This window comes from Bacillus sp. D7-8, from assembly GCF_052055895.1.
Classification (GTDB): Bacteria; Bacillota; Bacilli; order Bacillales; family Bacillaceae; genus Bacillus; species Bacillus velezensis.
Genome location: NZ_CP179922.1, coordinates 2,192,509 through 2,248,917, shown reverse-complemented (window position 1 = coordinate 2,248,917; position 56,409 = coordinate 2,192,509). Strand labels below are relative to the sequence as shown.

Below are 56,409 nucleotides of genomic sequence, written 5' to 3'. Positions count from 1 at the left end.
CATATTGAAACACAAAAAACAGAGCGGACGCTTCCGAAAGTATTGGCGCTTCACGAAGTTGAGCGGTTATTGGACACGCCTAAGCTTGACAGCCCGTTCGGCCTCAGGGATAAAGCCATGCTTGAACTGCTGTACGCGACCGGCATCAGGGTCAGCGAGATGATCGAGCTGAAATTATCCGACGTCCATTTGACGATGGGATTTGTCCGCTGCTTCGGAAAAGGGCGGAAAGAGCGGATTGTGCCGATTGGTGAAGCCGCTTCTCATGCGATAGAAGCATACATTGAAAAAGCCAGAGGGAAATTATTAAAGAAAAACGTAACCGAAGCGCTTTTTCTGAATCATCACGGCAGGCAGATCAGCCGTCAGGGATTCTGGAAAAACCTAAAAAAAATCGCACTTGAAGCGGGGATTAAAAAAGAGCTGACACCGCACACGCTCCGGCACTCCTTTGCAACGCACCTGCTCGAAAACGGGGCGGATCTGCGCGCCGTGCAGGAGATGCTCGGACATGCCGATATTTCCACCACGCAAATTTATACGCATGTGACGAAAACAAGGCTGAAGGACGTGTACAAACAGTATCATCCGCGCGCTTAGGAGCCGCTGCCAGAGGGGCCGCGGCTTTTTTGCCGGATTGGCGGAATACAGAGAAGGTTCTAATTATTTGAATCGGCATTGTCAACAAGAATGTAAACGGTTTATACTTGAGTTGTCTGACCTCTGTAAGCTACAATGGACAGATGGAAGAAAAGGAGGCTTTTATGATGTCTGAATACAAATATAACCGGGTATTTTTGATCGTAATGGATTCTGTCGGAATCGGTGAAGCGCCGGACGCCGCCGATTTTAATGATATAGGCGCAAATACGCTCGGACACATCGCAGAGCACATGAACGGCTTACATATGCCCCATTTGGCGCAGCTCGGTCTCGGACTGATCGGAGACATTAAGGGCGTGGAAAAAACGGAGCACCCTCTTGCGTACTACGGAAAAATGCAGGAGGCGTCAAACGGGAAAGATACGATGACGGGGCACTGGGAGATTATGGGCCTCTACATTGAAAAACCGTTTAAAGTGTTCCCGGAAGGATTTCCGGATGAACTTCTTCAGGAACTTGAGCGGCGTTCAGGACGGAAAATCATCGGAAATAAGCCGGCTTCAGGCACGGCGATTCTGGACGAGCTCGGAAAAGAACATATGGAAACGGGTGCGCTGATCGTTTATACATCAGCAGATTCCGTGCTGCAGATTGCGGCTCACGAAGATGTCGTTCCGCTTGACGAACTGTACAGCATCTGTGAAACGGCCAGAGAACTGACGCTTGATCCGAAATACATGGTCGGCCGGATTATCGCAAGACCGTTCGTCGGAGAACCGGGCAGCTTCAAACGCACGCCGAACCGTCATGATTATGCGCTCAAACCGTTCGGCCGCACGGTAATGAACGGAATGAAAGACAGCGGATTAGACGTCATTTCTATCGGCAAAATTTCTGATATTTATGACGGAGAAGGCATTACATCTTCCCGCCGCACGGTATCTAATATGGACGGCATGGACAAAGTGATTGAAACGCTCGGTGAAGAGTTTACGGGCCTGAGCTTTGCCAATCTCGTTGATTTTGACGCGCTGTACGGACACCGCCGCGATCCGGAAGGGTACGGAAAAGCGCTCGAGGAATTCGACGCGAGGCTTCCGGAAGTGTTTGAGAAAATGAAAGAAGACGATCTGCTTATCATCACTGCGGATCACGGCAATGATCCTGTCCATCACGGCACGGATCACACGAGGGAGTATGTGCCGCTTCTTGTGTACAGCAAAAAGCACAAACACACTGAACAGCTGCCGCTTGCGGATACATTTGCCGATATCGGCGCAACCATTGCGGATAATTTCAAAACGGAAAAGCCGAAATACGGAAAAAGCTTTTTATCAAGATTACAGTAGGGGGACTTTTTTTGAAACAAAAGATCGAACGTGCTGCTGCATTTATTAAAGAACACGTGAAAGAAACACCAAAGATCGGTCTGATTTTAGGGTCAGGGCTCGGCGTATTGGCCGATGAAATTGAAGGAGCTGTCAAGCTTACATATGAAACGATCCCTGATTTTCCGGTCTCAACGGTAGAAGGCCATGCCGGCCAGCTTGTGATGGGAACGCTTGAAGGTGTGCAGGTCATCGCGATGCAGGGCCGCTTTCATTACTATGAAGGCTACTCAATGGATCAGGTCACATTTCCCGTCCGCGTGATGAAGGCGCTCGGCGTTGAATCTCTCGTCGTGACGAATGCAGCCGGCGGTATCAACACTGAATTCCGGGCCGGCGATCTGATGATTATTACAGACCACATCAACTTTACGGGCACCAACCCGTTAATCGGGCCGAACGAAGCTGAATTCGGACCGAGATTCCCGGACATGTCAGAAGCCTATGACAAAGAGCTGTCAGGCTTGGCTGAAAAAACGGCCGATGAGCTGGGCATTCCTGTTCAAAAAGGGGTGTATACAGCTGTTACGGGGCCGTCTTACGAAACGCCTGCTGAGGTTCGGTTTTTAAGAACGATGGGTTCTGACGCTGTCGGCATGTCGACCGTGCCGGAAGTCATCGTCGCCAACCACGCGGGGATGCGCGTGCTCGGCATCTCATGCATTTCCAACGCGGCGGCAGGTATTCTTGACCAGCCGTTATCCCATGAAGAAGTAATGGAAATGACGGAAAAAGTAAAAGGCGGCTTTTTGAAGCTTGTAAAAGCCGTAGTCGCACGATCTCAAAAATAAGTCAGCATAAGTCAGCTGTTTCTTCGGAAGCAGCTGTTTTTTTGTGCCCTCAACACGAAACATTTTCCAGATGAGGCGTATAAAACCACCGGATTTGGAAAAAATAAAAAGGATTATGAAATGGAGGGCTTTGGAGATGAAACGTCTTATATCCACTTTGTTGATTGGCATTTTATTAACGGCATCAGCACCGTCCGCTTTTGCAAAGCCGGACGGAAAACATACATCGGAGCTCGCTCATGAAGCCAAAAGCGCCGTGCTGATTGAACGCGATACGGGAAGCATTCTTTATAACAAGAACAGCCGGGAGCGTCTGGCGCCGGCAAGCATGACAAAAATCATGACCATGCTTTTAATCATGGAAGCGCTTGACAAAGGGAAAATAAAGATGAGCGATAAAGTCAGGACGAGTGAACATGCCGCGTCCATGGGCGGATCACAGATTTTCCTTGAACCCGGAGAAGAAATGACGGTAAAAGAAATGCTCAAAGGAATTGCGATAGCTTCCGGAAATGACGCATCTGTCGCAATGGCGGAGTATATCGCCGGTTCAGAAGAGGATTTCGTCAGCCGGATGAACAAAAAAGCAAAAGAATTGGGATTGAAAGATACCTCCTTCAAAAACCCGACGGGACTGCCTGAAAAAGACCATTACAGCTCTGCTTATGACATGGCGAAAATGGCGAAGGAATTATTAAAGTATGATAAAATCACTCAATTTACGGGAACGTATGAGGATTATTTAAGAGAAAATACAGACAAAAAGTTCTGGCTCGTCAATACAAACCGGCTGATCAAATTTTATCCGGGTGTAGACGGCGTGAAGACGGGCTTTACAGGCGAAGCGAAGTATTGTTTAACCGCCACCGCTAAAAAAGGAAATATGAGGGTCATTGCTGTTGTTTTCGGAGCCAGCACCCCAAAAGAAAGAAATGCCCAAGTGACCAAAATGCTTGATTACGCCTTCAGCCAGTTCAAAACACACCCGCTGTACAAACGGGATCAAATCGTCGGAACGGTAAAAGTAAAAAAAGGAAAACAGAAACTGATCAAGCTGACCACATCTGAGCCGATTTCTCTTCTGGCCAAAAAGGGAGAGAACATGGACAAAGTAAAAAAAGAAGTGAAAATCAACGGCAATGTAACGGCTCCGGTTAAAAAAGGAGAAGTGCTCGGCAGCCTCGTTCTGAAAAAAGACGGAAAGGTGCTCGTTGAAAGCCCAGTCACGGCAAAAGACGACATGGAAAAAGCGGGTTTTCTCACTTTTCTGAAGCGGACGATGGGAGATTGGACTAAATTTAAATAATCGTGGCGAACGGGCACTAGTTTTGTCATAGTGAAGGAATTGCTTTCCCGAAAATCGAAACACTCATTATCCGATCATATCAAGGAGGAATGAGCATGAGCCTTGGAATTGACTTTCATGTCAAAGAATCCGTGCTTTGTATTCGATTAACAGGTGAACTCGACCATCATACGGCAGAATCATTAAAACAAAAGGTTACTGAATCGCTGGAGGCTGACGGCATCCGTCACATCGTGCTGAACCTTGAAGATCTTACCTTCATGGACAGCTCCGGCCTCGGCGTGATTTTAGGGCGTTATAAACAAATTAAACAGCTCGGCGGAGAAATGGTCGTGTGCGCGATTTCACCCGCGGTGAGACGTCTGTTTGACATGTCCGGCCTGTTTAAAATCATCAGGTTCGAACAATCAGAACAAAAAGCGCTTTTAACGTTGGGGGTGGCATCATGAAAAACGAGATGCATCTTGAATTTTCAGCCCTCAGTCAGAACGAATCGTTTGCGCGCGTAACAGTTGCTTCTTTTATCGCACAGCTCGACCCGACGATGGATGAGCTGACGGAAATCAAGACCGTCGTATCAGAAGCGGTAACAAACGCGATCATCCACGGCTATGAAGAAAACTGCGACGGAAAGGTGTACATCTCCGTTACGCTGGAGGATCATGTCGTCTATCTGACCATACGTGATGAAGGCATCGGGATCACGGATCTTGAGGAAGCGCGCCAGCCGCTCTTTACGACAAAACCCGAGCTTGAACGCTCCGGAATGGGCTTTACCATTATGGAAAACTTCATGGATGATGTCACGATTGATTCCTCGCCGGAGATGGGAACGACGATACGCTTAACAAAACACCTATCAAAAAGCAAAGCGCTTTGTAATTAAGGAGATTTGTTATGGATGTGGAGGTTAAGAAAAACAGCAAAAACGCGCAGCTCAAGGACCATGAAGTCAAAGAATTAATCAAAAAGAGCCAAGAGGGCGACCAGCAGGCAAGAGACCTCCTCATAGAAAAAAACATGCGTCTTGTGTGGTCCGTCGTTCAAAGGTTCTTAAACAGAGGCTATGAGCCGGATGATCTGTTTCAGATCGGCTGTATCGGATTGTTAAAATCCGTTGATAAATTCGATTTGTCCTATGATGTCCGTTTTTCAACTTATGCCGTGCCGATGATTATCGGAGAAATCCAGCGCTTCATCCGCGATGACGGAACCGTCAAAGTTTCAAGATCTTTAAAAGAGCTCGGCAATAAAATACGCCGGGCGAAAGATGAACTGTCAAAAACATACGGAAGAGTGCCGACCGTCCAGGAAATCGCGGACCATTTAGAAATTGATGCGGAGGATGTGGTGCTTGCGCAGGAAGCGGTGCGGGCGCCTTCATCCATTCATGAGACCGTGTATGAAAATGACGGAGACCCGATCACCCTGCTTGATCAGATCGCCGATCATTCAGAAGAGAAGTGGTTTGACAAAATCGCCCTCAAGGAGGCGATCAGTGATTTGGAAGAACGGGAAAAACTCATTGTCTATCTGAGATATTATAAAGATCAGACACAGTCGGAAGTAGCCGAACGGCTCGGGATTTCCCAAGTCCAGGTATCGAGGCTGGAGAAAAAAATATTAAAGCAGATTAAAGTGCAGATGGATCATACGGAAAGCTGACCTTTTACGGGCCGGCTTTTTTTATTTGTGCATCGGTGGTAATTTATGGTCTTTTGCCGCTGATGAATGAGAACAAAAGTGAACCGCATACTACATATATAACCACCCGAAAGATGGTGATGCAAGATGGAAAGACGAATATTTCTCAGACTTCGCCACCGCGTGAAGGCTCATACCGGAGATATCATCACAATCGGCGACGCCGCGCAGATTGCGGGACAGCAAAAGCTGAAAAAAAAACTGTCGGCACTGCCGCTGTATAAGGTCACGAAAAAAGACAAAAATATCGTCGTGCTGGACATTATAAAAGTGCTGAAAACCATTCATACCGCTTTTCCCGCGCTTGATGTACAGACCGTCGGCGGCGCTGAAACGATAGTGGAAATCCATTACCAGAAAAAGCAGCTGTCAGCCGTTTTATTCGTCGGTGTCTGGCTCCTGCTTTTTATCGGTTCATGTCTTGCCATTATGAATTTTCATGAAGATGTCAGTATGAGAGAAGTTCATATCGCCTTATATGAAATCATAACGGGCGAACGGAATGAATACCCGTATCTGCTTCAGATTCCGTACAGCATCGGCCTCGGTCTCGGTATGATCGTCTTTTTTAATCACATCTTCAAAAAACGCCTGAATGAAGAGCCAAGCCCGCTGGAAGTCGAGATGTTTAATTATCAGCTTGATCTCGATCATTATGTCGCAATGCACGAAAATGAAGAGACGATGAAAGATCTGCATGATCGTTAGCATTCTTTTCGTTATGTTTGTCGGGCTTGGCGGAGGGCTGACCGTGGGAGCGGGCTTTGTGGCTTTTTTAACCGTTATGGGAATCATCCCCCGCCTTATGCAGCTGACAAAAACAATGCGCTTTGTACAGGCCTACGAAGGAGCTGTTATTTCAGGAGCTGTGTTCGGCGGCTGGGAAACCTTAAATATGAATCATTTTTTTTTATCTGAATGGCTGGCCGTTCCGGTCGGACTTTTGGCCGGCATGTTTGTCGGCATGCTGGCCGCCGCGCTTACAGAAGTGCTGAATGTGCTTCCCATTCTTGCCAAACGGATCGGCTTCGGCAGCAAAATCATCATATTGCTGATGGCCATTGTGTTCGGCAAGATAGCCGGCTCTTTATTTCATTGGCTGTATTTTATCCATCATTCATAAGGAGGAACCGACATGACAAACTTAAAAGAAAATTACAAAACAAAAGTGAAAGACTATCAGCCGAAACCGCCATATGTTTGGAATTGCGTCAAAGCCTTTCTGATCGGCGGTTTGATCTGTCTGATCGGGCAGGCTCTTCAAGACTTTTACATCCACTTTTTTAATTTTAATGAAAAAACAGCGGGCAACCCGACGGCCGCCACTCTTATTTTAATTTCGGCCCTTTTGACCGGATTCGGCATTTATGACAGACTCGGGCAGTTTGCCGGAGCGGGTTCAGCCGTGCCGGTGACGGGTTTTGCAAACAGTATGACAAGCGCCGCTCTCGAACACAGAAGTGAAGGACTCGTGCTCGGGGTAGCGACAAACATGTTTAAATTGGCAGGAAACGTCATTGTATTCGGCGTCGTGGCAGCCTATATTGTAGGCCTGATACGGTTTGCTTGTGAAAAACTGTTTTCGTAGGAGGAGAAAAAATGAAATTGACCGGAAAGCAAACCTGGGTGTTTGAAAACCCGTTATTTGTAAATGCGGCGGGGACGGCAGCCGGACCGAAAGAAAAAGACGGCCCGATCGGTTCGCTGTTTGATAAGACATACGATGAAATGCATTGCAATCAGAAAAACTGGGAAATGGCGGAACGTCAGTTAATGGAAGATGCCATCAACTCCGCTTTGCAAAAACAGAACTTGAAAAAGAGCGATATTGATTTGTTACTCGCGGGGGATCTTTTAAATCAAAATGTGACCGCCAACTACGTCGCCAGACATCTGAAAATTCCGTTCCTCTGTCTGTTCGGCGCCTGTTCGACATCAATGGAAACGATTGCTGTCGCATCTGCGCTCATTGACGGCGGTTTTGCGAACCGGGCGATCGCAGCCACGAGCAGCCATAACGCGACGGCAGAACGGCAATTCCGCAATCCGACGGAGTATGGCGGGCAAAAACCGGATACCGCCACTTCAACGGTCACGGGGGGCGGGGCGGTCATCATCAGCCAAAACCCTTCTGATATCAAGATTACAAGCGCAACAGTAGGAAAAGTAAGCGACCTCGGAATAACAGATCCGTTCGATATGGGATCCGCCATGGCGCCCGCTGCCGCCGACACAATCAAACAGCACCTGCAGGACTTGAACCGCACGGCGGATGATTATGATCTGATTTTAACGGGAGACCTTTCAGGCGTCGGCTCGCCGATCGTGAAAGATTTGCTCAAAGAAGAAGGCTATCCCGTGGGAACGAAACACGATGACTGCGGTCTTCTCATCTATACGCCGGACCAGCAGGTGTTTGCGGGCGGAAGCGGCTGCGCCTGCTCTGCGCTTGTTACGTACACACATATTTTTAATCAATTAAAAGCGGGGACTCTAAACAGGGTACTCGTTGTCGCGACAGGGGCGCTTTTAAGTCCGACAATGATCCAGCAGAAGGAAACCATTCCGACCATCGCGCACGGTGTGGTATTTGAGCGGGCGGGAGGTGCATCATAAATGGAATATCTGTTGGCTTTTGTTTGCGGGGGAATCATATGCATTATCGGTCAGCTGCTGCTTGACATTTTTAAACTGACACCCGCCCATGTGATGACAACTTTTGTCGTCATCGGCGCCTTGTTAGATGGGTTCGGAATTTATGACAAATTTATCGAATTCGCGGGCGCGGGCGCGACGGTTCCCATCGTCAGCTTCGGTCACAGCTTATTGCACGGCGCCATGCATCAAGCTCACGAGCATGGATTTATCGGGATCGCCATGGGGATTTTTGAACTTACTTCCGCCGGTATATCTTCAGCGATTTTATTCGCATTTCTTGTAGCCGTTATTTTTAAACCGAAAGGATAATGCCTGATGACGAAACGGAAGGTCATTCTTGTGACAGACGGGGACGTATACGCCGCCAAAACAATTGAATATGCCGCGGAAAAAGCAGGCGGACGGTGTATTTCCCAATCAAAAGGCAATCCGTCAACGAGAAGCGGCCCCGAACTTGTTCAGCTGATTAAAGCCGCGCCGAATGACCCGGTGTTTGTCATGTTTGACGATTCAGGCCTGCAAGGGGAAGGGCCGGGCGAAACGGCGCTGAAATATGTCGCCTCACATCAGGACATTGAAGTGCTGGGGGTGATTGCGGTCGCTTCTAAGACCCATCAGGCTGAATGGACGAAAGTCGATGTCTCCATTGACCGTGATGGAGAAGTGACGGAGTTTGGCGTCGATAAAACCGGAATGAGAGAAATGGACGAGCACAGAATGAATGGAGATACGGTGTATTGTCTGGATAAATTGGACGTTCCCCTCATTGTGGGCATCGGCGACATAGGTAAGATGGGAAGAAAAGATGACATATCCAAAGGCTCGCCGATCACGATGAAGGCGGTCGAATTCATTTTAGAAAGGAGCGAAAGCCATGCCGGAAAAACCGGAAAACATGATCAAGGTGTACCGGGATCCTAGAAAAAATGAACAATTTTTTAAAGACCGCGTCGGTATGGGAACGAGCTATGATGTCGGCGTCCGCAAAGTTCGAGTATTAGACCGGGAAGTCCAGATTTACTTTGTCAACGGATTAACCGATACTTTGTTTATCATTCATTTAATGGAACAGCTCGTCGACGTCAATAATTATGACGAGAATGCGGATGAAGCGATTGACGTTGTTGAAAACAGGCTTGTCAATCAGCAGGTTCAAAAAGTCAAAACGCTCGACGAAGCAACGGATCAAGTGCTTTCCGGACTTGTGGCGGTTATCGTTGAAGACGCGGGCTTCGCCTTTATCGTTGACGTCAGAAGTTATCCCGGACGCACACCTGAAGAACCGGATACGGAAAAGGTCGTCCGCGGGGCAAGAGACGGTTTTATTGAAAATATCGTCATTAATACAGCATTGATCAGAAGACGAATCAGGGACGAAAGGCTCCGCGTCAAAATTACGAAAGTCGGCGAGCGCTCTAAGACCGATCTTGCGATTGTGTATATAGAAGACATCGCGGACCCGGACCTTGTCAGCATCGTCGAAAACGAAGTGAATGCGATTGACATTGACGGATTGACGATGGCTGATAAAACGGTGGAAGAATTCATCGTCAAACAGGGTTACAATCCGTTTCCGATGGTCAGATACACAGAGCGGCCGGATGTAGCAGCCAATCACATTTTAGAAGGGCACGTCATCATCGTCGTCGATACGTCACCGAGCGTGATCATAACGCCGACAACGATATTTCACCATGTTCAGCATGCGGAAGAATACAGGCAGGCGCCTTCAGTGGGCACATTTTTAAGATGGATCAGGTTTTTCGGTATTATTGCTTCAACCGTTCTGCTTCCGATTTGGTTCCTCTTTGTTCTCGAACCGTCTCTTCTGCCTGAAAGATTGGATTTTATCGGTTTAAATAAAAATACGCACATCCCGATCATTCTGCAAATCTTTTTGGCCGATTTGGGGATTGAGTTTCTCAGGATGGCCGCGATCCATACGCCGACCGCTTTATCCACCGCCATGGGTCTGATTGCGGCGGTGCTGATCGGTCAAATCGCCATAGCGGTGGGGCTGTTTTCAGCAGAAGTGATTCTGTACGTATCGATCGCCGCCATCGGATCATTTACCACGCCGAGCTATGAGCTCAGCCTCGCCAATAAAATGATACGCCTCATCTTAATGGTGCTCGTGGCCATTTTCCAAGTGAAAGGCTTTGTGATAGGTTTTACATTGCTGCTGATCATAATGGCGAATATCCGCTCGTTTCACACGCCGTATTTATGGCCGTTTTTACCGTTTAACGGCAAGGCGCTGTGGCAGGTGCTCGTCCGGACGACAGTGCCGGGAGCCAAAGTCAGACCGAGCATTGTTCACCCGAAAGACCGTCAAAGACAGCCAAGCGGTTCATAATCGCATTGAAACCGACAGAAGATTATGATATTGTATGTCTTAACTTATACGGGACTTGTATAAGGACAGCTCAAAAGAAGCTGTCCTTTTCACCCATATGCGGATCAGAAAGAGGGAATGAGCATTGTTCTTACATGGCACAAGCAGACAAAACAAACTAGGTCATTTGGAAATCGGAGGTGTGGACGCGCTGTATTTAGCGGAGCATTACGGCACGCCTCTTTATGTTTACGATGTGGCTTTAATACGTGAGCGCGCTAAAAGCTTTAAACAGGCATTCATTGACGCGGATTTAAAGGCGCAGGTCGCGTACGCGAGCAAGGCGTTTTCTTCCGTTGCGATGATACAGCTCGCTGAGCAGGAGGGGCTCTCATTGGACGTTGTATCCGGCGGAGAGCTGTTTACGGCGGTTGCGGCCGGTTTTCCGGCTGACAGGATTCACTTTCACGGCAATAACAAAAGCGAAGAAGAGTTGAAAATGGCGCTCGATCATCAAATCGGCTGCATTGTCGTTGATAATTTTTATGAAATATCCTTACTCGCGGAACTGTGCCGCAAATCAGGGCGCACAATGGATGTGCTTCTGCGGATCACTCCAGGGGTAGAGGCGCATACGCATGATTATATTACAACGGGACAGGAAGATTCCAAATTCGGTTTTGATCTGCATAACGGGCAAATAGAAAAGGCGATTGAACAAGTATTACAGTCAGACCATATCCGCCTTCTCGGCGTTCACTGCCACATCGGATCGCAAATTTTTGATACGGCGGGCTTTGTGCTGGCCGCAGAAAAAATCTTCGCAAAACTGAATGAATGGAGAGAATCATTCGGCTTTGTCTCTGAAGTGCTGAATTTAGGGGGCGGCTTTGGCATCCGCTACACGGAGGAGGATGAACCCCTTCATCCCGCCGTTTATGTGGAAAAAATTATCGAAGCGGTAAAAGAAAACGCAGCGCTGCACGCTTTTGACATTCCGGAGATCTGGATTGAACCGGGACGCTCGCTCGTCGGAGACGCCGGAACGACGCTTTATACCATCGGTTCGCAAAAAGAAGTGCCCGGCACCCGTAAATATGCAGCGGTTGACGGGGGCATGAGCGATAATATCCGTCCTGCGCTGTATCAGGCGAAATATGAAGCCGTATCGGCAAACAGAATCGGAGAACACCACGATAAAACGGTATCCATCGCGGGTAAGTGCTGTGAAAGCGGTGATATGCTCATTTGGGATATAGACCTTCCGGAAGTGAAAGAAGGCGATCTTCTCGCCGTTTTCTGCACGGGAGCATACGGATACAGCATGGCTAACAACTACAACCGCATTCCGCGTCCCGCCGTCGTTTTTGTGGAAGACGGCGAAGCGCATCTTGTCATTAGAAGGGAAACTTATGAAGACATTGTAAAACTGGATCTGCCGTTTAAGACGGGGGTCAAACAATAAATAAAAAAGAGACCGGAACAATGGCGTCCGGTCTCTTTTTGCATTCAGCTGTTGTTAGAACTTGATCCGCTGTCTCCTGTAAATACAGACACGATCGCATTCCAAATCGAAGCGAAGAAGTCAATGACTTTTTGAACAAAGCTTTTGCCTTCATCGGATTGAATGAACTTCGTGATTTTGTCTTTTGCCTTGTCAAGCTGGCTGCCGACTTGGCCCCAATCAATCTTGGCATTTTTCATTTTATTAAACAATGAAACGAGCTGGTCTTTTTGAGCGTCAGTCAGTGTAATGTTAAGGTTTGAAGCCGCATCATCGACCTTTTTCCCGATTCCTTCTTTTGTATCGGGCACACCGTTTTTCGCGAAATCATCTTTAATGTTTGCGATGAGCGCGGAGGCGTTTTTATCCCCGATTTTATCCCCGAGATTTGAAGTGGTGACAAGCTCTTGGTTGGCGACCTGTTTTACATCTTCTGAAATCGCTTTGTCTGATGAGACTTCATATGCCTTGATGATTCCCGTTAATGCTGCGGTGCCTGATACCTCAAACGGCGCCGTCACGTATACTTTCGCATCTTTCACTCCTGCTGTCATCAGGGCGTTTAAGTACATTTCATCCGTGATGGAATTGATATTATGGGTCTTAACGTCAAGCCCGGATCCTTTCTTTGCCACCGTGATGGATGATGAAGAGATGGCTCTTGTGCCGATTTGGGCATTCGATATATATTTTCCCAGATATTCATGTTCTTCTTTATTCGTGACCGTCACTTTTATCGCGTTATCAGGGACATTTAATTCGTCAAGCACTTTCTGACGGTTTTCGTTTGACAGATCCGCCCCCAGTGTGACGATGACATCTCCGACTGCGGCATCGGCCAGGCTGATTTTCGGTATTGTACACAATACAACGGCCGCCGCCAGCAATCCAATCCACATTTTTTTCAAAGCGGTTAACCTCCTTCTTTTCACAAATGCCGTTTTGAAGCGGTTTGTGAGGGCCTGCGTGAAGCAGTTCCGATACATAGACGGCTGTGAAGCTGTTCTGGTTTCATTTTCTTTCTGCGGAAGCGGGGAGATTCGTTTTCCGGCTGAAGGTGTGGTATAATAGCCGCGAAAAGAAGAGCAGAGGCCTCTTCCTTCAAAAGAATATCAAAAAGAAAGCCGGCTTACAATTGAAATTCATATTGAAGAAGGCTTTGACAAAAAACAATATGGAAGTAGGAATGAGAATGAAAACTGGTTACATCGAAATGGAAAACGGCAGCAGAATTGAATTTGAACTTTATCCGAATGAAGCGCCTAATACAGTCGCTAACTTTGAAAACCTGGCGAATACGGGCTTTTATGACGGCGTTATTTTCCACCGCGTGATTCCGGGCTTTGTCAGCCAAGGCGGAGATCCGACTGGGACAGGCATGGGCGGAAGCGGAAAAACGATCAAATGTGAAACAGAAGGCAATCCGCATAAGCACGAAGCCGGTTCTTTATCAATGGCGCATGCCGGTAAAGACACGGGTTCAAGCCAATTCTTCATCGTACATGAGCCGCAGCCGCATTTAAACGGCGTTCATACTGTATTCGGAAAAGTGACAAGCGGTTTAGAGCATGCGAAAAACATGTCTAACGGAGACAAAATGAAAGAAATCCGTGTAGAAGGATAATGACGGAAAACCCGCCTTTTTCAGGCGGGTTTTTTTATGTATATGAAAATTCTCATGTGTAAATCATGAAAAAATACATATATGAACGATAGCGGTTCCTCTGGTATAGTGAAAAAGACCGATTACAACAATGAAAAGAGGTAGAAACGTTGGTTCAATTGGCAACCGTTTTATTTGTCATTATCATTCTCGCACTTATAATTTGGTTCAGGGTGAAAAAGGGGAACAGGCCGATTAAAGGCGGCGGCTTCGGCATCATTCTCCCGCTTTTGATTATCGCCGTCATTTTTACATTCAGCATCAGCCAGCTCATGAATATCCCGGGAAAGCCGTTTCATTTTCCCGCTCTTTGGGAGCTCGCCATCGCCGGACTGTTAGGCGCGGTATTCGGCGTCATCATGCTGTCGCAAACCGCCTATGAAATCCGGGAAGACGGCTTTGTCTACTCCAAGCGGAATAAAAACTTTAAATATGTCATTATCGCGATTATTGCGATCCGTATCGCGCTCAGCCAATATTTCAAAAACATTGACGCGGCGGAATTCGCCGTTTTAACGATGGAACTTGCTTTTGTGTATTTGTGCATTTGGCGGATCGGAAGCTTCGTGAAATACCGTAAAATCAGCAGATCCGGCTTATAAAATGAAAAAAATGGATGAGGTGCGGGGCTTATTTGCCCTCTGTGCAGGGATTCATGGTAAAATAAAAACGACCATGGCTAATGGGAGGAAATCACTTGAAATCAGAAAAAGAAAAAACTTCTAAAAAAAGCGCCGTACTTGATTGGGCGAAAGCCATTATCATCGCTGTCGTTCTGGCACTGCTCATCCGAAACTTTTTATTTGCCCCTTATCTCGTTGATGGAAGATCAATGGATCCGACGCTGCATGACCGCGAGAGAATCTTTGTCAATATGACGGTCAAATACATAAGCGACTTCAAACGCGGCCAGATCGTCGTTCTGAACGGAGAAAACGAGCACTATGTCAAGCGGATTATCGGACTTCCCGGCGACACGGTACAAATGAAAAACGACCAGCTGTACATCAACGGCAAAAAAGTGTCCGAACCGTATTTAGCGGCAAATAAGCACAAGGCGAAGCAAGACGGCTATGACCGGCTGACAGAAGACTTCGGCCCGGTGAAGGTGCCGGACGACAAATATTTCGTCATGGGTGATAACCGCAGAGAATCTATGGACAGCCGCAACGGCCTCGGTCTTTTTACGAAAAAACAAATAGCGGGCACATCAAAATTCGTCTTCTTCCCGTTTAATGAAATTCGCAAGACGAAATAAACCGTACAGGCAGTTTTCTTCATGAGGAAAACTGCTTTTTTATATAAATTTATCTTTCCACCCTCAAAAACAGAACATAAATTCGTATATCTATTTAATAGATAGAAAGTTTTACAGATACATGAAACATCTTCCCTTTATGAAACGTTATATGAATAACTCACGCAGGGAAGAACGGTTTTCTATTCATGAAAAAAAGGAATATGACATAGTAATGAATAGATTGATACGGGCTGGAGGTAGAAAAATGGGAAGAATTAAAACAAAAGCAGCCATTTTACTTGTACTACTGCTGTTATTAGCGGGCGGTTATATGGTCATAAACGATATTGAACTGAAAGACGTGCCGACTGCAATCGGACAAACCCTGTCCCAGGAAAAAGAAGAATATACAGTCAAAACATATAAAATTACGAAAATCGAAGGAACTGAGTACCACGGTACGGCAGAAAACGGCACAAAAATTATTTTTAACGGCGACAAGCTGAAGCAGGATCTCTCCGATGTGAAAAAGGGAGATAAGATTAAAGCGTATTTCAGCAAATCAAACCGGATTGACGGCTTATTGAAGGTCGTCAAAGTGAACGAATAAATAAAGGCGCCTTTTATGGGAAAAGGGCGCTTTTTATTTTTCTGAATAATTAGGTGCAAATTCATTGCGCCTGCCGCAAAGGATGTTATAATAGCGGATAAGGACAAAAAAATATTGATTGTATCCTTCGGGGCTGGGTGAAAATCCCGACCGGCGGTAATAAGGCGTTTTGCGCTTTACAGCCCGTGACCCGTATGCATCTGTATACGGTGGATTCAGTGAAAAGCTGAAGCCGACAGTGAAAGTCTGGATGGGAGAAGGATGAGAGAAGCTATGCAAAAAATAAACTTACTGTATAGTCTTATTTCCTATGGATTAAAACTGGCAAAGCCCCGAACTGTGTAAACATTCGGGGCTTTTTTGACGCCAAATTGCGTGGAAGAAGGGAGGGATAACGATGGAAGAATATTATATGAATACGGCAATAGAACTTGCCAGACGCGGTGAAGGACAGACACAGTCCAATCCTCTTGTCGGCGCTGTCGTCGTCAAAAACGGACAGATCGTCGGAATGGGCGCCCATTTGCAATACGGAGAAGCGCATGCCGAGGTTCACGCGATTCATATGGCCGGCAGACACGCAAAAGGCGCCGATTTGTATGTGACGCTGGAGCCTTGCAGCCATTACGGAAAAACACCGCCATGCGCCGAACTGATAATAAAGTCGGGGATAAAAAGGGTGTTTATCGCTGTGAAAGATCCGAATCCGCTTGTAGCCGGAAAAGGCATCGGAATGCTGGAAGCAGCGGGCATCGAAGTGAAAACCGGACTTCTCAGGCAGCAGGCAGAAGAGCTGAATAAAATGTTTCTTCACTTCATGCGGACCGGACTTCCGTATGTCACCTTGAAAGCGGCCGCGAGCCTTGACGGGAAAACAGCGACTGAAACCGGTGACAGCAAATGGATTACATCAGAGGCAGCAAGGCTTGATGCCCAGCAATACAGGAAATCGCATCAAAGCATTCTTGTCGGAGCAGGCACAGTCAAAGCCGATAATCCGAGCCTGACCTGCAGGCTTCCTGATGCGGTGAAGCAGCCGGTCAGAGTGATTCTCGATACAAAGCTGACCATTCCTGAAACGGCAAATGTGCTCACTGACGGCGCTGCGCCGACATGGATATTTACGGCCAAAGGTGCAGACGTGCAAAAGAAAGACCGGCTGACCGCACTCGGAATAAAAGTTATTCCGCTGGAAACAGACCGCATTCACGTCCCTGAGGTGCTCAGTATTCTCGCTGAAAACGGCATAATGTCCGTTTATGTGGAAGGAGGAGCATCCGTACACGGAAGTTTTGTCAAGGAAGACTGTTTCCAAGAGCTTCATTTCTATTTCGCCCCTAAATTAATCGGAGGAACGCTTGCTCCCAGCTTGATCTCCGGTGAAGGTTTTCAATCAATGAAAGATGTCCCCCATTTACAATTCACACAAATCACCCAAATCGGGCCGGATATAAAACTGACGGCCATACCTAAAGATGGAAAGGATGGTGACGATGTTTACAGGAATCGTTGAAGAAACAGGCACGATCCAAGCAATCAAAAAGACAGGCCTTTCCATGGCATTAACCATCGCCGCTTCAAAAGTGATAAGTGATGTGAAACTTGGCGACAGCATTGCGGTAAACGGCATCTGCCTGACCGTAACCGGATTTTCTGACAATCAATTTACGGTTGATGTCATGCCGGAAACAGTGAAAGCCACTTCGCTGAACGGCTTGTCAAAAGGCAGTAAAGTAAACCTGGAAAGAGCGATGTCCGCCAACGGACGGTTCGGCGGCCACTTTGTATCAGGGCATGTGGACGGAACGGCGGAAATTACGCGGATCGAGAAAAAAAGCAACGCGGTCTATTACGACTTAAAACTTTCGCCGGAATTGACAAAAACGCTCGTATTGAAAGGTTCAATTACGGTAGACGGCGTGAGCCTGACGATTTTCGGTTTATCAGACGAAAGCGTAACGGTATCCATCATTCCGCATACCATCTCAGAAACGATTTTTCAGACGAAAACAGTCGGATCGACCGTAAATATTGAGTGTGACATGATCGGGAAATACTTATACCGCTTTTTGCACAAAACAGAACAAACGAAAAGCAATCAAACTATCACGGAAGCCTTTTTAAGCGAGAACGGCTTTTAGAAAGGAAGATCGATATGTTTCATCCGATAGAAGAGGCGTTAGAGGCGCTGAAAAAAGGTGAAGTCATCATTGTTGTCGATGATGAAGACAGAGAAAACGAAGGAGATTTCGTAGCGTTGGCTGAGCATGCCACGCCGGAAGTGGTGAATTTTATGGCGACCCATGGTAGAGGCCTGATCTGCACGCCGCTGTCTGAAGACATCGCCGGCCGGCTGGATCTTCACCCGATGGTCGATCATAATACGGACTCACATGAGACCGCGTTTACGGTCAGTATTGACCACAGGCTGACAAAAACGGGCATCAGCGCGCAGGAACGATCCTTTACCATTCAGGCGCTGTTGAACGAAGAATCTGTGTCTGACGATTTTCAGCGTCCGGGCCACATTTTCCCCTTAATCGCAAAAAAAGGAGGAGTCCTGAAGCGGGCCGGCCATACGGAAGCAGCCGTTGACCTTGCAAAAGCCTGCGGATCTCAGGGAGCGGGCGTCATTTGTGAAATTATGAATGAAGACGGCACAATGGCCAGAGTGCCGGAGTTAGCCGAAATCGCCGAACGCCACCAGCTGAAAATGATTACGATAAAAGACTTAATAGAGTACCGTTACAACATTACGACACTTGTGAACAGAGAAGTTGATATTACGCTGCCGACTGACTTCGGCACGTTTAGAGTTTACGGATATACAAACGAGGTTGACGGAAAAGAACATCTCGCCTTTGTCATGGGGGATGTCCCGTTTAACAGCGAACCCGTTCTTGTCAGAGTGCACTCAGAATGCCTGACGGGCGATGTGTTTGCATCTCATCGCTGTGATTGCGGACCTCAGCTTCATGCCGCGCTTGCGCAAATTGCTGAAGAAGGCCGCGGCGTTCTATTGTATTTGCGCCAGGAAGGCAGAGGAATCGGTTTAATCAATAAGCTGAAGGCGTACCGATTGCAGGAACAAGGGTATGACACGGTTGAAGCGAACGAAGCGCTCGGCTTTCTGCCTGATCTGCGCAACTACGGCATCGGCGCCCAGATTCTCCGCGACTTAGGGGTTCAGCATATGAAACTTTTAACCAATAACCCCCGGAAGATCGCCGGCCTCGAAGGATACGGTCTCAGCATTTCAGAACGGGTGCCGCTTCAAATGGAAGCGAGTGAGCATAACAAGCAATATTTACAGACCAAAATGAAAAAACTTGGACATCTGCTTCATTTCTAAAAACAAATCTCACAAAAAAGGATGGATAACATATGAATATCATACAAGGAAACCTAGTAGGAACAGGACTTAAAATCGGAATCGTCGTCGGCAGATTTAATGAATTTATAACGAGCAAGCTGTTAAGCGGAGCGGAAGACACGTTGCTTCGCCACGGTGTAGAATCAAACGACATTGACGTCGCTTGGGTGCCGGGAGCGTTTGAAATCCCGTTTGCGGCAAAGAAAATGGCGGAAACGAAAAAATACGATGCCGTCATTACGCTCGGCACGGTTATCAGAGGAGCGACAACGCATTATGACTATGTCTGCAATGAAGCGGCAAAAGGCATCGCCCAGGCGGGAACGGCGACGGGCGTCCCGGTTATCTTCGGCATCGTGACGACTGAAACCATTGAGCAGGCCATCGAACGAGCCGGAACAAAAGCCGGAAATAAGGGAGCGGATTGCGCAGTATCTGCCATTGAGATGGCAAATTTAAACCGTTCATTTGAATAATTTGTTGAAAAGCGTTTAAAACAGCGGCGAAAATGATATAATGTGAGGAAACGGATCGCCTTTATGTATCCGTTTGATAGGACATGAATGGACATTTTGGATATAGAGGGGTTTTTATGTTAATTCGTTATAAAAAATCGTTTGAAAAGATTGCGATGGGTCTTCTGTCATTTATGCCGAATGAAAAAGATCTCAAGCAGCTTCAGCAGACAATAAAGGACTATGAAACGGATACTGGCCGCCAGCTCTTTCTTTGGAAAGAGGATGAAGATATCGTCGGAGCGATCGGAGTCGAAAAAAAGGACTCAGAAGTTGAAATCCGGCATATCAGCGTGAATCCTTCTCACCGCCATCAAGGAATCGGAAAGCAAATGATGGACGCCTTAAAACGTCTGTTCAAAACGGAGGCACTCGTTCCGAATGAATTAACGCAAAGCTTTTTTGAACGCTGTCAACATCAAAAAGATCAGGATATCTCATATAATAACTGACAAATGCTCCCGGAATCTTCACGGTTTCGGGAGCTGTTTTGATATAGAAAAAGCAGGGCTGACCGTCAGCCTCTGCTTTTTTTTCTTCTCTCAATTTCCCGTTCGCGTTCCTTAATGACATCCGTCCTGTCCCGCAGGCGGTGTTTATGAATAAGAAAGGTATCTGATACGCCGTCTTGCCCCCATGTATAGCCCTTTCGGCGGCATTCGGCAAGACATGCTTCTTTCAGGGCTTCATCTGTAATCGGCAGCATAACACTTTTATAAGGCAGGCCCGCTTCTATATCGTCTGAAAGCGTTTCTATCAGTTCAATCAGCTTCGGGTGGCTGAGACCGAGAGAACAGACCGCCTGCTTTTCAGACCGGAGAATACGTAAGCTGTTGGCAATCAGCCGTTTCGCCCCGGCTTCATTTCCCCTGCGCTGGTGATACAGAGCGACGGCAAGCTGAATCAGGCCGACCCAATGAATGCTCCGCTTTTCAGCCGGGCTTTCTTTCCAATATTCCTCTAACAGTTCATGACACTCAAAATAATCTCTTGATGCGTGAAATTCGGCCAAAAAGCCGATATAAGCTTTAGGATACAAGCCGCTTCCTCCTTTTATGCTAAAACCAGTGTACCACAGCGCTATGAAAAGGAAAAAAAGAGCGGCTTGGTGTCTGAAGCCTGAGGAACTAGCAGATGTAAGATGCTCCTACGACAACGAGCAAAATAAACAGAACGACAATTAATGCAAAACCTCCGCCGAAACAAGCTCCGCTCATGTGAAATCAGCCTCCCTTTGTTTCAAGTTTACACGGCTATCATATGTGCATCCGCCTTTAAAGGTATAGGCGTATATCTTCTTTTTCAGTATTTTCTAAATAACGGAGGACGTGTATAAAAGTATTGGACGAGAGCATTTCGGTGGATTATACTAAAGGGTAGCCAGTTTTTCCGGCAATGAGAGTGATATTGAAAATGGTGAGATAATGGTAGAATATCAAGTGAAAATTGATACGTTTGAAGGCCCATTGGACCTGCTGCTTCATCTGATTAACCGTCTTGAAATCGACATATACGACATACCCGTGGCAACCATTACTGAACAATATTTATTATATGTACATACAATGCAAGAGCTTGAACTTGATGTCGCCAGTGAATATCTGGTCATGGCGGCGACGCTTCTCAGCATTAAAAGCAGAATGCTGCTTCCGAAACAAGAAGAAGAGCTGTTTGAAGACGAAATGCTTGAAGAAGAAGACCCTCGGGACGAGCTGATTGAAAAGCTGATTGAGTATAGAAAGTATAAAACCGCTGCGAAGGATTTAAAAGAGCGGGAAGAAGAAAGACAAAAGTCATTTACAAAGCCGCCGAGTGATTTAAGTGAGTATGCAAAAGAAATCAAACAGACGGAGCAGAAGCTGTCGGTGACCGTTTATGACATGATCGGCGCGTTTCAAAAGGTGCTTCAGCGTAAAAAAATCACGCGGCCGAAAGAAACGACCATTACAAGACAGGAAATACCGATTGAAGACAGAATGAACGAAATCGTAAAAAGCTTAAAAACGGCGGGGAGAAGAATAAACTTCACGGAGCTTTTTCCTTCTCGGCAAAAGGACCATCTCGTCGTGACGTTTTTAGCAGTCCTGGAACTGATGAAAAATCAGCAGATTATCATTGAACAGGAAGAAAACTTTTCAGATATATACATTACGGGGAGTGAATCCATTCATGGCGCTTGATATCGTGAATTGGAAAGCGATTGTGGAAGCCCTGCTGTATGCGGCGGGTGATGAAGGGCTGACCAAAAAGCAATTGGTGACGGTGCTTGAAATAGAAGAAGCGGAACTGGCCGGAATCATGGAAGAAGTGGCCGCTCAGTACAAGGAAGACGACAGAGGCATCGAGCTTACCGAATATGCGGATACGTATATGCTTGGAACGAAAAAAGAATTCGTGCCTTATTTGAAAAAACTAATCGAAGTGCCGTCAAAAGGGCTGTCACAGGCTTCTTTGGAAGTGCTGGCGATCGTTTCGTACAAGCAGCCGATCACACGGGCGGAAATTGAAGATATCCGGGGTGTGAAGTCTGAGCGGATTCTGCACAGCCTCGTGTCAAAAGCGCTGCTGTGTGAGGTGGGCCGCGCCGACGGTCCCGGCCGGGCGATTTTATACGGCACGACACCGGTATTTCTTGAACAATTCGGCTTAAAAACATTGGAGGAGCTCCCGCCGCTTCCTGAAAATGCGGAGGAAGACGTTCTCCAGGAGGAAGCCGATTTATTCTTTGAAAACTTCAACCAAACTTTTGAGGATATTAAATAATAATCGTTTTTCATCATACGATAGTAGGGAAAGGCCATTGATGAATGACGCAAATGACGACGTACAAGAGAGGAAGGAAACGGACGGAAATGGGAAATTCGATTGTGAGGGCCCATACTGAAGAAACTGGTGAATTTTTAGCCGAGGTTGTCACGATGGTCAGCAGCTATTTAAATCATACAACTTTGCCGGAGATGCGGGCTCAAGGAGAGGCGGATGAGGCATACTGCCGCGACGTGCTCAGTGTGCTGAGGAGGATGACCGTTTTTTGCGAAGGCGCCCAGGAAGCCTGCAGGCGGCTTTTAATGCAGGAGCCGTTTCATGAGGCGAGAGCGGAAAAAACGCTGTATAAAGTATATCATCAGTGCGTGGAAGAGTTTTTCATGCCGAAAAAGGATACATGGTACGAAAACAGCCGCGCCGCTTATACAGGCCAAAGCGCGATTGAATTCTACCAGCAAGTGCCGGACTCGCTGCGGAGCCTTCTGCTTTCGCTCAGCAGTGAATTTCTGCGCATGCGGGAAGAATTGGCGCAATATGAAGCATCAGGCTCAAATATGGCATCAGTCAGATAAAAACTCTTCCTTTTGGGAGAGTTTTTTTATGTGAAAGTGATGCAATTGGTATTCATAAGTCATGGACATGCGCATAAACTTGTACAAACCCACAACAAGGACGTGAGCATTCATGCGCTTTCTCAAAAAAGCTGCCGTATTTCTTTTGACTTTTGTTATTCTTTTTTCCATTACAGACGGCAATACGGCACATGCCCAAATACATGTCAGCGCAAAAAGCGCGATTATAATCGACGGAGCATCTGGCAGGGTGTTATTCGCCAAGGATGAACATCATAAGCGGCGGATTGCAAGCATTACGAAAATCATGACGGCGGTGCTGGCGATTGAATCAGGGAAGATGGAAGAGACCGTGACGGTTTCCCCGAATGCCGTAAAAACGGAAGGCTCAGCCATTTATCTTCAGCCGGGACAAAAAGTAAAGCTGAAAGATCTCGTATACGGGCTTATGTTAAGGTCAGGAAATGACGCCGCTGCGGCAATAGCGGAATATGTCGGCGGAAGCCTTGACGGTTTTGTATTTATGATGAACAAAAAAGCCGAGCAAATCGGGATGGAAAATACAAAATTTCAAAATCCGCACGGGCTGGACGACCATGAAAATTTATATTCAACGGCGTATGATATGGCGCTTTTGACTAAATACGCGATGAAAATCAAGGAATACCGGACCGTTTCAGGCACAAAAGTGTATAAGGCGGAAACGATGGACCGGGTATGGAAAAATAAAAACAAGCTTCTGACCGGGCTCTACCGTTACAGCACAGGCGGAAAAACAGGTTACACAAAAATCGCGAAACGGACGCTCGTCTCGACGGCCTCAAAAGACGGAACGGATCTCATCGCGGTCACTATAAATGATCCGGATGATTGGGATGATCATATGAATATGTTTAATTATGTCTTTGAGCACTATAAAACCTATGTCGTCGCTAAAAAAGGCGGCATCCCGAAGCTGAAAAAGACGTTTTACGGAAAGCGTGCTTTTATTGCCCGGGATGTCAAATATTTGTTAAAAGAGGATGAAATAGACGATGTGAAAATCCGCACAACCTTAATAAAACCGAAAAAAGCCTGGAAAAAGGACGCCTCTCTCATTCCTGATGTCGTCGGCCGGATGACTGTTATGCATGATGGGAAAGTGATCGCCAAGATCCCCGTCTATTATGAAAATGAGCGCCATAAAAAACCGAAAAAGCATTTCATTGAGACGTTTACGAGCCTGTTTATGAGCGCGGCGGGCGGTTCGTCATGGTCAATTTAATCTGGGTATGTCTGACGGTAATCGGACTTGTCTTTGCGATGTTTAACGGTACCTTGCAGGATGTGAATGAAGCCGTTTTTAAAGGAGCAAAAGAAGCGGTTACGATCTCGTTCGGATTAATGAGCGTTCTCGTGTTCTGGCTCGGCCTGATGAAAATAGCCGAGCAGTCCGGCCTTTTGGATATATTCAGCAGAATGTGCCGCCCGTTTATTTCTAAGCTGTTTCCCGATATTCCCCCTGATCATCCGGCGATGGGATACATCTTATCAAATCTCATGGCAAACTTTTTCGGACTGGGAAATGCGGCGACACCGCTCGGCATTAAAGCCATGGAGCAGATGAAAAAGCTGAATGGAGGTAAGTCTGAGGCCAGCCGTTCCATGATTACCTTTTTGGCGGTAAATACTTCGAGTATTACATTGATACCGACAACCGTCATTGCCGTGCGCATGGCTTACTCGGCGAAATCACCGACCGATATCGTCGGGCCGACCATCTTAGCGACTTTAATTTCGGGAATCGGCGCGATTTTCATTGACCGCTACTTCTGGTACCGCCGCAAAAGAAAAGGGAGGTAAGCGAATGGAAATGGTGAATTGGCTGTCTTTAGCCATGATTCCGATTATTATCGCCGGTATATTGATATACGGCACGATCAAAAAAGTGCCGACGTATGAATCATTCGTTGAAGGCGGAAAAGAAGGAATTGAGATTGCGTTTTCCATCATTCCGTATTTGGTCGGGATGCTGGTGGCGATTACCGTATTCCGGGCCTCGGGCGCGCTGGATTTTGTCATGGGGCTGTGCAAGCCTTTCTTTACAGCGCTCGGCATTCCCGCAGAAGTCGTGCCGCTTGCTCTGATCCGCCCGATTTCGGGGACGGCGGCGCTCGGCATGACGACAGATCTGATCGCCGTGTACGGGCCTGATTCATTTATCGGCAGGCTGGCTTCGGTCATGCAGGGATCGACTGACACGACGCTGTATGTCCTGACGGTGTATTTCGGGGCGGTCGGCATCAAAAAAATGGGGGATGCTTTAAAGGTTGGTCTTCTTGCTGATTTGATCGGGGTGGTTGCATCAATCATCATAGTTACGTTATTATTTGGAAGCGCCTGAAATCAGGCGCTTTTTATATATCAAAATAACTCTCCTTGAAAAAGCTTGTTTGTTCAAGGGGAAAAAAGTAAGATTATACTTGAGGTGAACGACATGGAAAGACTGCAAAAAGTTATTGCTCATGCCGGCGTGGCATCACGCAGAAAGGCGGAAGAGCTGATAAAAGAAGGAAAAGTAAAGGTGAATGGAAAAGTAATAACAGAGCTCGGCGTAAAAGTGACCGGTTCTGATCAGATTGAAGTAAACGGATTAAAGGTGGAGCGGGAAGAACCCGTGTACTTTCTGCTTTATAAACCGAGAGGAGTGATCTCAGCAGCTGATGACGACAAAGGGCGGAAAGTGGTGACCGACTTTTTCAAAGAAGTGCCGCAGCGCATTTATCCGATCGGCAGGCTTGATTATGATACGAGCGGACTTTTATTGCTGACAAATGACGGCGAGTTTGCCAACAAACTCATGCATCCGAAATACGAAATTGATAAGACGTACGTCGCCAAAGTGAAGGGGATTCCTTCCAAGGAACTTCTGAGAAAGCTTGAGCGCGGCATTCAGCTTGAAGAAGGCAAGACGGCGCCGGCCAGAGCGAAATTGCTTTCCCTGGACAAAAGAAAGCAGACGAGCATCATTCAGCTGACGATTCATGAAGGCCGAAACAGACAGGTCCGCCGCATGTTCGAGGCGATCGGTCATGACGTGCTGAAACTAAAACGTGAAGAATACGCATTTTTAGATTTAAGAGGCCTGCGCACAGGAGACGCAAGAGAATTGTCGCCGCATGAGGTGAAAAGGCTGCGGGCTTTAGCTGAACACGGTAAAAACGCTTTCTAATTTTCACATAACCTTCAAAAATTACAAAACGTGTTGATGATATAATTGAATGGATTTGCAGGCAGGGGAGGGGAGCAGTGTACAATGAACAAAAAACGGCGGCGTTTATTCATTCGGACCGGCATCCTTCTCATCTTACTCTGCGCGCTCGGATATACCATCTATAATGCCGTATATACAAACGGTGAGCGTATATCTGAGGGGTCCAAAGCCCCGAATTTCGCGCTGAAAGATACAGAGGGCAGACTCATAGAACTGAGTCAGTTAAAAGGAAAAGGTGTTTTTCTGAATTTCTGGGGAACGTGGTGTGAGCCGTGCAAGCAGGAATTTCCCTATATGGAGAATCAATACAAGCATTTTAAAGACCTCGGTGTCGAGGTGGTTGCGGTAAATGTCGGCGAATCAAAAATTGCAGTACATAATTTTATGAAAACATACGGCGTCAATTTCCCGGTTGCGCTCGATACTGACCGGCAAGTGCTGGACGCGTACGGCGTATCACCTATTCCGACGACATTTTTGATCAATCCCGACGGAAAAGTCGTGAAAGTGGTGACCGGCACGATGACAGAACGCATGGTTCATGACTATATGAATTTAATTAAGCCGGAGGCGTCTTCATGAAAAAGGTCAAATGTGAATGCGGGCACGTGAATCCAGCCGGGACGGTTTTGTGCGAGTCGTGCGGGAAGCCGCTTGATGATCAAAAATCGCCGCTTGCCGATATGCGGTACGACGGCAGCGCAAGGCGTTCGCAAACATATAACAAAACAATCGTAGATAAGGTATGGAACTTCTTTTCTTCCGTAAAAGTCGGAATATGGCTGATCGTCATTACTCTGGCGGCGTCTGCTTTCGGTACGGTTTTTCCGCAGGAAGCTTATCTGCCGCCGGGCGCCCAGCCGGATACATATTATGAACAGCAGTACGGCATAATCGGCCAACTGTATTATCTGCTGGGGTTTCATCACCTGTACGGCTCATGGTGGTATATGCTCCTGATCGCATCCATTGGCATATCACTGGTCATCTGCAGCCTGGATCGGGTGATTCCTTTGTACAGGGCGCTGAAAAATCAAGGAGTACGGCGGAATCCGGTCTTTTTGAAGAGGCAGCGTCTATACAGCCGGACAGAAATCGAGCTGAGCGGGGATGCGGCTGATAGCATCAGAACACGATTGAAAAAAAAGCATTATAGAGTGCGAGAACAAGAGGGAAGCATTCTGGCGGAAAAAGGCCGTTTTTCAAGATGGGGGCCCTACGTCAATCATATCGGCCTGATCATTTTTCTGATCGGAGCCATGCTGAGATTTGTACCCGGTATGTATGTCGATGAAACGCTCTGGGTCCGTGAAGGCGAAACCGCCCAGATCCCCGGCACTGACGGCAAGTATTACTTAAAAAACAACCGGTTCACGATGCAGACATATAACAAAGACACTGAGAAAAAAGTATTCGCCGACGCCATTGACAGAGCCGGAAACGGCAAAGTCGCCAAATCCTTCACAACGGACGCGGTTTTGTACAAGAGGGAAGGCGACATTGTATTCGGTGAAAAGCCGAAGCTTAAAAGAGTCAAAGAAAACAATATCCGCGTCAATGAACCGCTGCGCTTTGACTCCTATTCTGTGTATCAGGTGGACTATAAAGAAAACCAGCTCGATCAGATGGTATTTCAGCTGATCGACCAAAAAACAAAACAGTCATTCGGCAAACTGAAGATCAATCTTCTTGATCCCGACACGGACTATGATCTTGGTAACGGTTACAAAGTGCAGATCGCCAGTTATCTTCCTGATTTTTATTTTAACAAGGACGGAGAACCGAGCACGAAAACGAAGGTTCCTAACAATCCGGCTTTTGTCTTTAAAATCACGGCTCCTGACAAGCCGAAAGGGGAGAAAAGTTTTGTTGCGATTCAGCAGACTGTTGAAGGTTCCGAAAGTAACAAGTACAAATTAAAATTCGACCATGTGGAAACGAAAAACATTACAGGACTCACCGTCAGAAAAGACTTAACCTTATGGGTGCTTGCCGTCGGCGGCGCGATCTTTATGATCGGCGTCATTCAAGGAATGTACTGGCAGCACAGAAGGATCTGGATCAAAACAGGTGATCATGAAGTGCTTGTGGCGGGACATACGAACAAAAACTGGTTCGGTCTGAAAAAAGATATCGAATTTGTTCTTAGCGAGACCGGGATTCAAGAGCCGGCCGATCAAAAAGAATTGGCCAAAAATCAGGCCTAGTGAAAAAGGAGTGGTGTCATGGCGGAGCTGAGCGCAAATTTTCTTTATGCTGCCTTTTTGATTTATTTAATTGCCGTCCCGGTTTTCGGCGGCGCCATCCGGGGAACAAAAGGTGCTAAGGACGGTAAGGGCCGCTGGTCGGCTATCGGAATCACGTTAACCATTTTCGGATTTCTTTGTCATCTCGGCTACTTCATTGCGAGATGGTCGGCAAGCGGACATGCGCCTGTCAGCAATATGTTTGAATTTACGACGTCATTCGGCATGATGCTTGTTCTAGCTTTTATTATTATTTACTTTATTTACAGACTGCCTTCATTAGGCATGTTCACATTGTCTATCGCGCTTTTGCTTATCGCATATGCAAGCATGTTTCCGACAGACATTACGCCGCTTATTCCGTCACTGCAGAGCAATTGGCTGTACATTCACGTCACGACGGCGGCGCTCGGGCAGGCGATTCTTGCGATCAGTTTTGTAGCCGGCGTCATTTTCCTGTTAAAGCACGTCGACCAATCTAGACCGGGTAAAAAAACGTTCTGGCTCGAAGTCATCATGTTTATACTCGTGACGACCGTGGCATTTATCGCCGTCACGTCGGCATTCCGGATGGCGGACTACAAAGCTGAATTTAATTGGGTGGATAAAAAAGAAGCCAAAAGCGTCATGATATATGATATGCCTGCGCTTGTCGGCCCGCATGAGGGAGAACTGCTTACGGAAGGCGCAATGAAGCCGCTTATTGAGCTTCCGGCCATTTTTTCAGGCAGAAAGGTCAATACGGTGATCTGGTCGTTTGGCGCAGGCCTCGTTTTATACGGTGCGCTCAGGCTGATATTCAGAAAGAGAATCAGCGCTCTTATCAGCCCGCTCGTCAAAAATGTGAATCTGGACTTGGTCGATGAAGTCGGCTACCGCGCTGTTTCCATCGGTTTTCCGGTATTCACACTCGGCGCGCTTGTGTTTGCGATGATTTGGGCGCAGCTTGCATGGACGCGTTTTTGGGGCTGGGACCCGAAGGAAGTATGGGCGCTGATTACCTTTTTATTTTACGCAGCGTATTTGCACTTGCGGCTGTCAAGAGGCTGGCATGGCGAAAAGTCCGCGTGGCTTGCCGTCATCGGCTTCGCCATTATTATGTTTAACTTAATTTTTGTGAATCTCGTGCTTGCCGGACTTCATTCGTACGCATAGATGCAAAAAGCCGATACAGTTCTCAAGCTGCCGCACAGTTTGTTAAAATGAAAGTAACAGAAGGAAAGCAGGGGGAAAACGATGGATCAAACAAATGAAACTAAAATATTAGTAGTAGATGATGAAGCCAGAATTCGACGCCTTTTAAGAATGTACCTTGAACGGGAAAACTATGTGATTGAAGAAGCGGAAAACGGCGACGAGGCCATTAAAATGGGGCTGGCATCAGATTATGATCTGGTGCTCTTGGATTTAATGATGCCGGGAACGGACGGAATCGAAGTATGCCGGCAGCTCAGAGAAAAAAAAGCGACGCCGATTATCATGCTGACGGCAAAAGGGGAAGAAGCCAACCGCGTTCAGGGGTTTGAAGCGGGTACGGACGATTATATCGTCAAGCCTTTCAGCCCGAGAGAAGTGGTGCTTCGGGTAAAGGCGCTTTTAAGAAGGGCTTCCCAAACATCTTATCTGACAGCCAATACCCCGACAAAAAATGTGCTCGTCTTTTCGCATCTATCCATTGATCACGATGCTCACAGGGTGACTGCGGACGGCACGGAGGTGAGCCTGACGCCGAAGGAATATGAACTGCTGTACTTCCTGGCGAAAACACCGGACAAAGTGTACGACAGGGAAAAGCTTTTAAAAGAAGTGTGGCAGTATGAATTTTTCGGAGACCTCAGAACGGTGGACACCCATGTCAAACGGCTCCGTGAAAAATTAAATAAAGTGTCCCCGGGAGCGGCGAAAAAAATCGTCACCGTATGGGGAGTCGGATACAAATTTGAGGTAGGCGCTGAATGAAGTTTTGGAAAAGCGTAGTAGGAAAGCTTTGGTTTACCATTCTTTCACTCGTGTTAATTGTTTTATTTATTTTAACGGTGCTGCTTCTGGAATTTATAGAAAATTACCACGTTGAAGAAGCGGAAAAAGATTTAACGCAGCTTGCCGACAAAATTGCGGTCATAATAGAAAATCATGAAGACCAGCCGCTTGCCAGATCCATCACGTGGGAACTGGCGGACAATTTAACGAGCATCGCGATCATTCAGGATGATAAGCATGTCTGGTATTCGCCCAATGACGATAATCATTTATCCTCTATTACATTAGAGCAGATCAAACATGACCGGGATCTGCACAAGGCGCTGACAGACCGCAAAAAAGTAAGCAAACGCGCGGTGCCCAACAATGCCGGTTCGGATAACGAACGGCTGATCGTCGGAGTGCCGTATGAAAAAGACGGCAAAAAAGGCATGGTCTTTTTATCCCAATCGCTGCTTGCCGTCAAAGATACGACGAAACATACGACACGGTATATTTTTCTTGCGGCGGGCATTGCCATCGTCTTGACAACGTTTTTCGCGTTCTTTTTATCCAGCAGGGTGACATATCCCCTTCGAAAAATGCGGGAAGGCGCCCAAGACTTGGCGAAAGGAAAGTTTGATACAAAAATTCCGATTCTGACCCAAGATGAAATCGGGGAACTGGCCATTGCCTTTAATCAGATGGGACGGCAGCTCAATTTTCATATTAACGCGCTGAATCAGGAAAAAGAACAGCTGTCCAATATTTTAAGCAGTATGGCAGACGGGGTCATCACCATTAATATCGACGGCACCATTTTGGTGACCAACCCGCCGGCCGAACGTTTTCTGCAGGCATGGTATTATGAGCAGAACATGAACATTAAAGAAGGAGACAACCTTCCCCCTGAAGCAAAAGAGCTATTTCAAAATGCAGTGAACACGGAAAAAGAGCAAATGATTGAAATGACGCTTCAAGGAAGGTCATGGGTTTTATTGATGTCGCCTCTTTATGCGGAATCACACGTCCGCGGCGCCGTGGCCGTGCTCCGTGATATGACCGAAGAGCGCAGGCTGGATAAATTGCGTGAAGACTTCATTGCCAATGTCAGTCATGAGCTCAGAACCCCGATTTCTATGCTGCAGGGATACAGCGAAGCAATAGTGGACGACATTGCAAGCACCGAAGAGGAGAAAAAAGAAATCGCACAGATCATTTATGATGAATCTCTTCGCATGGGCCGGCTCGTCAATGATTTGCTGGATTTGGCCAGAATGGAATCCGGACATACGGGCCTGCACTATGAAACGGTAAACCTGCATGAATTTCTGGAGAAGATCTCCCGCAAATTTTCCGGGGTAGCGAAGGAAAAAGGCGTTTCGCTCACAGAGGACATCTCAGTGTCTCAGCCGGAGTGTGTCTTTGATGAAGACAAAATGGAACAGGTGTTTACCAACCTTATAGATAATGCGCTGCGCCATACGGAGTCAGGCGGAAGCGTTCATATCGCGGCTCAGATCGTAAAAGACGGACTGAAAATCGATATCAAAGATTCCGGCTCTGGAATACCGGAAGAGGACCTGCCTTTTATTTTTGAACGTTTTTATAAAGCAGACAAAGCAAGAACAAGAGGCAGGGCGGGAACCGGACTCGGACTCGCCATCGTAAAAAATATCGTGGAAGCCCACGGCGGCTCAATTGCGGTTCACAGCAGCATCGACAAAGGGACGACGTTTACATTTTATATTCCGACAAAAGCGCAGGATGACGTCTGAAATTGACGAACAATCTTGTTCCATACGAAACACCCGCATGTTCTGCGGGTGTTTTTTATTTGTTTCTCCTTTAAAAATTTAAGAATATGTTAATATAAATTCCCTTCCAAATTCCAGTTTCTCGTAATATAGTTGTAATGTAACTTTTCAACGCATTTTTACGACAAAAAAGTGAACGGAGGGGTTTCCCATGGAAGAAACCTTTCAGATATTATATGATGCATACCATCAAGATTTATATCAATTTTTATTTTATATGGTAAAAGATAAGTCGCAGGCTGAAGATTTGACGCAGGAAGTGTATATCCGCGTCTTGAATTCCTATCATACATTTGAAGGAAGAAGCAGTGAAAAAACATGGCTGTTATCCATCGCACGCCATGTGGCGATTGACTGGTTCCGCAAGCAGCAGACGATCAGACAGCGTATTATGGGTACGTTTGATTGGGATACACAAGATGTCAGAGATCAGCATTTGCTTCCGGACGAACTCGCCGTACAGCATGAAAACGTCCGGGAAATTTATACCGCGCTTGATCATTGCACCATTGATCAAAGAGCTGTTATTATCTTGAGATTTATTCAGGGATATTCCATTCAAGAAACAGCCGCCGCTCTCCGCTTCTCGGAAAGCAAAGTCAAAACGACCCAACACAGAGGGCTCAAAATACTTCGGAAACAGATGGAGCTTTTGAGGGAGGAGCTAATGGATGATGAAGTCATATTGGAACGAAGAAAGAGTAGAGGAGTTGTTAAGACAACTTCCGGCGGTTAGAGATCATCGTTCACCCGAGGCCATTTACCGGAATATTGAAACGGGTAAACCGTACAGGAAAAAACCGGCCCGAAGCTGGATCGGCCCCGCCGCAGCCGGCATCTGCGCATTGTGCATCGCTCTGATTATATCTCCTCACCTGATGACAAACAAATCTTCCGGTGATCTTACCGCTGACAGCCGCCAGACAGAAAAAGCCAGTCAGTCAGCTTCTGTCAAGCCGCCGGATCAGAAGACGTTCGTCGTCTCAAACCAAAACAAAAACAATTACATTACTTTGGCATTTGCCGATTCAGAAACATCCGCCGTCATACCGGTCAGTTTTGAAAAAAAGAAGCCGGATGAATCGGTTTCAGAGGCTTTATCCGAAGCGGAAAACCTAGAAGTGCCCGAATCCTTCCTGTCTGTGCCGAACCTTTTGGAAGGTGTGCAGGTAACGGCGGATAAGAAGGATTTGCTTGTGCAGGTAAACGGACGGCTCTCTATCGAATCAGTTGCCGATGCTGACTTATTGAAAAAGATGCTGAAAGAGACTTTGACATGGAGTCCTTACGAGCGGATTAAATTGAAAAAGGTTCAAAACGGAGCCGGACAGGATTTTTATAAATCTTACGGCATTTCCGCTGAGATGTCCGTACATAAACAGACAAACCGGGCGTATTTTTCTTACAGCGACAGTCTGGGACAAGAGTATCTCATCCCGTCTGAACAAACCTATTATTCAGTATATCAGGCTATTGACGGGATGAAGACAACAGACGGAGGCTCACAGACTGCGAGCATTATAGAAGCAGATGCGATTGCATCGGTATCGGAAAGGGAAGACGGCGAGCAGCTGCGGATTCAATTGTCCGAAAAACATAAGGTTGAAAATTCGCTGGAAGGGATTTTAATGATCGAAGGGCTTCTGTTAACGGCGAAGGAATTCGGTTATTCTGAGGTGCTGTTCACACATGCGCATACAAAGAAAATCGGTAATTATGATGTGACAAAACCTATCGCTGTCCCTGCCGCGCCTAATCCGCTTCCAAGCCATTAAACGTAAAAAAACCCAAAACATATGAATGTTTTGGGTTTTTTGTTGGTTACGGAAGATCAATCAGTTTAACGGAAACAATATCCTGAATTGAAGTCAACTCATTGACGACTTTATCATCTAAATGTTTATCAAAAGAAAGCATCATAATGGCTTCTCCGCCTTTTTCTTTACGGCCTACCTGCATGGTAGCGATATTGATATCATTATCGCCGAGGATGCGTCCTACGCGTCCGATTACACCAGTCGTATCCTGGTGCTGGATATAAACGAGGTGGCCGGCAGGATTTAAGTCAATATTAAAGCCGTTCAGTTCAACGATTCGTTCACCGAAGTGAGGGATATACGTAGCCGTTAACGTAAATGTGCTCCGGTCTCCGGTTACTTTTACGCTGATGCAGTTATCATATCCTGATTCATTGGAGGAAATCTTCTCGCTGAAGCTGATTCCGCGTTCTTTTGCTACACCGCCGGCGTTCACTTCATTGACCGTTGAGTCTACACGCGGTTTTAAGAAACCGGACAGCAGGCTTTTTGTAATAAATGATGTTTCAAGTTTGGCGATGGTGCCTTCATATTGAATCGCAACATCTTTGACGGGTTCCTTCATACATTGTGATACGAGACTTCCGATTTTATCAGCAATTTGGTGATAAGGCTGGATTTTTTTGAATTCATCTTTTGTCATCGCAGGCAGATTGATCGCTGACATGACAGGCAGACCTTTTGCAAACTGCAGCACTTCTTCAGAAACCTGTGCCGCGACATTCAGCTGTGCTTCTTTCGTTGAAGCGCCTAAGTGAGGTGTGGCGATCACCAGCGGGTGGTCGGGAAGCTTTGATTCAACTGGCGGTTCCACTTCAAACACGTCAAGGGCAGCGCCTGCGACATGGCCGCTTTCCAGCGCTTCCAAAAGCGCCGCTTCATCAATAATGCCGCCTCTTGCGCAGTTGATAAGACGGACGCCTTTTTTCGTTTTGGCAATGGTTTCTCTGTTAAGCAGTCCTTTTGTTTCCTTTGTTAAAGGCGTGTGGACGGTAATGATATCCGCGCTTTCAAGCACTTCTTCGAATGTCCGGCTGTTTACGCCGATTTTGCCGGCTCTCTCTTCGGTTAAGAAAGGATCGAATACATGAACCGTCATACCGAACGCTCTGGCGCGCTGGGCAATCTCGCTTCCGATCCGGCCCAGACCGACAATGCCTAAAGTCTTTCCGTAGAGCTCCGCCCCGACAAAAGCCGTCCGGTTCCATTCTCTTGATTTTACTGAGATATTGGCTTGCGGAATGTGTCTCATTAATGAAGAAATCATCGCGAATGTATGCTCTGCCGTTGAAATGGTGTTTCCATTCGGCGCGTTTATCACGATAACCCCATGTTTTGTGGCCTCATCAATGTCGATGTTGTCTACGCCGACACCGGCTCTGCCGACGATTTTTAAAGAGGTCATTTTTTTAAACAATTCTTCGGTTACTTTCGTGGCACTGCGGACTAACAGGGCATCAAAGGTATGTAATTCATCTTCTGCATCCGCGACGTTTTTTTGAACAATTTCTATAAAGTCTGATTCCATCAGCGGCTTTAAGCCGTCATTGCTCATCTTATCTGAGACCAAAACTCGAAACATTGTTAGATTTCCTCCTAGTTTAGCTGACTAAATATCTGATAATTTATCATATTCTCAATAGAGTGTCAATGTGTATTGACGCAGTAAAGGAGAAAAGGAAACCGCTGAATCAGCTTAAATTGGGCTTCCCCAATATTTTATTTAAATTTGAGCAGTTCTCTATACAATTGCAATTTGATCATATATAATGTGAATAAATTCATAAGATCAATCTTCGGGGCAGGGTGAAATTCCCTACCGGCGGTGATGAGCATCATGCTCTAAGCCCGCGAGCTGCTTCGGCGGCAGGATCCGGTGAGATTCCGGAGCCGACAGTATAGTCTGGATGGGAGAAGATGGAGGTTCAGCAGACGTTTTGATGCTTATATCAAACGTTTCTTTGCCAAGCCTTAGTAAGCTCCCGCTTTTTAACAAAAGCGGTTTTTTTATTGGGGCGCAAAAGAACCTTTCCTCTTTTCGAGAGATTTGATCGAAAAGGAGAGAGCATTGTGAAAGTAAAAAAATTAGTTGTCATCAGTATGCTTAGCAGTATTGCTTTTGTGCTTATGCTGTTAAATTTCCCGTTTCCGGGGCTGCCGGATTACTTGAAAATTGATTTCAGTGACGTTCCTGCAATTATCGCCATTTTGGTTTACGGGCCTGCGGCGGGGGTTGCGGTTGAAGCGATTAAAAATATTCTGCAGTATATCATTCAAGGAAGCATGGCCGGCGTGCCTGTCGGGCAGGCAGCCAATTTTATCGCGGGAACGCTGTTTATTCTGCCGACGGCGTTTATGTTTAAAAAGCTCAATTCGGCAAAAGGGCTTGCAGTGAGCCTGCTGGCCGGAACCGCGGCGATGACCGTGCTGATGAGTATTTTGAACTATATTCTTATCCTGCCCGCGTATACTTGGTTTTTACATTCACCGGCACTGTCAAACAGCCAGTTAAAAACGGCGGTTGTCGCAGGAATCCTGCCGTTTAACATTGTAAAAGGCGTTATCATCACCATCGTCTTTACGTTCATCTTTACGAAGCTGAAACCTTGGATTGAACAAAAACGCAGCATCCAGACACAATAACCACTTCAAAGCGCCCGCTCTGTAAAACACAGACCGGGCGCTTTTTTGATTGTTTGATCACGCAAAAAATAAGACTCCGGCCGATAACAGCCGGAGTCTTATTCAGGACGAAAAAGCTCCTCTCACGGGGAGGGCTTTTTTATTCGTATTTCAGCGGGTCGCCTTCGAACGGTTCATCCGCAACTTTGATTGAATCAGTAGGGCATCCTTCAAATGCGTCAATCATATCTTCTTCCAGAACTTCCGGAACTTCGACGACGCCTTTATTTTCGTCAAGCGTAACGAACGCAATGCCTTCATCATCATAATCATAAATGTCTGGTGCCGCAGCTCCGCAGGCGCCGCATGCAATACACGTATCTTTATCTACAATTGTGTACTTTGCCATGAATAAAACCTCCCAGATTGTTCGTGTTGGAACAAATGGTTTACCTTATATATTTTTAAATATAACACCTATTCCTCTTACTTATTGTAATGATGTTAGTGTCAAATTTCAACAGAAAAATGATTGAGAATGCTTATCACATAAGGGATTCTCTTTAGCACTTCCCCCTAAAAGATGACTTTAAACGTCAAATTTATATGAAAATCTGTTAAAATAAAAAGAACCAAAAAACGAAACTTGTCACAGAAGAAATGTAGGTGTGTTTAGATTGGCGATAAACTACTTTGATACCGTGGTTCTCGACTGTCTGGACAAAATAGACGGCGAACGGACTCCGAGTGCTGTGTTTCATTTATTAAAAGGAAAAAAGTCGTCTCAAACCATTCAGGATGCCGGCTTATTTCAGATCGCTAAATATTTCGGCATGGCTTCACATTGTGAACGCGGCGATATTGCGGCTTCTTTGCATAAACTCACCGAGAACTCATACATTACAGCCGGAAAAGAAGAGGGAACGTGGAAAGTGACTGCGCGCGGCGTTCAAAAGCTTGAACGGGCGTTTGCCGAGCGGCCTTGGCCGAAGCACTGCCACGGCGCGAATTATCAAACGCCTGCCGTCACCCTGTGGAGGCGGCTTTCCCTGCTCATTCAAGTCCTGTCAAACAAAGAGCATCAATGCAGTCAATATATCCCGGTTACAAACGATGTGCAGACGCTGAGATGGGTCAAACGGTTCATGCGCAAAAACAGAGACGCTAAAGAGCTCTCCGTCCAAATGCATGAGACGCTGTTTCACCTTCTGCAAGGCGTAAGTGAACGGCAGGCGCTTATTTTTGTCTATTCTTTAACTTCATTCAACAGAATCGGCAAAACGAATAAGCAGCTTGCTCTCCAGCTGAACGAAGATGAATGGTATGTGTCCGTCCAGTTTTGGGGAGCGGTACATTATGTTATTCAATCGCTTCCGCAATGTGCATATCCCGCTCTGCGCGAGCTGTTGTCCGATCTGCAGGCGGAAAGCGCGCTGACACAGTCTGCCAGAAAAACCTTAGAGCTGTTGGAAAAAGGGTTTCCGATTGAACGGATCGCCGCGGTCAGAAATTTAAAAACCGCCACAATCGAAGATCATATCGTAGAAATATCATTGCATCAGCCTGCATTTTTTATAGAACAGTATCTTTCTGAAGAGGAACAGCGTATGATAACGGCATTTGCAAAACAGCATCAAACGAATAAAATTAAACAGATTCGCGAAGGAATGCAGATGCGCTTCAGCTATTTCCAGATCAGGCTGGCGCTGGCAAAGACGGTGAATCAGCATGACTGAGCTGCATAAAGCTTTATCCAAGTATTTTGGTTTGCATTCCTTTAAAAAAGGGCAGGAAGAGATTATGACTAGCGTGCTCCAAAAAAAGGATACGATCGCCATGCTTCCGACCGGCGGGGGAAAATCATTATGCTATCAGCTCCCGGGTTACATGATGGACGGGCTGGTGCTGATTATTTCGCCGCTCCTTTCATTAATGGAAGATCAGGTGCAGCAGCTGAAAGCGAAAGGAGAAAAGCGGGTTGCGGCATTAAACAGCATGCTGAATTCCGCAGAGCGGCATTTTATCCTCAGCAACATCAGCCGGTATAAATTTCTCTATATGTCTCCTGAAGCCCTTTCTTCACCTTATGTGCTGAACCGTTTGAAAAATGTCCCGGTCAGTTTATTTGTTATTGATGAGGCTCATTGCATATCAGAATGGGGACATGATTTCAGGCCTGATTACTCGAAGCTCGGACCTTTCAGGCAGGCACTCGGAAAGCCGCCTGTATTGGCGCTGACCGCAACAGCGACAAAAGAAACGCTCAGAGACGTGACGGATGTGCTCGGACTTGAGCATGCGGTGCGTCATCTTTATTCAGTCAACCGGCCGAATATTCTCCTGGCGGCAGAACATTTGGCGGATAATGCCGAAAAAATAAGCAGGCTCACGGAGCTTGCCGAAAAGCTTGAAGGCCCGGGTATCATATATTGTCCGACCAGAAAATGGGCGGAAGAGCTTGCGGCTGAGCTGAACGAAAAAACGGGAAAGCGGACGGATTATTATCACGGCGGAATGGATACAGGCGACAGGATTTTAATCCAGCAGCAATTTATCCATAACCAGCTTGATTGCATCTGCTGCACCAATGCGTTCGGCATGGGTGTGGATAAGTCAGATATCCGCTTTGTCATTCACTTTTATCCTCCCCAAACGGCCGAGGCCTTTATGCAGGAAATCGGCAGAGCGGGACGCGACGGCAGCCCGAGTGTCAGTATTTTGCTGAGGGCGCCCGGCGATACCGAGCTTCAGCAGCAGATTATTCAGACAGAAAGCCTGTCTGATTATGACCTGGAAGGCATTTTGGCTATCATACGGGATGCCGGTACGGGTGATGAACGAAAGCTTCGGGACGTTCTGATCAATAAAGGCGTCCAGGAAACACAGGCGCGAACGGCCGTCCATCTGTATCTGCAAGGAAAAACCACAAAAGAGCAGCTGCAGGAAGAACTGACATACCGCGTGGAAAAGAAGCTGCGTAAAATGAATCGTTTTTCGGCGTTATTAGAGCGGAAAGAATGTATAAGAGAAGCGCTGCTGTCTTATTTTGATGAACCGTATGAGCCTGATGGTCAAACCGGACAATGCTGCAGCAGCTGCGGACTTGATCTGGCTCCGTACGAGCAAAAAGGAGAACGTAAAAATATGGAACGGTTTGAAGATTGGAAGCTGGAATTAGGCCGGATTTTCGGATCAGAGTCTGCGGGTGAGTTCAGCTGAGACGGCAAAGCGAATTGATCCGGCAGCTCTCAGACCGGGAGATTGTGATGCAGCTGTACGCCACCCAATTGCTCATATTGGCGGTTTCAGCTGTTATCGGCTTTTTCTTTTTTACCGACATTCACGATTTTTTAAAACTGTGGCATATACGTGACGATAATATCATATGGTACGGTGTAACTCTTGCCGTCCTTGTCATTTTTGCCGATCTGGCGGTGATGAAATGGTGTCCTTCGCATTTATATGATGACGGCGGCATTAATGTATTGCTTTTTAAGAACAGGCCGGTTCTGCACATTTTGTTTTTGACGCTTCTCATTTCGTTCAGCGAAGAGATTTTGTTCAGAGGCGTTCTGCAAACACATATCGGCTTATGGGCCGCCAGCTTCATTTTTACCGTGCTTCATTTCAGATACTTGGCGAAGTGGCTTCTGTTTATGATGGTTGCGGGCATCAGTCTTTTGCTGGGGCTTATCTATGAATGGACCGGCAATTTATTCGTTCCGGTTACAGCGCATTTTATTATTGATGCGGTATTTGCCTGTCAGATCCGTTTTCAATATGTTAGGAGGGGTTTGCATGACGGAAATGTCAAGAGTTGAAAGAAGAAAAGCTCAGCTGCGTGCCGAGCAGCAGGTTGCCGCGGCCGCGGATGAACAAATTGAATATCTTGAAGACAGCCTCCCGACAAGACAATCTGTAAAAGAGGAGCGTAAAAAAAAGGAAGAGCAGGTGAAGGAAAAAACCAAAACAAAAACGCCGCTGTTCACTTTTCTGACCGTCCTGTTCATTATCGTAACAATCGGTGTCTTTTTCGGTCTTCTTTATATGACGAACAGCAGCAGATTTGACCCGAAGGACTATGAAGATGTCTTTATAGACCACAGTGAAAGCGCGCCTGCCGTTATTCCGAAAGGCGCTCAGAAAGAAACGTCAGAAACCGCTCTTTTAGAACAACCGAAAAAAAAGTCTGACGACAAAGATAAGAAAGAAGCGGCTGCACCTGAAAAAACGAAAGAAAAACCAAGTGAAAAAACGGAAACGCCCTCAGAAAAACAAGTAAAGCCGACAGACACCGAATACGCGGAGACAAAACAGCAGTCTCCGCCGGCTGTCCGTGAAAAAGCGGCTCCGGCTGAGGTGAGTGATCAAGCCGGGACTGTCCCAAAAAAAGTGCGGACCGTACAGCATACTGTACAGCCGAAAGAAACGCTTTACCGCATTTCAATGAAATACTATAAAAGCCGGGCGGGCGAAGAAAAAATCCGCAGCTACAACGGATTAAACGGAAACGACGTGTACACCGGCCAGGTTCTGAACATTCCGCTGTCTGATTAAAATAAATGCATGTTTTCACCGCGTTTTTCATATAGTGTACCAATGAAAACGGACAAGGTGTGAAGCGCATGGATTCTTTATGGAAGCAATTAGACCGATTTGCTGACGGACCGACGAAACAAATGCTTCAGGCGCTGGTGAAACGGAAATTAAAATACGAAAATTATGCCGTACAATGCCGAAGATGGCAGTGGGCGTCCCTCGTTTGTTTTTCCCTGATGTGCATACTGCTGATGTTTAAAAGCTTTAATGCCCCCCAAGCCTCTCCGCAGCTGATTCTGCAGGAAATATTAGGCCATACGGTTTACTTGTGCTGGATTATGGCTTCCGCTTTTGCGTATTGCACTTCTTATTATTTTAAAAAAAAGGAAGAAAAAGCTGAGGGTGAATTTCATAAACTGAGATGTGAAATTATCCAAAAAAGCACGGATTTATGGCCCCAGCCTGAAAAATGGAGGGCGAGAGAATCTGTTTTTCACTTGATGAAACATCGGTATGATATCAATCTTTATTTTGAAAGCAAATAAAATGAGGCGTTTTCCGGAAAGGATAGAAACGTCTTTTTTTGTTTGTCCGTCTAATATAAGACAATGACAGAATGGAGAGTGCGTTTATGAAGCTTACAGCGGGAATTCTCGGCTCATTGGCGGGAGCGGCTGCGGTTATGGCGGCCGTTATGTACAAAACGGCAAACGGCAGCCATCTGAAAACACATACATTTACGCTTGATAAAATGAAGGGGATGAAGCCGCTCACCATCTTTTTTATATCTGACGTGCACCGCCGTTTAATTGATGAAAAGCTTCTCCGCGAAGCGGCAGGTTATAAGCCGGATGCCGTTTTGCTCGGCGGTGATTTGGCGGAGGGCGGAGTTCCTTACGCCAGAATTGAAGAAAACATTAAACGTCTTACGGCTCTTGCGCCTGTCATGTATGTGTGGGGAAATAATGATTACGAGGTCAGCCAGCAAAAACTGCTCTCTCTTTTACGGGCATATAAAGTGATCCCGCTGAGAAATGAATCGGTTCAGTTTGCTTATAAAGGGGAAACCGTTACGATCTGCGGGGTGGATGATATCAGGATGATGATGGATGATTACGAATCTGCAATCAGATATACGGATGCTGACAAAGTAAACCTCCTGCTTTGCCATAACCCGGACATCCATGAGCAGATGAGGGAGTCAGACGGGATTGACGCTGTGTTCAGCGGCCATACGCATGGCGGCCAAATCCGTTTCGGACGGTTCGGGCCGTACGAATTGGGCGGGACGGGAACGGTAAAAAAAGCGCATTACCTGATCAGCAACGGCTACGGGACGACAAAAGTTCCGCTGAGGCTCGGGGCGAAACCGGAGACGCATATGATTACGCTGTGCGGACCGGATGAGCCGTCTTCCTGAAACAAACCCGGCCGCGGTGATAAAAAACGGCATTCTGCTTGTCTTCCCGCTGTACACGGTGTAAACTGATAACAAATTAAGAACCTATGACTCATTTATTCATATACTGTGTTATATGATTTGTGTGCAAGAAGAGGCAGGAGGGAACATTATGCGGCTTGAGCGTCTGAACTATAATAAGATTAAAATCTTTTTAACCCTCGACGATCTGACTGATCGGGGACTGACAAAAGAAGACCTCTGGAAGGACTCGTTTAAAGTCCACCAGTTATTTAAAGATATGATGAATGAAGCAAATACAGAGCTCGGCTTTGAAGCGAATGGTCCGATCGCGGTGGAAGTATATTCTCTTCAGGCACAAGGCATGGTTGTGATTGTAACGAAAAATCATGACGCGGACGCAGAAGATGACGAATATGACGATGATTACATCGAGATGCAGGTCAAACTTGACGAAAGCCCGGATATTATTTATCAGTTCCATTCGTTTGAAGATATCATTCAGCTTGCCGGAAGCCTTCACCGAATCGGGATTACCGGCGGCACCGTCTACCACTATGAGAACCAATACTATGTAAGCCTTGAAGACCTCGGCTCCCGGTCCGCCGAAGGCGTCATCGCGGTGCTGGCTGAATACGGACACCCGGCGACGATTACGATTTACAGGCTCCATGAGTACGGAAAACTCATCATGGACGGCAATGCTGTGGAGACCATCCACAAACATTTTTCATAAAAAAGATTTGAAACGGCAGCTGTTTTCAGCGGCCGTCTTTTTTTAGGCGAAATAATGGAAAAATCATTGTCTTTCTTCTATGCACGGAGATATTGAAGGTGTATACTAGTCACTGAAAGGGAGCATGAGAGAAACAGAAGATTTTAGGAGGTTAACTCAAATGGCAGCCGATCGATTCACCGGTCATAATGAAGAAGACAAACATGATGTATTAAAATCAACCCAAACCGTAATACATAAAGCTCTGGAAAAATTGGGGTATCCAGAAGAAGTGTATGAACTGCTGAAAGAGCCGCTCAGATTATTAACGGTTAAAATTCCTGTTCGGATGGATGACGGGTCTGTGAAAATATTTACAGGCTATCGTGCGCAGCACAATGATTCCGTAGGTCCGACAAAAGGCGGCATTCGTTTTCACCCGAATGTAACTGAAAAAGAGGTGAAAGCACTTTCCATCTGGATGAGTTTAAAATGCGGAATTATTGATCTTCCTTATGGCGGTGGTAAAGGCGGAATTGTTTGTGATCCGAGAAATATGTCATTCAGAGAGCTTGAAAGACTGAGCAGGGGATATGTCAGAGCAATCAGTCAGATTGTCGGACCGACTAAAGACGTCCCGGCGCCTGACGTATTTACAAACTCACAGATTATGGCTTGGATGATGGATGAATATTCAAGAATTGATGAATTTAACTCACCCGGCTTTATTACGGGAAAACCGCTTGTACTCGGCGGATCCCACGGCAGGGAATCAGCGACGGCAAAAGGCGTCACCATCTGCATAAAAGAAGCGGCCAAGAAAAAAGGTCTCGATATTCAGAACGCGCGCGTCGTCGTACAAGGTTTCGGAAACGCGGGCAGCTATCTGGCCAAGTTTATGCATGACGCCGGCGCGAAAGTTGTCGGAATTTCTGACGCGTACGGAGGCCTTTACGATCCGGACGGTCTTGATATTGATTATCTGCTTGACCGCAGAGACAGCTTCGGTACGGTGACCAAGCTTTTCAATGACACCATTACGAATCAGGAGCTGCTTGAGCTGGACTGTGATATACTTGTCCCGGCGGCGATCGAAAACCAAATTACAGAAGAAAACGCTGACCGCATCAAAGCGAAAATCGTTGTAGAAGCGGCAAACGGACCGACGACACTGGAAGGAACGAAAATCCTGACAGACAAAGGAACGCTGCTGGTTCCCGATGTTCTGGCGAGCGCCGGCGGTGTAACGGTTTCTTATTTCGAATGGGTTCAAAACAACCAAGGCTTCTACTGGAGTGAAGAAGAAGTCGAGGAAAAACTGGAAAATATGATGATAAAATCGTTTAATAATATTTATGAAATGTCCCAAAACCGCCGGATTGACATGAGGCTTGCGGCTTACATGGTCGGCGTGCGGAAAATGGCGGAGGCTTCGCGTTTCAGAGGCTGGATATAAACCAATCGTTTGCATAAACAAAAAAAATCTCCTATGATAATATAGGAGATTTTTTATATGAGTGGAAACTTATGATGGAAATGCCAATCGCAGGAGTTGAAGGACATGACAGAAGAAAAAGCAATTATAATAGGCGGAGGTCCTTGCGGATTATCGGCGGCTATACATCTGAAGCAAATTGGCGTGAACGCGCTTGTGATCGAAAAAGGGAATGTCGTAAACAGCATTTATAACTATCCGACCCACCAAACTTTTTTCAGTTCAAGTGAAAAATTGGAGATCGGCGATGTCGCCTTTATTACGGAAAACAGAAAACCGGTCCGAATACAGGCTCTCTCTTACTACAGAGAGGTTGTCAGAAGAAAAGAGCTGCGCGTAAACGCCTTTGAAACGGTGGAGCGCGTAACGAAACAGGAAGACGGCCGTTTTCTTGTAGAAACATCAAAAGACCGCTACCTCACTCCGTTTTGTATCATTGCGACAGGATATTATGATCATCCGAATTATATGAACATACCGGGTGAAGGGCTTCCTAAGGTATTTCATTACTTTAAAGAAGGCCATCCTTATTTTGATAAAGATGTTGCTGTGATCGGCGGGAAAAACTCAAGTGTGGACGCGGCTTTGGAACTGGTGAAGTCCGGTGCGCGAGTCACGGTGCTCTACAGAGGACATGAGTACTCCCCGAGCATCAAGCCGTGGATTCTGCCTGAGTTTGAGGCCCTCGTCAGAAACGGCACAATCCGGATGGAATTCGGCGCTTGTCTTGAAGAAGTGACGGAAGATGAAATCATTTTCCGCTCCGGCCGAAATGAGACGGTCCGGCTGAAAAACGATTTCGTATTTGCCATGACGGGATACCATCCCGATCACGGTTTCCTCGAAAAAATCGGTGTGCGGATTGATGCGGAATCAGGCCGGCCGTTTTTCCGGGAAGAAACGATGGAAACAAATGTTGACGGTGTTTTTATCGCCGGAGTCATTGCGGCTGGAAATAACGCCAACGAAATTTTTATCGAGAACGGCCGTTTTCACGGCGGCTTGATCGCAAATGAAATATCAAAACGGCTGGGTGCAGAGAGCATATGATCATTCATATGCTCTTTTTTAAAAAAATTGAAAGATGTAAAAATATGAACAACATGGTACGATAGATATAGGAATATAAAGGAAAGAGGTTGCCTGATGTTTGCAATCATCTCTGCAGGAATTGCTCCCGGCATTGCGCTGTTAAGCTATTTTTATTTAAAAGATCAGTATGACAATGAACCCGTACATATGGTGCTGAGGTCTTTTTTTCTCGGGGTTGTCCTTGTGTTTCCGACCATGTTTATCCAATATGTTCTTGAAAAAGAGCATGTGGGGGGAGGAAGCTTTTTCGTTTCGTTTTTGTCTTCGGGATTTCTGGAAGAATCGGTGAAATGGTTCGTTCTGATGATCAGTGTGTATCCGCATGCTCATTTTGATGAGCATTATGACGGAATCGTTTACGGGGCCAGTGTGTCTTTAGGATTTGCCACGCTTGAAAATATTCTGTATTTATTCGGCCACGGCGTTGAGCATGCTTTCATCAGGGCGCTTCTGCCGGTCTCCTGCCATGCGCTGATCGGAGTAATTATGGGATTTTATCTCGGAAAAGCCCGCTTTTCGCAGAAAAAAGCCCGTGTCAAATGGTTTGTGATTTCGCTGGCCGTGCCTTCATGTCTGCACGGTTCTTACGATTTTATTCTTACCGCCCTCAATCATTGGGTATATTATATGCTGCCGTTTATGCTGTTTTTATGGTGGTTCGGGCTGCGAAAGGCAAAAAAAGCACGCTCCGTCAATATGATCCAAGTGTGAAGAAACCGCGCGTCGCGTGCGGTTTCTTTTTTATGCCTTGACAGGGGATAAGAAGGAAACGTGCATAAAAATAACCTCGTGACAGACAATACGGGTACACTTTAAATTTTGCAGTAGGAGGCTTGAAGAGATGAAGTGCAAAGGAGCCTTTATGGCATGTCTCATTCTATTTTCTTTCGCCGCTGCTTTCTTCGATCATCATGAAACGGTTCATGCGTTTTCAAATCAAGTGATTCAAAGAGGCGCGACGGGTGATGATGTTATAGAATTGCAGGCCCGTCTTCAATATAACGGATTTTATAACGGGAAAATCGATGGTGTTTACGGCTGGACCACATACTGGGCCGTGAGAAATTTTCAGGAGAAATTCGGCATGAAGCCGGTTGACGGCCTCGTCGGCGCGAAAACCAAACAGGTGCTGATTTCTAAATCAAAATATTACCGTGAATATGTAATGGAGCAGATCCAAAAAGGGAATACGTTCACTCATTATGGCAACGTCCCATTGAAAAACCAAACAAAACCGAGAGCCGGAACGCAGAAGCCGGCGGGAACGAATAAGCCTGCTCAAAAGCCGCAAAACAAAACAGGCGGTCAGTCAAATCAAAAGCAAAATACGACAGCGGCCAATATGCCTGGCGGTTTCTCAAACAACGACATCAATCTTCTGGCACAGGCTGTGTACGGGGAAGCGCGCGGTGAGCCGTTTGAAGGGCAGGTTGCCATCGCCGCGGTTATTTTAAACCGTATTAAAAGCCCGTTATTTCCGAATACGGTGGCCGGCGTCATTTTCGAACCGCTCGCGTTTACCGCCGTTGCCGACGGCCAAATATATATGCAGCCGAATGAAAGAGCAAAAGAAGCGGTTCTTGATGCGATCAACGGCTGGGATCCTTCTGAAAACGCCATTTATTATTTCAATCCTGATACGGCGACAAGCAAATGGATTTGGGGACGTCCGCAGATTAAAAGAATCGGAAAGCACATTTTCTGTGAGTAAAAGTACGCAAAATGAGGTGTTAACATGATTAGAGGAATCATTATCGCTGTTCTCGGTGTCGCGATCGCCGCAACCGGATACTGGGGATATAAAGAGCATCAGGAAAAAGATGCGGTCCTTCTGCATGCGGAAAATAATTATCAGAGGGCTTTTCATGAATTGACGTACCATGTAGATCAGCTTCACGACAAAATCGGGACGACGCTTGCGATGAACAGTAAAAAATCTCTGTCTCCGGCGCTCATTGATGTATGGAGAATAACATCTGAAGCTCATAACAATGTGAGCCAGCTGCCCCTGACTCTCATGCCTTTTAATAAGACGGAGGAGTTTTTATCCAACATAGGAGATTTCAGCTATAAAACATCCGTCCGGGATTTAGACCAAAAACCGCTTGATAAGAAAGAATATACAACACTGAACAGCCTGTACAAACAGGCGGAGAACATTCAAAACCAGCTCCGCAGCGTTCAGCATCTCGTCATGAGCAAAAATTTACGGTGGATGGATGTTGAGATGGCGCTCGCCTCTGACAAAAAACAAAGCGATAATACGATCGTCGACAGCTTTAAAACAGTCGAAAAAAATGTAGGCGCTTTTTCTGAAGACAGCATCAGCCCCACATTTACGGGAGCAAATACAGAACGAAAAGGTTTTACGCATCTGAAAGGAAAACAAATTACGGAAAAAGAAGCGGTCAAAATCGCACAACGGTTTGCGCCTGATCATAATTATTCAATTAAAGTGGTCAAAAGCGGCAGGAAAACGAATCGGGACGTATACAGCATCCGCATGAAAGACGCGGACAACAAGTCTTTTATCTATATGGATATTACCCAAAAAGGCGGACATCCGGTCTATTTGATTCAAAAACGGGCCGTGAAGAAACAAAAGATCAGCCTCAATGAAGCATCTAACCGGGCCGTCGCGTTTTTAAAGAAAAATGGATATGAAACAAAAGGCCTCGAAATTGATGAAAGCGCGCAATATAATAACATCGGCGTCTTTTCTTTTATCCCCGTGGAGAAAAATGTCCGCATTTATCCGGAAGCCATCCGAATGAAAGTGGCGCTGGATGATGGTGAAGTCGTCGGTTTTTCCGCGCGTGATTACCTGGCCGCGCACCGCACGAGAACGATTCCGGCTCCCGCTTTGTCAGCTGATGAAGCGAAAGCGAAGCTGAATAAAAATGTTGAAGTGCGGGAGACCCGGCAGGCGCTGATCACGAATGAGCTCGGTCAGGAAGTGCTTTGCTACGAAATGCTCGGGACGATCGGGAAAGACACGTATCAAATGTTCATTAATGCGGACGACGGAAAAGAGGAAAAAATAGAAAAGTTAAAAAGTGCAGAACCTATATATAAAGACCTATAAAAATAAAGGAGGAAAGGACTAAAAGTCTTTTCCTTTTTTTCGTTACATGCTTTAATAAAAGCATAAATAATGAAAGAGTGAAGGCCCATGATAGCTGTCGGAGATTATATTTGGATTGAATACATAGAGAACAATGAGCCCAAAAAAGCAAGGAGCAAAGCAGTAAGCGTTGAAAACGGCGAACTGCACATCTCATATCCCGTCGATCTGGATTCGGGACGGACGGTCTTTTTGCATAAAGGATTGGAAATAACAGCGGAATTTATGGGGGATGGCCAAGTGCCGTATCAATTTAAAAGCATAATCAAAGGAAAGAAAAAAGACCCCATCCCGATGATCGGATTGGACATCCCCCCTCAGGAGGAAATGTAGCGGATTCAAAGACGCCGATACGTCCGTGCAGACGCAGTATTGGATGTATCCGTCAAAATGGAAGCGGAAAAAACCGCTTTTCAAACGGTTTCCTCTAATATCAGCGCCGGCGGAATCGCTGTTGTGATGCCTGAGCATATTTCCGCGGAACCAGGTGAAAAGCTGTATGTCTCATTTTCTCTTCCCGGCAAGGAAAATACAGCCGATATTACGGCCGAGGCTGTTACCCAGCGGATTTTTTATGATGAAAAGGCGGATAAACAAAAAATGACGCTTGAATTTGCAGAAATCGATCCCGCATCACAGCAGCTTTTACTCCAATATTGTATGCGCGCGCAGCTGCAGCAGAGAAGAAACAGTCTGTCGGAATAAACAGCAGCGCACTTTTCCATACTAATCCTAATGGAGGTGCGCGTGTATGAAAACGTTTGAACGTCTGCTGGTCAAATTGGTCTGCATTCAGCTTATCATTTTGGGCGCGGTGCAATTTTTGCTTCATTATCAGCCTATTGAACCTTATATTTCGAAAGCTGTGAAATATGAGGGAGTTGATAAAATGGAGAAAAAAGAATGGATTGAAACGGTAAAGCGGTAAATCAGCTCAATTTTTTCGCCCCTTTTCCGGCAGTTCATGATACAATCCATAGAGGAGAAAAGAGCAAGGAGAGAGATTATGGACAAGAAATTATCAATTGCGATCGACGGGCCGGCCGCTGCCGGAAAAAGCACCGTTGCTAAAATAGTGGCTGAGAAAAAATCATATGTGTACATTGATACAGGAGCGATGTATCGTGCCATTACATATACGGCGCTCAAGCAGAATGCCGATTTAACTGATGAAGCCGCGCTTACAGAGCTGCTGAAGCGTACGGAAATTGAGCTTGTATCCGTTCCGGAAGGACAAATCGTTCTGGTAAACGGAGAAGATGTGACAGAAGAAATCCGTAAAGACGAAGTCAGCAACCAAGTATCAATCGCCGCCAAGCATAAAGGTGTCAGAGAAGAAATGGTCAAAAGACAGCAGCAGCTCGGACAAAAAGGCGGTGTCGTCATGGACGGCCGTGATATCGGTACTCACGTGCTGCCTGATGCCGAAGTGAAAATTTTTCTGCTCGCGTCCGTAGAGGAAAGAGCGAAGCGCCGATATGAAGAGAATAAGAAAAAAGGCTATGACGTGAATTACGAGACGCTCATTGAAGAAATTGCCAGACGCGACAAACTCGATTCAGAGAGGGAAGTTTCCCCGCTGCGCAAAGCGGAAGACGCGATTGAAATCGATACGACGTCACTCAGCATTGCCGAAGTCGCGGGAAAAATTCTGGAGATCGTCGAACAGAAATCACGTTAACTTCGGGTCGAGCGCTTTATAATTTTTTTCGAAAGACAAGATGTTATTGCTTGACAAACCAGTCCATTTATTAGAAGTTAATACTAATAAAACTTTTTATTGATCATTCAAAATCTTTTTTGGATGATTCTTTAATACATATTCGGCTGAAAAGCGGACATGCACATGTTCAGCTTTCAAACCGTATTAATTAAGCTGTGTAGGTTTGGACCAAGGAGGTTATTCAAATGACAGAGGAAATGAATCAAATTGATGTTCAAGTGCCAGAGGTTGGAGATGTAGTAAAAGGGATTGTGACAAAGGTAGAGGACAAGCATGTAGATGTCGAAATTGTCAATGTCAAACAGTCCGGAATCATTCCAATCAGTGAATTATCAAGTCTTCATGTAGAGAAAGCATCGGATGTCGTAAAAGTTGACGACGAGCTTGACCTGAAAGTAACAAAAGTGGAAGACGATGCTTTGATTTTATCTAAACGTGCCGTTGATGCTGACCGCGCTTGGGAAGACCTTGAAAAAAAATTCGACACAAAAGAAGTGTTTGAAGCTGAAGTGAAAGATGTGGTGAAAGGCGGTCTCGTCGTTGATATCGGCGTTCGCGGCTTCATTCCCGCATCACTTGTCGAAGCTCATTTCGTCGAGGATTTCACTGACTATAAAGGGAAAACCCTCTCTCTTATCGTCGTTGAACTCGACCGTGATAAAAACCGGGTGATTCTGTCACACCGGGCTGTAGTGGAAAAAGAACAGACAGCCAAAAAGCATGATTTTCTCCAAACGCTTGAGGTTGGAAGCGTGCTTGAAGGAAAAGTGCAGCGTCTGACTGATTTCGGCGCATTTGTCGACATCGGCGGAATTGACGGGCTTGTTCATATTTCGCAGCTGTCTCATTCACACGTCGAAAAACCGTCTGACGTGGTGGAAGAAGGTCAGGACGTAAAAGTGAAAGTACTGTCCGTAGACCGCGATAACGAACGTATTTCTTTATCTATTAAAGAAACGCTGCCGGGACCTTGGAGCCAGGTCGGCGAAAAGGTAAAACAGGGAGATGTGCTTGAAGGAAAAGTGCAGCGCCTTGTAAGCTTCGGCGCCTTCGTTGAAATTCTTCCGGGCGTGGAAGGACTTGTGCACATTTCGCAAATTTCCAATAAACATATCGGAACGCCGCATGAAGTGCTTGAAGAAGGACAGACTGTTAAAGTGAAAGTGCTTGACGTGAACGAAAGCGAAGAGCGCATTTCCTTAAGCATGCGTGAGCTTGAAGAAGCGCCGAAAGCCGATCAGGAGGACTTCCGCCAATACCAGGCGAAAGAAGAGCCGAGCACCGGCTTCCAGCTTGGCGATTTAATCGGAGACAAGCTTAATAAATTAAAATAAATTGGTGATAAAACGTGACACGAGCAGAACGAAAAAGAGAACATATAAATCATGCGCTGTCTACCGGCCAAAACCGGGAAACGGGGCTTGATGATATTACGTTTGTTCATGTCAGCCTACCGAACCTAGCATTGGAAAAAGTGGATATATCAACGAAAATCGGCGGACTCACAAGCAGTTCGCCGATTTTTATCAATGCGATGACAGGCGGCGGCGGACAGCTTACATACGAAATTAACAGATCGCTGGCAAGAGCTGCGCGCAAAGCCGGCATGCCGCTGGCTGTCGGTTCGCAAATGTCAGCTTTAAAAGATCCCTCCGAACGGTGTTCTTATGAGATCGTCAGAAAAGAGAATCCGGACGGGCTGATATTTGCCAATTTAGGCAGCGAGGCGGATGCCGAGCAGGCGAAAATGGCAGTTGATATGATTCAAGCAGACGCCCTCCAGATTCATTTAAATGTGATTCAGGAGATCGTCATGCCAGAGGGTGACAGAAGCTTTACTGGCGCTCTCGGCCGTATTGAGCGGATTGCGGCGGAAGCGGGAGTTCCCGTTTTTGTCAAAGAAGTCGGCTTCGGAATGAGCAGGGAATCGGCACGGCAGTTATTTGATGCTGGCGCAGCAGCAGTTGATGCCGGCGGATACGGCGGTACAAATTTCTCTAAGATCGAAAATATGCGCAGAGAGAAGGCGCTTCAATTTTTTAATACGTGGGGAATTTCCACTGCCGCAAGCTTAGCGGAAATCCACTCGCTCTCCGCTGATCAATCAATTATCGCATCCGGCGGGCTGCAAAGTGCCCTGGATGTCGCCAAATCGATTGCCCTCGGCGCTTCCGGCGCGGGAATGGCGGGCACTTTCCTGAAAGCTCTCACCTCTAAAGGAGAAGAGGGCCTGTTTGACGAGATGACGGCGCTTTTGCAAGAGCTGAAAATGATTATGACCGCCCTCGGATGCCAATCGGTTTCCCAACTGCAAAAGGCGCCTTTGGTCATAAAAGGTGACACACATCACTGGCTTTCTGAACGGGGAATTGACACATCCCGTTTCAGCAGACGTTAAAAGGCATGCGAACCCGCATGCCTTTTTCTGTTTTTTACGATTTTCTTTTTCGGAATTCCCCGTTTTGCTCAAGGCTTGTCGCTCCTTTATGGTGAATCGAATCATCGCGATCAGATTCCACCCGGCGGGAGGCTTTCAGTTTTTTCTCCTGTCTGTCTTTTCCCATCCTTATCCGCTCCTTTCAGGCATAATTGGTTTAAAAAATGCGTTCCCGCTCCATACTGATCAGAGGAGGAGCGATTATGGAACCGTTTTATTATTACTGGTCAATGTGGTTTTTATGGATACTTGCGACTTTTATTTTTGCCAAAACGAAAAGCCGTTTTTACGTATCAGTCTTTATTTTGACTAATATGATGGCAAGCATACATCAGATTACGGCTTATTTTACGCTGAATGCGGCATATGTCATGTTTTTTGCTGCGGCATTTGTTTATGCGGGAAGCCTCGGCATGCATAAACGGCTCCGTAATATTGTGATTCATCTGACGGCGGCTGCGGCGTACGGCTTTATTTTTCTTTTTGCATTATATGATCCTGTTTGGTTTATCATAAAACCTGAATGGGCGGCGGTTATACTGCTTACCGTTATTACGCTTTCCGTTGAGGGGCGGTTCCCTGAGAGGCTTTGTCTTTTTGTTCTCGGCATGTGCCAGGGGGAGCTATTGTATGCTGCGGTCATCCGCAATATTGCGGGTGCTGCAGCCGTCGGGGATTATAAATGGCTTTCAGGCTGTTCGGCGGGAGTGATTCTTCTCGTCGGGCTGACTACATATGAACAGCTTGCGGCGCGCATCAGCCAAAAAAGCAAAAAGCAGGGCAAAGGAGCGACAAAAATGTCTTGAAAACAGACGGAGACTGTTACATGAATGCGAAACATTTTGAAGAATACATTGTGATCTCAGTGAAAACTGATATAATAAATGAGTTAAGCCCTTCTGTTTGAAGGGTTCTTTTCATAGCGAAGATGATTTTTAATAACCGGTTGAACAATTTTTTGTGAAAATGTAAGCGGCTGGATTGAAAGGAAGGGTACTATGGGTAAACCTGTCGTAGCCATTGTCGGAAGACCGAATGTGGGAAAATCCACAATCTTTAACCGGATTGCGGGTGAAAGAATTTCAATAGTAGAAGATACCCCCGGAGTGACGCGGGACCGGATATACAGTTCGGCGGAATGGCTGAATTATGATTTTAACCTGATTGATACGGGCGGAATTGATATCGGAGACGAACCGTTTCTGACACAGATCCGCCAGCAGGCTGAAATCGCCATGGACGAGGCTGATGTGATCATCTTTATGGTGAACGGCCGCGAAGGTGTTACGTCTGCGGATGAAGAAGTGGCGAAAATACTGTACCGGACGAAAAAACCGGTCGTATTAGCCGTTAATAAATTAGATAATACCGAAATGAGAGCGAACATCTATGACTTTTATGCGCTCGGCTTTGGAGAACCGTATCCGATTTCGGGCACACACGGTTTAGGATTGGGAGATTTGCTCGATGCTTGTGCCGAGCATTTTAAAAACATTCCGGAGACGAAGTACAGTGATGATGTCGTTCAATTCTGCCTGATCGGCCGCCCGAATGTCGGAAAATCATCCCTTGTCAATGCGATGCTCGGCGAAGAGCGGGTTATCGTGAGCAACGTAGCCGGAACGACTAGAGACGCTGTGGATACGGCGTTCACCTACAATCAGCAGGAATTTGTAATCGTTGACACGGCGGGAATGAGAAAAAAGGGTAAAGTATATGAAACAACAGAAAAATACAGTGTGCTTCGGGCGTTAAAAGCCATTGACCGCTCAGACGTCGTCGGCGTTGTGCTGAATGCAGAAGAAGGCATCCTTGAGCAGGACAAGCGGATCGCCGGATACGCCCATGAAGCCGGGAAAGCCGTCGTCATTATCGTAAACAAATGGGATGCCGTTGATAAAGACGAGCGCACGATGAAAGAATTTGAACAGAATATTCGGGAACATTTCCAATTTCTCGATTACGCGCCGGTGCTGTTTATGTCGGCACTGACGACAAAGCGGATTCATACACTCATGCCTGCGATTATTAAAGCGAGTGAAAACCACTCTCTCCGCGTGCAGACAAATGTCTTAAATGATGTCATTATGGATGCGGTCGCCATGAATCCAACTCCGACGCACAACGGCTCCCGTCTGAAAATTTATTATGCGACTCAAGTCGCTGTTAAGCCGCCGAGCTTCGTTGTTTTTGTCAACGATCCGGAACTGATGCATTTTTCTTATGAACGCTTTTTAGAAAACCGAATCCGGGACGCTTTCGGATTTGAAGGTACGCCAATTAAAATATTTGCAAGAGCAAGAAAATAAAAAGGTGTGATACAGAGATGAAAAAAGTGGCAATGCTTGGAGCGGGAAGCTGGGGCACTGCACTTTCTTTAGTGCTGGCTGATAACGGACATCAAGTCATGATGTGGGGACACCGTGCCGAATTGATCGATCAAATCAACGAACTGCATGAAAACAAAGATTACCTGCCGGGGGTGGAGCTATCAAGTTCTATCATCGGTACAGCTGATTTAAGCGAGGCTTTAAAAGGAGCTGACTTCATCATTGTGGCAGTTCCGACAAAAGCCATTCGGGAAGTGCTGAAAAAGGCTCTGCCGTACATCCCGAAACAATCGATTTTTGTTCATGTCAGCAAGGGAATTGAGCCGGATTCGCTTCTCCGTATTTCAGAATTAATGGAAGAGGAGCTGCCTGAGGAGTACAGAAAAGACATCGTCGTGCTTTCAGGGCCGAGCCACGCTGAGGAAGTCGGATTAAGACACCCGACGACTGTTACATCATCTTCAAAAAATATCAAGGCTGCAGAAGCGGTTCAGGATTTATTCATGAACCAGCATTTCCGCGTCTATACCAATCCGGATATGATCGGTGTGGAAATAGGGGGAGCGTTAAAGAATATCATCGCTCTTGCAGCGGGGATTACAGACGGATTGGGATACGGAGATAATGCAAAAGCGGCCTTAATCACCCGAGGTCTTGCTGAAATCGCCAGACTCGGCACAAAGATGGGCGGAAATCCGCTCACCTTTTCCGGCCTGACCGGCGTAGGCGATTTAATCGTGACGTGTACAAGCGTTCATTCCCGAAACTGGCGCGCCGGCAACCTGCTCGGCA

General features: G+C 46.4%; 64 protein-coding genes, 1 pseudogene and 2 riboswitches (2 of these 67 cut by a window edge). Of the genes and pseudogenes, 59 read left to right on the top strand and 6 right to left on the bottom strand.

What is annotated here, in order from left to right; all coding sequences use genetic code 11:
* From xerD to lysA, 15 genes are all read left to right on the top strand, one after another.
* Positions 1–600: the 3' portion of a site-specific tyrosine recombinase XerD gene (gene xerD / locus ACKTRM_RS11020; protein WP_012117897.1), read on the top strand. It extends 291 nt beyond the left edge of the window; 600 of the gene's 891 nt are visible here — the last part of the coding sequence; its start codon lies off the left edge, out of view; its stop codon occupies positions 598–600.
* 167 nt (positions 601–767) lie between these two features.
* Positions 768–1,952, top strand: coding sequence for a phosphopentomutase (gene deoB, locus ACKTRM_RS11015; protein ID WP_025284951.1), 1,185 nt, complete (start codon positions 768–770; stop codon positions 1,950–1,952).
* A gap of 11 nt (positions 1,953–1,963) precedes the next feature.
* Positions 1,964–2,782 (top strand): purine-nucleoside phosphorylase, encoded by an 819-nt coding sequence (locus tag ACKTRM_RS11010; RefSeq protein ID WP_007409407.1) that lies wholly within the window; start codon positions 1,964–1,966, stop codon positions 2,780–2,782.
* Between the two features lie 136 nt (positions 2,783–2,918).
* On the top strand, positions 2,919–4,088 hold the full coding sequence (locus tag ACKTRM_RS11005; RefSeq protein WP_007409410.1) for a D-alanyl-D-alanine carboxypeptidase family protein: 1,170 nt from the start codon (positions 2,919–2,921) through the stop codon (positions 4,086–4,088).
* A gap of 95 nt (positions 4,089–4,183) precedes the next feature.
* The gene (gene spoIIAA / locus ACKTRM_RS11000; protein ID WP_007409411.1) at positions 4,184–4,537 is read left to right on the top strand and encodes an anti-sigma F factor antagonist; all 354 of its coding nucleotides are present in this window, start codon (positions 4,184–4,186) and stop codon (positions 4,535–4,537) included.
* A complete protein-coding gene (gene spoIIAB / locus ACKTRM_RS10995) occupies positions 4,534–4,974 on the top strand; it encodes an anti-sigma F factor (RefSeq protein WP_012117895.1) in 441 nt (146 codons plus the stop codon). Before spoIIAA ends, spoIIAB begins: the two co-directional genes overlap by 4 nt.
* An 11-nt stretch (positions 4,975–4,985) precedes the next feature.
* On the top strand, positions 4,986–5,753 hold the full coding sequence (gene sigF, locus ACKTRM_RS10990) for an RNA polymerase sporulation sigma factor SigF (RefSeq protein WP_003153348.1): 768 nt from the start codon (positions 4,986–4,988) through the stop codon (positions 5,751–5,753).
* Between the two features lie 126 nt (positions 5,754–5,879).
* Positions 5,880–6,500, top strand: coding sequence for a stage V sporulation protein AA (locus ACKTRM_RS10985; RefSeq protein WP_007409412.1), 621 nt, complete (start codon positions 5,880–5,882; stop codon positions 6,498–6,500).
* A complete protein-coding gene (locus ACKTRM_RS10980) occupies positions 6,490–6,915 on the top strand; it encodes a stage V sporulation protein AB (RefSeq protein WP_007409413.1) in 426 nt (141 codons plus the stop codon). Before ACKTRM_RS10985 ends, ACKTRM_RS10980 begins: the two co-directional genes overlap by 11 nt.
* Positions 6,916–6,927: 12 nt before the next feature.
* Positions 6,928–7,380 (top strand): stage V sporulation protein AC, encoded by a 453-nt coding sequence (gene spoVAC / locus ACKTRM_RS10975; RefSeq protein ID WP_003153353.1) that lies wholly within the window; start codon positions 6,928–6,930, stop codon positions 7,378–7,380.
* An 11-nt stretch (positions 7,381–7,391) separates the two neighbouring features.
* Positions 7,392–8,408, top strand: a complete 1,017-nt coding sequence (spoVAD, locus tag ACKTRM_RS10970; protein WP_012117894.1) for a stage V sporulation protein AD — start codon at positions 7,392–7,394, stop codon at positions 8,406–8,408.
* Positions 8,409–8,759: a stage V sporulation protein AE gene (gene spoVAE / locus ACKTRM_RS10965; protein ID WP_007409415.1), complete on the top strand. Its 351-nt coding sequence runs from the start codon at positions 8,409–8,411 to the stop codon at positions 8,757–8,759.
* A 3-nt stretch (positions 8,760–8,762) separates the two neighbouring features.
* Entirely contained in the window at positions 8,763–9,371 is a 609-nt protein-coding gene (locus ACKTRM_RS10960) for a stage V sporulation protein AE (RefSeq protein ID WP_025284950.1), read from the top strand.
* On the top strand, positions 9,325–10,806 hold the full coding sequence (locus ACKTRM_RS10955; protein ID WP_007409417.1) for a spore germination protein: 1,482 nt from the start codon (positions 9,325–9,327) through the stop codon (positions 10,804–10,806). Before ACKTRM_RS10960 ends, ACKTRM_RS10955 begins: the two co-directional genes overlap by 47 nt.
* A 124-nt stretch (positions 10,807–10,930) precedes the next feature.
* The gene (gene lysA / locus ACKTRM_RS10950; RefSeq protein WP_012117893.1) at positions 10,931–12,250 is read left to right on the top strand and encodes a diaminopimelate decarboxylase; all 1,320 of its coding nucleotides are present in this window, start codon (positions 10,931–10,933) and stop codon (positions 12,248–12,250) included.
* A gap of 44 nt (positions 12,251–12,294) precedes the next feature.
* Here lysA and ACKTRM_RS10945 read toward each other — a convergent pair whose 3' ends face one another.
* The gene (locus tag ACKTRM_RS10945; protein WP_012117892.1) at positions 12,295–13,197 is read right to left on the bottom strand and encodes a DUF1002 domain-containing protein; all 903 of its coding nucleotides are present in this window, start codon (positions 13,195–13,197) and stop codon (positions 12,295–12,297) included.
* 284 nt (positions 13,198–13,481) lie between these two features.
* On the opposite strand from ACKTRM_RS10945, the gene ACKTRM_RS10940 reads away from it, so the two are divergent.
* The 9 genes from ACKTRM_RS10940 to ribT all read left to right on the top strand — a co-directional run bounded on the left by ACKTRM_RS10940 (position 13,482) and on the right by ribT (position 20,142).
* A complete protein-coding gene (locus ACKTRM_RS10940) occupies positions 13,482–13,913 on the top strand; it encodes a peptidylprolyl isomerase (protein ID WP_003153363.1) in 432 nt (143 codons plus the stop codon).
* A 149-nt stretch (positions 13,914–14,062) separates the two neighbouring features.
* Entirely contained in the window at positions 14,063–14,554 is a 492-nt protein-coding gene (locus ACKTRM_RS10935; protein WP_007612326.1) for a CcdC protein domain-containing protein, read from the top strand.
* Between the two features lie 80 nt (positions 14,555–14,634).
* Positions 14,635–15,210, top strand: coding sequence for a signal peptidase I (gene lepB / locus ACKTRM_RS10930; protein ID WP_032861567.1), 576 nt, complete (start codon positions 14,635–14,637; stop codon positions 15,208–15,210).
* A gap of 247 nt (positions 15,211–15,457) precedes the next feature.
* A complete protein-coding gene (locus tag ACKTRM_RS10925; protein ID WP_007409423.1) occupies positions 15,458–15,802 on the top strand; it encodes a hypothetical protein in 345 nt (114 codons plus the stop codon).
* A gap of 119 nt (positions 15,803–15,921) precedes the next feature.
* A riboswitch (FMN riboswitch) is annotated at positions 15,922–16,068 on the top strand.
* Positions 16,069–16,199: 131 nt separating this feature from the next.
* Positions 16,200–17,315: a bifunctional diaminohydroxyphosphoribosylaminopyrimidine deaminase/5-amino-6-(5-phosphoribosylamino)uracil reductase RibD gene (gene ribD, locus ACKTRM_RS10920; protein ID WP_012117891.1), complete on the top strand. Its 1,116-nt coding sequence runs from the start codon at positions 16,200–16,202 to the stop codon at positions 17,313–17,315.
* Entirely contained in the window at positions 17,296–17,943 is a 648-nt protein-coding gene (ribE, locus tag ACKTRM_RS10915) for a riboflavin synthase (RefSeq protein ID WP_012117890.1), read from the top strand. Before ribD ends, ribE begins: the two co-directional genes overlap by 20 nt.
* Before the next feature lie 14 nt (positions 17,944–17,957).
* Entirely contained in the window at positions 17,958–19,154 is a 1,197-nt protein-coding gene (locus ACKTRM_RS10910; protein ID WP_003153371.1) for a bifunctional 3,4-dihydroxy-2-butanone-4-phosphate synthase/GTP cyclohydrolase II, read from the top strand.
* Between the two features lie 32 nt (positions 19,155–19,186).
* Complete coding sequence (ribH, locus tag ACKTRM_RS10905) at positions 19,187–19,651, top strand: 6,7-dimethyl-8-ribityllumazine synthase (protein WP_003153372.1); 465 nt, start codon at positions 19,187–19,189, stop codon at positions 19,649–19,651.
* Positions 19,652–19,767: 116 nt separating this feature from the next.
* Positions 19,768–20,142, top strand: a complete 375-nt coding sequence (gene ribT / locus ACKTRM_RS10900) for a GNAT family N-acetyltransferase RibT (protein WP_003153373.1) — start codon at positions 19,768–19,770, stop codon at positions 20,140–20,142.
* Positions 20,143–20,207: 65 nt separating this feature from the next.
* On the opposite strand, the gene ACKTRM_RS10895 is transcribed toward ribT, so the two are convergent.
* Together ACKTRM_RS10895 and ACKTRM_RS10890 are read right to left on the bottom strand one after the other, a co-directional pair.
* Positions 20,208–20,729: a DUF309 domain-containing protein gene (locus tag ACKTRM_RS10895; protein ID WP_012117889.1), complete on the bottom strand. Its 522-nt coding sequence runs from the start codon at positions 20,727–20,729 to the stop codon at positions 20,208–20,210.
* An 88-nt stretch (positions 20,730–20,817) separates the two neighbouring features.
* A complete protein-coding gene (locus tag ACKTRM_RS10890; RefSeq protein ID WP_003153376.1) occupies positions 20,818–20,907 on the bottom strand; it encodes a YjcZ family sporulation protein in 90 nt (29 codons plus the stop codon).
* Between the two features lie 207 nt (positions 20,908–21,114).
* On the opposite strand from ACKTRM_RS10890, the gene ACKTRM_RS10885 reads away from it, so the two are divergent.
* From ACKTRM_RS10885 to ACKTRM_RS10820, 14 genes are all read left to right on the top strand, one after another.
* Positions 21,115–21,870 (top strand): segregation/condensation protein A, encoded by a 756-nt coding sequence (locus tag ACKTRM_RS10885; RefSeq protein ID WP_007409427.1) that lies wholly within the window; start codon positions 21,115–21,117, stop codon positions 21,868–21,870.
* Positions 21,860–22,453, top strand: a complete 594-nt coding sequence (gene scpB, locus ACKTRM_RS10880) for an SMC-Scp complex subunit ScpB (protein WP_007409428.1) — start codon at positions 21,860–21,862, stop codon at positions 22,451–22,453. The genes ACKTRM_RS10885 and scpB overlap by 11 nt, the downstream gene beginning before the upstream one ends.
* A gap of 89 nt (positions 22,454–22,542) precedes the next feature.
* A complete protein-coding gene (locus ACKTRM_RS10875; RefSeq protein WP_015240120.1) occupies positions 22,543–23,028 on the top strand; it encodes a DUF3907 family protein in 486 nt (161 codons plus the stop codon).
* 112 nt (positions 23,029–23,140) lie between these two features.
* Positions 23,141–24,292, top strand: coding sequence for a D-alanyl-D-alanine carboxypeptidase family protein (locus ACKTRM_RS10870; protein ID WP_012117887.1), 1,152 nt, complete (start codon positions 23,141–23,143; stop codon positions 24,290–24,292).
* On the top strand, positions 24,280–24,870 hold the full coding sequence (locus ACKTRM_RS10865; protein WP_003153385.1) for a nucleoside recognition domain-containing protein: 591 nt from the start codon (positions 24,280–24,282) through the stop codon (positions 24,868–24,870). Before ACKTRM_RS10870 ends, ACKTRM_RS10865 begins: the two co-directional genes overlap by 13 nt.
* A 4-nt stretch (positions 24,871–24,874) precedes the next feature.
* Positions 24,875–25,411, top strand: coding sequence for a spore maturation protein SpmB (spmB, locus tag ACKTRM_RS10860; RefSeq protein ID WP_003153387.1), 537 nt, complete (start codon positions 24,875–24,877; stop codon positions 25,409–25,411).
* A 93-nt stretch (positions 25,412–25,504) separates the two neighbouring features.
* Entirely contained in the window at positions 25,505–26,239 is a 735-nt protein-coding gene (gene rluB, locus ACKTRM_RS10855) for a 23S rRNA pseudouridine(2605) synthase RluB (RefSeq protein WP_007409432.1), read from the top strand.
* A gap of 84 nt (positions 26,240–26,323) precedes the next feature.
* Entirely contained in the window at positions 26,324–26,863 is a 540-nt protein-coding gene (resA, locus tag ACKTRM_RS10850; protein WP_003153391.1) for a thiol-disulfide oxidoreductase ResA, read from the top strand.
* Complete coding sequence (gene resB, locus ACKTRM_RS10845) at positions 26,860–28,488, top strand: cytochrome c biogenesis protein ResB (protein ID WP_012117886.1); 1,629 nt, start codon at positions 26,860–26,862, stop codon at positions 28,486–28,488. Before resA ends, resB begins: the two co-directional genes overlap by 4 nt.
* Positions 28,489–28,506: 18 nt before the next feature.
* Positions 28,507–29,682 carry a c-type cytochrome biogenesis protein CcsB gene (gene ccsB, locus ACKTRM_RS10840; RefSeq protein WP_023357002.1) on the top strand — a complete coding sequence of 392 codons (1,176 nt, stop codon included), beginning with the start codon at positions 28,507–28,509 and terminating at the stop codon, positions 29,680–29,682.
* An 81-nt stretch (positions 29,683–29,763) separates the two neighbouring features.
* Positions 29,764–30,486: a DNA-binding response regulator ResD gene (gene resD / locus ACKTRM_RS10835; protein ID WP_003153397.1), complete on the top strand. Its 723-nt coding sequence runs from the start codon at positions 29,764–29,766 to the stop codon at positions 30,484–30,486.
* Positions 30,483–32,264 (top strand): ATP-binding protein, encoded by a 1,782-nt coding sequence (locus tag ACKTRM_RS10830; protein ID WP_012117884.1) that lies wholly within the window; start codon positions 30,483–30,485, stop codon positions 32,262–32,264. Before resD ends, ACKTRM_RS10830 begins: the two co-directional genes overlap by 4 nt.
* A gap of 190 nt (positions 32,265–32,454) precedes the next feature.
* A complete protein-coding gene (gene sigX / locus ACKTRM_RS10825; RefSeq protein WP_003153399.1) occupies positions 32,455–33,039 on the top strand; it encodes an RNA polymerase sigma factor SigX in 585 nt (194 codons plus the stop codon).
* Entirely contained in the window at positions 33,014–34,078 is a 1,065-nt protein-coding gene (locus ACKTRM_RS10820) for a hypothetical protein (protein WP_023357000.1), read from the top strand. Before sigX ends, ACKTRM_RS10820 begins: the two co-directional genes overlap by 26 nt.
* 46 nt (positions 34,079–34,124) lie before the next feature.
* Here ACKTRM_RS10820 and serA read toward each other — a convergent pair whose 3' ends face one another.
* Complete coding sequence (gene serA, locus ACKTRM_RS10815) at positions 34,125–35,702, bottom strand: phosphoglycerate dehydrogenase (RefSeq protein ID WP_007409437.1); 1,578 nt, start codon at positions 35,700–35,702, stop codon at positions 34,125–34,127.
* A gap of 206 nt (positions 35,703–35,908) precedes the next feature.
* Positions 35,909–36,043, top strand: a riboswitch (FMN riboswitch).
* Between the two features lie 147 nt (positions 36,044–36,190).
* Here serA and ACKTRM_RS10810 point away from each other — a divergent pair.
* Positions 36,191–36,763, top strand: coding sequence for an ECF transporter S component (locus ACKTRM_RS10810; RefSeq protein ID WP_012117881.1), 573 nt, complete (start codon positions 36,191–36,193; stop codon positions 36,761–36,763).
* Between the two features lie 139 nt (positions 36,764–36,902).
* Here the strand turns inward: ACKTRM_RS10810 and ACKTRM_RS10805 are convergent, their stop codons facing one another.
* Positions 36,903–37,151: a ferredoxin gene (locus ACKTRM_RS10805; RefSeq protein WP_003153403.1), complete on the bottom strand. Its 249-nt coding sequence runs from the start codon at positions 37,149–37,151 to the stop codon at positions 36,903–36,905.
* A gap of 268 nt (positions 37,152–37,419) precedes the next feature.
* Here ACKTRM_RS10805 and ACKTRM_RS10800 point away from each other — a divergent pair, with 268 nt between their 5' ends.
* The 17 genes and pseudogenes from ACKTRM_RS10800 to fni all read left to right on the top strand — a co-directional run bounded on the left by ACKTRM_RS10800 (position 37,420) and on the right by fni (position 53,248).
* Positions 37,420–38,478 (top strand): helix-turn-helix domain-containing protein, encoded by a 1,059-nt coding sequence (locus tag ACKTRM_RS10800; protein ID WP_012117880.1) that lies wholly within the window; start codon positions 37,420–37,422, stop codon positions 38,476–38,478.
* Positions 38,471–39,961, top strand: a complete 1,491-nt coding sequence (locus ACKTRM_RS10795) for a RecQ family ATP-dependent DNA helicase (RefSeq protein ID WP_012117879.1) — start codon at positions 38,471–38,473, stop codon at positions 39,959–39,961. Before ACKTRM_RS10800 ends, ACKTRM_RS10795 begins: the two co-directional genes overlap by 8 nt.
* Before the next feature lie 14 nt (positions 39,962–39,975).
* The gene (locus tag ACKTRM_RS10790) at positions 39,976–40,563 is read left to right on the top strand and encodes a CPBP family intramembrane glutamic endopeptidase (protein ID WP_007409441.1); all 588 of its coding nucleotides are present in this window, start codon (positions 39,976–39,978) and stop codon (positions 40,561–40,563) included.
* Complete coding sequence (locus ACKTRM_RS10785; RefSeq protein ID WP_012117878.1) at positions 40,541–41,299, top strand: LysM peptidoglycan-binding domain-containing protein; 759 nt, start codon at positions 40,541–40,543, stop codon at positions 41,297–41,299. The genes ACKTRM_RS10790 and ACKTRM_RS10785 overlap by 23 nt, the downstream gene beginning before the upstream one ends.
* Before the next feature lie 68 nt (positions 41,300–41,367).
* Complete coding sequence (locus ACKTRM_RS10780; RefSeq protein ID WP_012117877.1) at positions 41,368–41,826, top strand: YpbF family protein; 459 nt, start codon at positions 41,368–41,370, stop codon at positions 41,824–41,826.
* 86 nt (positions 41,827–41,912) lie between these two features.
* The gene (locus ACKTRM_RS10775) at positions 41,913–42,701 is read left to right on the top strand and encodes a metallophosphoesterase (protein ID WP_012117876.1); all 789 of its coding nucleotides are present in this window, start codon (positions 41,913–41,915) and stop codon (positions 42,699–42,701) included.
* Positions 42,702–42,852: 151 nt separating this feature from the next.
* Positions 42,853–43,437: a genetic competence negative regulator gene (locus ACKTRM_RS10770; RefSeq protein ID WP_012117875.1), complete on the top strand. Its 585-nt coding sequence runs from the start codon at positions 42,853–42,855 to the stop codon at positions 43,435–43,437.
* Between the two features lie 160 nt (positions 43,438–43,597).
* Positions 43,598–44,872, top strand: coding sequence for an NAD-specific glutamate dehydrogenase (gene gudB, locus ACKTRM_RS10765; RefSeq protein ID WP_003153413.1), 1,275 nt, complete (start codon positions 43,598–43,600; stop codon positions 44,870–44,872).
* 105 nt (positions 44,873–44,977) lie between these two features.
* Complete coding sequence (locus tag ACKTRM_RS10760; RefSeq protein ID WP_012117874.1) at positions 44,978–45,961, top strand: YpdA family putative bacillithiol disulfide reductase; 984 nt, start codon at positions 44,978–44,980, stop codon at positions 45,959–45,961.
* A gap of 96 nt (positions 45,962–46,057) precedes the next feature.
* On the top strand, positions 46,058–46,714 hold the full coding sequence (prsW, locus tag ACKTRM_RS10755) for a glutamic-type intramembrane protease PrsW (protein WP_012117873.1): 657 nt from the start codon (positions 46,058–46,060) through the stop codon (positions 46,712–46,714).
* 130 nt (positions 46,715–46,844) lie between these two features.
* Positions 46,845–47,714 (top strand): spore cortex-lytic enzyme, encoded by an 870-nt coding sequence (gene sleB, locus ACKTRM_RS10750; protein WP_012117872.1) that lies wholly within the window; start codon positions 46,845–46,847, stop codon positions 47,712–47,714.
* A gap of 24 nt (positions 47,715–47,738) precedes the next feature.
* Positions 47,739–49,088, top strand: coding sequence for a germination protein YpeB (gene ypeB, locus ACKTRM_RS10745; RefSeq protein WP_007409448.1), 1,350 nt, complete (start codon positions 47,739–47,741; stop codon positions 49,086–49,088).
* A gap of 87 nt (positions 49,089–49,175) precedes the next feature.
* A pseudogene (locus ACKTRM_RS10740) lies at positions 49,176–49,832 on the top strand (flagellar brake protein).
* Between the two features lie 46 nt (positions 49,833–49,878).
* A complete protein-coding gene (locus ACKTRM_RS10735; RefSeq protein ID WP_003153420.1) occupies positions 49,879–50,055 on the top strand; it encodes a YpfB family protein in 177 nt (58 codons plus the stop codon).
* 78 nt (positions 50,056–50,133) lie between these two features.
* Complete coding sequence (gene cmk / locus ACKTRM_RS10730; RefSeq protein ID WP_007409450.1) at positions 50,134–50,808, top strand: (d)CMP kinase; 675 nt, start codon at positions 50,134–50,136, stop codon at positions 50,806–50,808.
* Positions 50,809–51,035: 227 nt separating this feature from the next.
* Positions 51,036–52,184, top strand: a complete 1,149-nt coding sequence (rpsA, locus tag ACKTRM_RS10725) for a 30S ribosomal protein S1 (RefSeq protein WP_007612259.1) — start codon at positions 51,036–51,038, stop codon at positions 52,182–52,184.
* Between the two features lie 14 nt (positions 52,185–52,198).
* Entirely contained in the window at positions 52,199–53,248 is a 1,050-nt protein-coding gene (gene fni, locus ACKTRM_RS10720; protein WP_012117871.1) for a type 2 isopentenyl-diphosphate Delta-isomerase, read from the top strand.
* Positions 53,249–53,282: 34 nt separating this feature from the next.
* Here fni and ACKTRM_RS10715 read toward each other — a convergent pair whose 3' ends face one another.
* Positions 53,283–53,414, bottom strand: a complete 132-nt coding sequence (locus ACKTRM_RS10715) for a YpzI family protein (protein WP_003153429.1) — start codon at positions 53,412–53,414, stop codon at positions 53,283–53,285.
* Between the two features lie 76 nt (positions 53,415–53,490).
* Here ACKTRM_RS10715 and ACKTRM_RS10710 point away from each other — a divergent pair, with 76 nt between their 5' ends.
* From ACKTRM_RS10710 to ACKTRM_RS10700, 3 genes are all read left to right on the top strand, one after another.
* Positions 53,491–54,093, top strand: coding sequence for a YphA family membrane protein (locus ACKTRM_RS10710; protein ID WP_012117870.1), 603 nt, complete (start codon positions 53,491–53,493; stop codon positions 54,091–54,093).
* 192 nt (positions 54,094–54,285) lie between these two features.
* Positions 54,286–55,596 (top strand): ribosome biogenesis GTPase Der, encoded by a 1,311-nt coding sequence (der, locus tag ACKTRM_RS10705; RefSeq protein ID WP_003153433.1) that lies wholly within the window; start codon positions 54,286–54,288, stop codon positions 55,594–55,596.
* A 17-nt stretch (positions 55,597–55,613) separates the two neighbouring features.
* A protein-coding gene (locus ACKTRM_RS10700; protein WP_003153434.1) for an NAD(P)H-dependent glycerol-3-phosphate dehydrogenase crosses the window boundary here: on the top strand, positions 55,614–56,409 show its 5' portion. Its footprint extends 242 nt past the window's final position; 796 of the gene's 1,038 nt are visible here — the first part of the coding sequence; the start codon lies at positions 55,614–55,616; its stop codon lies off the right edge, out of view.

Bases quoted from the DNA above. Each gene is read 5' to 3' on its own strand.
- deoB (WP_025284951.1), top strand. From the start codon at position 768: ATGTCTGAATACAAATATAACCGGGTATTTTTGATCGTAATGGATTCT.
- ACKTRM_RS11005 (WP_007409410.1), top strand. From the start codon at position 2,919: ATGAAACGTCTTATATCCACTTTGTTGATTGGCATTTTATTAACGGCA.
- spoIIAA (WP_007409411.1), top strand. From the start codon at position 4,184: ATGAGCCTTGGAATTGACTTTCATGTCAAAGAATCCGTGCTTTGTATT.
- spoIIAB (WP_012117895.1), top strand. From the start codon at position 4,534: ATGAAAAACGAGATGCATCTTGAATTTTCAGCCCTCAGTCAGAACGAA.
- sigF (WP_003153348.1), top strand. From the start codon at position 4,986: ATGGATGTGGAGGTTAAGAAAAACAGCAAAAACGCGCAGCTCAAGGAC.
- ACKTRM_RS10985 (WP_007409412.1), top strand. From the start codon at position 5,880: ATGGAAAGACGAATATTTCTCAGACTTCGCCACCGCGTGAAGGCTCAT.
- ACKTRM_RS10980 (WP_007409413.1), top strand. From the start codon at position 6,490: ATGATCGTTAGCATTCTTTTCGTTATGTTTGTCGGGCTTGGCGGAGGG.
- spoVAC (WP_003153353.1), top strand. From the start codon at position 6,928: ATGACAAACTTAAAAGAAAATTACAAAACAAAAGTGAAAGACTATCAG.
- spoVAD (WP_012117894.1), top strand. From the start codon at position 7,392: ATGAAATTGACCGGAAAGCAAACCTGGGTGTTTGAAAACCCGTTATTT.
- spoVAE (WP_007409415.1), top strand. From the start codon at position 8,409: ATGGAATATCTGTTGGCTTTTGTTTGCGGGGGAATCATATGCATTATC.
- ACKTRM_RS10955 (WP_007409417.1), top strand. From the start codon at position 9,325: ATGCCGGAAAAACCGGAAAACATGATCAAGGTGTACCGGGATCCTAGA.
- ACKTRM_RS10940 (WP_003153363.1), top strand. From the start codon at position 13,482: ATGAAAACTGGTTACATCGAAATGGAAAACGGCAGCAGAATTGAATTT.
- lepB (WP_032861567.1), top strand. From the start codon at position 14,635: ATGGGAGGAAATCACTTGAAATCAGAAAAAGAAAAAACTTCTAAAAAA.
- ACKTRM_RS10925 (WP_007409423.1), top strand. From the start codon at position 15,458: ATGGGAAGAATTAAAACAAAAGCAGCCATTTTACTTGTACTACTGCTG.
- ribD (WP_012117891.1), top strand. From the start codon at position 16,200: ATGGAAGAATATTATATGAATACGGCAATAGAACTTGCCAGACGCGGT.
- ribE (WP_012117890.1), top strand. From the start codon at position 17,296: ATGTTTACAGGAATCGTTGAAGAAACAGGCACGATCCAAGCAATCAAA.
- ACKTRM_RS10910 (WP_003153371.1), top strand. From the start codon at position 17,958: ATGTTTCATCCGATAGAAGAGGCGTTAGAGGCGCTGAAAAAAGGTGAA.
- ribH (WP_003153372.1), top strand. From the start codon at position 19,187: ATGAATATCATACAAGGAAACCTAGTAGGAACAGGACTTAAAATCGGA.
- ribT (WP_003153373.1), top strand. From the start codon at position 19,768: ATGTTAATTCGTTATAAAAAATCGTTTGAAAAGATTGCGATGGGTCTT.
- ACKTRM_RS10890 (WP_003153376.1), bottom strand. From the start codon at position 20,907: ATGAGCGGAGCTTGTTTCGGCGGAGGTTTTGCATTAATTGTCGTTCTG.
- ACKTRM_RS10885 (WP_007409427.1), top strand. From the start codon at position 21,115: ATGGTAGAATATCAAGTGAAAATTGATACGTTTGAAGGCCCATTGGAC.
- scpB (WP_007409428.1), top strand. From the start codon at position 21,860: ATGGCGCTTGATATCGTGAATTGGAAAGCGATTGTGGAAGCCCTGCTG.
- ACKTRM_RS10875 (WP_015240120.1), top strand. From the start codon at position 22,543: ATGGGAAATTCGATTGTGAGGGCCCATACTGAAGAAACTGGTGAATTT.
- ACKTRM_RS10870 (WP_012117887.1), top strand. From the start codon at position 23,141: ATGCGCTTTCTCAAAAAAGCTGCCGTATTTCTTTTGACTTTTGTTATT.
- ACKTRM_RS10865 (WP_003153385.1), top strand. From the start codon at position 24,280: ATGGTCAATTTAATCTGGGTATGTCTGACGGTAATCGGACTTGTCTTT.
- spmB (WP_003153387.1), top strand. From the start codon at position 24,875: ATGGAAATGGTGAATTGGCTGTCTTTAGCCATGATTCCGATTATTATC.
- rluB (WP_007409432.1), top strand. From the start codon at position 25,505: ATGGAAAGACTGCAAAAAGTTATTGCTCATGCCGGCGTGGCATCACGC.
- resA (WP_003153391.1), top strand. From the start codon at position 26,324: ATGAACAAAAAACGGCGGCGTTTATTCATTCGGACCGGCATCCTTCTC.
- resB (WP_012117886.1), top strand. From the start codon at position 26,860: ATGAAAAAGGTCAAATGTGAATGCGGGCACGTGAATCCAGCCGGGACG.
- ccsB (WP_023357002.1), top strand. From the start codon at position 28,507: ATGGCGGAGCTGAGCGCAAATTTTCTTTATGCTGCCTTTTTGATTTAT.
- resD (WP_003153397.1), top strand. From the start codon at position 29,764: ATGGATCAAACAAATGAAACTAAAATATTAGTAGTAGATGATGAAGCC.
- ACKTRM_RS10830 (WP_012117884.1), top strand. From the start codon at position 30,483: ATGAAGTTTTGGAAAAGCGTAGTAGGAAAGCTTTGGTTTACCATTCTT.
- sigX (WP_003153399.1), top strand. From the start codon at position 32,455: ATGGAAGAAACCTTTCAGATATTATATGATGCATACCATCAAGATTTA.
- serA (WP_007409437.1), bottom strand. From the start codon at position 35,702: ATGTTTCGAGTTTTGGTCTCAGATAAGATGAGCAATGACGGCTTAAAG.
- ACKTRM_RS10805 (WP_003153403.1), bottom strand. From the start codon at position 37,151: ATGGCAAAGTACACAATTGTAGATAAAGATACGTGTATTGCATGCGGC.
- ACKTRM_RS10795 (WP_012117879.1), top strand. From the start codon at position 38,471: ATGACTGAGCTGCATAAAGCTTTATCCAAGTATTTTGGTTTGCATTCC.
- ACKTRM_RS10785 (WP_012117878.1), top strand. From the start codon at position 40,541: ATGACGGAAATGTCAAGAGTTGAAAGAAGAAAAGCTCAGCTGCGTGCC.
- ACKTRM_RS10780 (WP_012117877.1), top strand. From the start codon at position 41,368: ATGGATTCTTTATGGAAGCAATTAGACCGATTTGCTGACGGACCGACG.
- ACKTRM_RS10775 (WP_012117876.1), top strand. From the start codon at position 41,913: ATGAAGCTTACAGCGGGAATTCTCGGCTCATTGGCGGGAGCGGCTGCG.
- ACKTRM_RS10770 (WP_012117875.1), top strand. From the start codon at position 42,853: ATGCGGCTTGAGCGTCTGAACTATAATAAGATTAAAATCTTTTTAACC.
- gudB (WP_003153413.1), top strand. From the start codon at position 43,598: ATGGCAGCCGATCGATTCACCGGTCATAATGAAGAAGACAAACATGAT.
- ACKTRM_RS10760 (WP_012117874.1), top strand. From the start codon at position 44,978: ATGACAGAAGAAAAAGCAATTATAATAGGCGGAGGTCCTTGCGGATTA.
- prsW (WP_012117873.1), top strand. From the start codon at position 46,058: ATGTTTGCAATCATCTCTGCAGGAATTGCTCCCGGCATTGCGCTGTTA.
- sleB (WP_012117872.1), top strand. From the start codon at position 46,845: ATGAAGTGCAAAGGAGCCTTTATGGCATGTCTCATTCTATTTTCTTTC.
- ypeB (WP_007409448.1), top strand. From the start codon at position 47,739: ATGATTAGAGGAATCATTATCGCTGTTCTCGGTGTCGCGATCGCCGCA.
- ACKTRM_RS10735 (WP_003153420.1), top strand. From the start codon at position 49,879: ATGAAAACGTTTGAACGTCTGCTGGTCAAATTGGTCTGCATTCAGCTT.
- cmk (WP_007409450.1), top strand. From the start codon at position 50,134: ATGGACAAGAAATTATCAATTGCGATCGACGGGCCGGCCGCTGCCGGA.
- rpsA (WP_007612259.1), top strand. From the start codon at position 51,036: ATGACAGAGGAAATGAATCAAATTGATGTTCAAGTGCCAGAGGTTGGA.
- ACKTRM_RS10715 (WP_003153429.1), bottom strand. From the start codon at position 53,414: ATGGGAAAAGACAGACAGGAGAAAAAACTGAAAGCCTCCCGCCGGGTG.
- ACKTRM_RS10710 (WP_012117870.1), top strand. From the start codon at position 53,491: ATGGAACCGTTTTATTATTACTGGTCAATGTGGTTTTTATGGATACTT.
- der (WP_003153433.1), top strand. From the start codon at position 54,286: ATGGGTAAACCTGTCGTAGCCATTGTCGGAAGACCGAATGTGGGAAAA.